Here is a 57,671-nt window from a genome sequence, read left to right on the forward strand (position 1 = left end):
TCCAATTGTAATTGTCCACCCGTTCAAATTAACAGGAAAATCAGTGCGGTTATATAATTCTAAGTATTCCTGATCAGGTAAACCAACAACAGGATCAGCCTTAATCATAAGTTCATTTATTACAACATCAAAAGGCTTTGCCTGGTGGATTGCAAACTTTATGTTTTGCCCTGCCATTGTATTTCCTGCACAATCATTAATTCCGCTGTTAATTGCAAGTGTATAAATAACCTCAGGCAGCAGAGTACTGGATAGGGTCAAAACAATTGAGGAAACAAGAGTTCCCTGCAATGTTACCCCTGAAGGCACTCCAATGCCATTATCGATAATATAAGAAGAAAGGCTAGTTAAAGCCGCACCTTGAACAGGTTCGCTAAATATAATTTCTATGCTGTTTCCAGTAATCACACACGTGCTAATTACTTTGGGTGCAACAATGTCAGGGTTTATTCCATAAATGGAGTTTTTACTTCCGGGAGTGCCTCCCATTCCATTCACTGAGGCCTTCCAGTTTCCTTTTCCTCCACAGGGATTTTCCGGATCAATTTGTTCCAGAGACCAACCACCTTCTTTTTTTATATTATCCATATACCATGTGTCATCATATTGTATGGCATGAATTGTGGCTCCTGTTCCATCTTTTAATGAAATGGAAGTTCCTGAATTTGTAAGAGCAGAACTTGATAAACTTGTTACAGCTACTACATTTCCAAATTGCTGAAGCTCTGCCAGGGCAGCAGGTGCACATAATAATAAATAACCAAAAGGGGCAATAATTACTTCAGGTAAAGTTCGGTTAGTAGTGCCATGAGAGAAGGTCCAGTTTTTAACATTTATTGGTAAAGATGTGGTATTATAAAGCTCAATATATTCATAATCCGGCAATCCAATTACAGGACTAGGATCAACCATTAATTCATTCAATACAATATCATATTGCTTAACAGTATAATGGTAAAAATTATGATCAGAGCTAATTAAAGTATTTCCAGCAAAATCTTTTATGTTACTTACGGTAAGTAAATTATTAATGCCATCAGCAAAAGAAGTGGCAAAAGTGAGGTTAACCAATGCTGGATTTAAATTGTTGCGAACTGCGCTAAGTGGATTACCTAAACCATTATCTGCTGAATAATTAAAGGTGTTTTCTGCCTCAGTAGCTGAAACCCCCTCACTGAATATTACTTCCAACTCTGTTGTGGATAATACTTTTACGCTTTGAACTAAAGGAGCAGTGTTGTCAATTATAAAAGGTCCTGAATAAAAATCGTCAAAATAAAATTTGGTAATATTAGAAACTGTGTATTGACAATGAACACCAAAAAAACCACTTGTATTATACGTGTTATCAGTACCACTAGCCTGACTTATAAAGTTGTACCCTCCATTAGGATCTGCAAATACATTCCATAAACCCAAATTATTTCTTTTAACCTTCACCCTGATTGTAAAAGCATTGGCAATAAGGCCATCAGAACCACGGCAAACCAGGGTAGAGATAGTTCCGCTTTGGCGATAAAGCTCTACCGCATCCAGCGAACCATTTTCTCCAAACTTTAGATAATAACCATTTAAGGAACCAGTTAGATTCGTATTATCAGAGGAAAGGTAAACCCTTGAAAGATTATTTATTGAAGGAGAAAAGCTAAGTTGAATAAAAAACTGCCATTCCATATTATCAATTGAGGTTCCGGCACTGGGTGTAGAAAGGTAAGATGTACCAGCAAGGCTTGAATTTAACTGAAGTTGAAAATTTGTGTTTATTGTAAAGTCACTTGTGCTTCCTGTCCATATTGGATCTGCGGTAAAATTTCCATCACTGAAATTATCTGTTATGCTTTGAGCGTTTACCATTAAAGGAAAGAACAGCAGAAAAAGAATTTTTTTCATTTTTTTGTATCGCTTAACTCATTGTAATGCGTAAATATAGTAATTTTGCATCCGTTTAAGTATTAATAAATTGTAAATAAATGAAAATCGCAGTTGTTGGCGTAACCGGATTGGTGGGTACGGTGATGTTAAAAGTTCTGGAAGAAAGGAAGTTTCCCTTAACTGAATTAATTCCTGTCGCCTCAGAAAATTCAGTTGGAAAAAAAGTCCTGTTTAATGGAAAATCATTTGAAATTGTTTCCATGCAGGATGCCATAAAACAAAAACCGCACATTGCAATATTTTCCGCGGGAGGTGAAGTTTCTTTAAAATGGGCTCCTGAATTTGCCAAAGTGGGAACTTCAGTAATTGATAATTCTTCAGCATGGAGAATGCATCCGGATAAAAAATTAATTGTTCCTGAAATTAATGCCTCAGAACTTACTAAAGAGGATAAAATAATTGCAAATCCTAATTGTTCAACTATTCAATTGGTTATGGCCCTGGCCCCATTACATAAAATTTATGGTCTAGAAAGAATTGTTGTATCCACCTATCAGTCAGTTACTGGTACAGGCGTAAAAGCGGTAACTCAACTTGAAAACGAAAGAAAAGGCATTACCTCCGAAATGGCCTACAGGTATCCGATAGATAAAAACTGCATTCCACAATGTGATGATTTTACATCTAACGGATACACAAAAGAAGAAATGAAACTGGTAAATGAGCCACGTAAAATTTTTAGCGATCCTGGTATTTCAATAACTGCCACTGCTGTTCGTGTTCCTGTTGTTGGTGGGCATTCAGAATCTGTAAATGTTTCATTTAAAAAAGATTTTGATCTTGAGCATGTAAGGGAATTATTGAAAAACACGAAAGGAATCAGTGTAAAAGATGATATCGCTTCTTTTGAATATCCCATGCCTAGAGATTCTCAAGGAAGAGATGAGGTTTTTGTTGGAAGATTAAGAAGAGATTATTCATTTCCTAATTCTCTAAACATGTGGATAGTGGCAGATAATTTAAGAAAAGGGGCTGCTACAAATGCAATACAAATTGCAGAGTATTTAGTCCAAAACAATTTGATTTCATAAAATTCATTACACCTTAAAATTTAATTTTTTCTCTTTTTTGATAGGAAAACAATTGAAAGAAAATTATTTATTTAAACATTTTTTTTTGTGTTTATAAACGCTTATCTTAGCAATAAATAAAGAAAAAACAGCGTTAGCAAAATAACATATTTACACTAATTAATTAATCGTTTACAAACCCACTTAATCCCCCCTTTCCTTGAATCTCATCAGCATAAAAAAACGTATTCGGAAATACTGGCTTCAATTGTTGATGGAAAAAACATCATCAAGAGCTGTTGCTTTTAGTTTTGCTATGGGTACTTTTATTGCAATTCTTCCTACACCTGGTTTCGGAATTTTTCTTGCCTTACTATTGGCATATTTTTTTAAACAGTTAAACAGTCTTTCAATTGTAGTTTCATTTGCAGTTTGGAATCCTTTACTACTTGCCCCTGTTTACCTTTTAAGCTATAAACTTGGTGATTGGATTTTTGATCCATCTTTAACATTGTTAACCAATATTGCCTGGGTAAACACTTCAATTGCATTCCTCAAGACTTATTTAGTTGGAAATGCAATAGCCGCAGTTGTTATATCCACAATCTGCTACTTCATTGTTTATAAAATAATGGAAGCCTACAAATTGAAAAAAGTAGAAAGAAGAAACAACAGGAGGATTAAAAATATTACTCCCCCAACTCAATCAGAAGAAGCAGCTTAGACACTTCATTTGCCTTTATTGTTGCTTCAAAGCCTACATACTTACACCACCATTTCATAAATTTCCTCTTTCTACCTTTTCAAGCAAATTTAGAATCACTGAACTTTTAATAAGAATCAGGAAAAGGCTAAGGTTGGACAAGGAAATGCTTCCAGGAAATAATATTTAAACATACAATAAAATCTGAATAATCAGAAAAGCAGTGTGGCATCAATTAAAAGTCTACCGCTTCAACTGATATAATTTGGGGAACTGCTTTTTTTACAGCCTCCTCCACTCCATTTTTCAAGGTCATAGCACTCATTGAGCAGGAACTGCAAGCACCCGTTAATTTCACTTTAAGAACATAATTTTCAGTGACTTCAACAAGTTCCATATCACCTCCATCAGCATTTAAGAAAGGTCTTAACTGAGCCAGAGCTTCTTCGATTTTATTTAACATGTCAGGATCAGTGATAATTCCCATTGAATTTATGATTATTTTAGGCTTTTGCGAATTTAACATTTATTTTCAACACCTGTTCAACAAGATTTTCAGTTACCTCTTTAAAGGCCAATGCTTGAGGAGTTGTTTGTTGTAACACCGCAGGCCTTCCTGAATCTCCCGATTCACAAATGCTTTGTACAAGAGGTATTTGCCCTAGTAAAGGGACCTCAAGCGTTTCTGCAAGTATTTTTGCACCATCTTTTCCAAAAATATAATACTTGTTTTCAGGTAATTCGGCAGGAGTAAAATAGGCCATGTTTTCTATTATACCAAGAATTGGAATATTTATTTGAGGCAGTTGGAACATTGCCACTCCCTTTTTAGCATCAGCAAGGGCTACAGATTGTGGTGTACTTACAATAACAATACCTGTTAAATTTATTGTTTGAACCAATGAAAGATGAATATCTCCAGTTCCAGGAGGTAAATCAATGAGAAGATAATCCAACTCTCCCCAATTTGCTTCAGTGAAAAGCTGAGTAAGGGCTTTTGTTGCCATAGGACCACGCCATACAACAGCTTGATTGATGTCAGCAAAAAAACCAATAGATAGCAATTTAACCCCATGGCTTTCAATAGGCTTAATAAGGCTTTTTCCATCAATATTCTCAACTACCGGGCGTTCATGTAAAACATCAAACATCATCGGAATAGAAGGACCATAAATATCTGCATCAACCAAACCTACCTTATAACCTTGTAAAGCCAAAGAAACTGCAAGGTTTGAGGCCACTGTGGATTTCCCAACGCCACCTTTTCCAGATGCAACCGCAATTGTATTTTTTACCTGCTTAAGAATATTTCTTTGCTCGGGCTCCCTTTCACTTTCTACAGGAAGTGCAAGAATATTAATTTCACTTTTAACGCCCTTGCCAAAAAAACGTTCAATAGCATGTTCACAAGCCTCTTCCATGCGCTTGCGACTGTGCATGGCAGGATTGTTTATTTTAACGCTGAATTTCAAAACCTCATCAACTATTTCAATATCAGAAACCAGTCCAAGGGCAACAATGTCTTTTTTCAAATCCGGCTCTATCACATAAGTTAAAGCTTCGATCAATTTTTCTTTTGTCATTTTTTATAGCTCAGATTTTTATTTAAAACAGAACTCCAATGAATTTTGTTTTACTCTTTATATAAATCTTTTAATTTTAGTACCTATTTTATATATTCTTCTTTAGGAACGCGTCCCATCCCTGTGCTGTTATAGGATGAAGGGTATTTGTTTTTGTAACCAAATTAATTCCCGAGGCCATATCAGTTATGTGACCAATAACAGTAAGATTTGGATTCGCTTTTATTTTATCGAAATCATTTTGTGCTATAGTAAAAAGCAATTCATAATCTTCTCCCCCACTAAGAGCACAAAGAGTAGGATCAAGATTAAAATCCCTTGCCGTATTATATGTAACAGGATCAATAGGTATTTTTTCCTCATATAACCTGCACCCAACCTTAGATTGGTTGCATAAATGAAGAATTTCCGAGGCCAAACCATCAGATATGTCAATCATGGAATTGGGATGAACCGCAAGTGCATTTAACAAACCCTTTATATCTGCTCTTGCTTCAGGTTTTAATTGTCTTTCAAGGATATAATCATGGCCTTCAAGATCGGGTTGTATTTTTGGGTTTTCCTTAAAAACACTATATTCCCTTTCAAGAACTTGCAAACCAACGTATGCTCCACCTAAATCGCCTGTAACTACAATTAAATCACCTTCTTTTGCAGTATTACGAAAAACAGCCTTATCTGCTTCAACCTCGCCAAGAGCTGTAACACTAATAACCAAACCACTTAAGGAAGAAGTGGTATCTCCTCCAACTAGATCAATTCCATATTTTTCACATGCAATATAAATTCCCTGGTAAAGCTCCTCTACCGCGTCAACTCCAAATTTGCTGGAAACAGCAATTGAAACAGTTACTTGTTTGGGACTCGCATGCATAGCGCATATATCCGAAAGATTAACCACAATGGCTTTATAACCCAAATGCTTAAGAGGAACATAAGAAAGGTTGAAATGTACCCCTTCAACAAGCATATCGGTAGTTATAACAGTTTGTTTATCCTTATAATCAATTATCGCAGCATCATCTCCCACCCCTTTAACAGAACTCGGGTTTCTTAATTTTATATTTTTGGTTAAATGGTCAATCAAACCAAATTCTCCCAATTCGCTCAATTCCATTTTTGAAGGGTTTTCCAACATAATTCCAATTGTTTTTACTTGAAAATTTTACGGATGCAAAGGTAGGGATAATTACTTTTTATCGAATCGTTTTTATTGAAATACCAAAAACAATTGTTTACATACAATTAAGGAGTCCAAAAATTGATTATATTTAAGAGTTGTTAATCCTAACTTCAGAATTAAAATCCATTATTTTAAAAATAGCATTCAGCCTGTTTTAAACATACACAATATGAATGAAATAAGCATCTATATTAAGTACATAGCCCATTTCATAGAAATTATTGGAGTTCTTACTATTGTTATTGGCATAACACTGGCTTTAATTAAATATATTTTTACATTTCAGGGAATTAAACCAAGGTCGTATAAAACATTGAGACATGAGCTTGGAAAAGGTATATTATTAGGATTGGAGATATTGGTGGCAGCAGACATTATTGCAACAGTTGTTACAGAAGCAACAATGGAAAGGGTTTTAACATTAGGGGTAATTATATTGATAAGAACTTTATTGAGCCTATCTCTGGAAGTAGAATTAGAGGGAAGATTTCCATGGAAAAAATCCCAAAATAAAATATAAAATATTCCTGGTTTACTTTCTTTAGGAAAGATGTAACAATAGATAAAAGCCAATCAAGCCCAAAGGGCTTTAACTTAAATGACCTGGATTCATTCCTTCATAAAAAGCAAAAAGCAAAAGCCCAAAGGGCTTTAATATGAATAACCACTTTTAAATTCAACTATTTATTTGTATCAATACCATAAAAAAGGTATTTTTGTATTCGATTTAAGCCTTACTTAGATTTAATCTAAATAACAATAAGGGCTTAAAATCGTTTTATAAGTACATTAAAAACATTGGACACATTATGATAACAGTATCAGACAATGCCAGGTCAAAGGTTTTAAGCCTAATGGCAGAGGAAGGCATGGAAAACGGTTTTGTACGTGTTGGCGTGCAGGGCGGGGGTTGTTCAGGGCTTTCATATAAAATGGAATTTGACAACAATATGAAACCAGAGGATCAGGTTTTTGAGGATAAAGGAGTGAAAGTAGTGGTGGATAAAAAAAGTATTTTATACCTGGTAGGTACGGAACTTGATTATTCAGGCGGACTTAATGGAAAAGGCTTTCAGTTTATAAATCCTAATGCATCAAGAACATGCGGATGCGGAGAAAGCTTTGCAGTTTAATCCTAATTGCTTAATTAAGCTAGAGGATTGATTTTAAAACTTATAAAACAGTAGAATAAAGAATAAAATTAATGGCAGAAGATAAGGACATATTAGAGCAGGTAACGGGCACAGAATATAAATATGGTTTTGTTACCAATATAGAATCCGACATGGCTCCAAAAGGGCTGAGTGAAGATACTATTCGATTTATTTCAGCCAAAAAAAACGAACCTCAATGGATGCTTGATTGGAGACTTAAAGCATACAAACAGTGGTTAAAAATGCAAGAACCTAAATGGGCGCATGTACATTACCCTAAAATTGATTTCCAGGATTCTTATTATTATGCGGCCCCAAAGCAGAAACCAAAATTAGATAGCCTTGACCAGGTGGACCCGGAATTGCTGGATACCTTCAATAAGCTTGGTATATCATTGGTTGAACAAAAAAGATTGAGCGGAGTGGCAATTGATGTGGTGATGGATAGTGTTTCAGTAGCCACTACTTTTAAAGAAAAACTTGGAGAGCTTGGTATCATCTTTTGTTCCTTTGGTGAAGCAGTACAAAAACATCCGGAACTTGTACAAAAATATATGGGATCCGTTGTACCTGTTTCTGATAATTTTTATGCCGCACTTAATTCCGCGGTATTTACAGATGGTTCTTTTTGCTATATTCCAAAAGGAGTAAAATGCCCAATGGAATTATCAACTTATTTCAGAATAAACGAAGCCAAAACAGGACAATTTGAAAGAACACTTATTATAGCAGACGAGGACAGTAAGGTGAGTTACCTTGAGGGCTGCACAGCTCCAATGCGCGATGAGAACCAGCTTCACGCTGCTATAGTGGAAATTATTGCATTGAAAAATGCAGATGTAAAATATTCAACGGTACAGAACTGGTATCCGGGAAATAAAGAAGGAATTGGAGGAGTATATAACTTTGTTACAAAAAGAGGGATTTGCCTTGGAGATAATTCTAAAATTTCATGGACACAGGTAGAAACAGGCTCTGCAATTACATGGAAGTACCCCAGTTGCATTTTAAAAGGCGACAACTCAGTTGGTGAATTTTATTCTGTTGCAGTTACAAACAACTTTCAACAAGCCGATACTGGAACCAAAATGATCCACATTGGAAAAAACACAAAAAGCATTATTATTTCCAAAGGAATTTCTGCCGGAAATAGCAATAATTCCTACAGGGGATTGGTAAAAATTCAAAAAAGTGCAGAAAATGCAAGAAATTTCTCCCAGTGTGATTCATTGTTAATGGGTGATAAATGTGGAGCGCATACCTTTCCTTATATAGAAGTTGCTAATAAATCCTCTAAAGTGGAACATGAGGCAACTACATCTAAAATAGGAGAAGATCAAATATTTTATTGCAATCAAAGAGGAATTGCAACTGAAAAGGCTGTAAGTTTAATTGTAAACGGTTACTGTAAAGATGTGTTAAATCAATTGCCAATGGAATTTGCTGTAGAAGCTCAAAAATTACTTGCCATTTCTTTGGAAGGCAGTGTCGGTTAAAGAAAAAGTGAATAGATTAACCAGAACTATTTTAATAGATAAAAATAATATTATTTAAAAAGTAAATAATTGAAATCCTAAAGCAAATTCAATTATCAACTTTAAACGCTAAAAAAGATGTTAAAAATTACAAATTTAGAAGCCTCCATAAATGGAAAGCAAATCCTTAAAGGTTTAAACTTAGAAATTAAAGCAGGTGAGATACATGCCATTATGGGGCCTAATGGTTCTGGAAAAAGCACGCTTGCTTCCGTTCTTGCTGGAAGAGAAGATTATGAAATTACCGGGGGAGAAATTACCTTCAATGGAAAAGATTTATTGGAAATGGCTCCGGAGGAAAGAGCAAGAGAAGGGGTGTTTTTAGCTTTTCAATATCCTGTGGAAATTCCAGGAGTTAGCAATATAAATTTTTTAAAAACAGCTATCAATGAAATTCGTGAACATAAAGGACTTGAGCCTATAAGTGCAAAGGATTTCCTTGCAATGGTTAAAGAAAAACAGAAATTAGTTGAATTTGATGCCAAACTTACCAAACGCTCCGTTAATGAGGGCTTTTCGGGTGGAGAAAAAAAACGAAATGAAATTTTTCAGATGGCTATGCTTGAACCTAAATTTTCAATCCTTGATGAAACAGACTCAGGACTTGATATTGATGCTTTGAGAATTGTTGCAAATGGTGTAAACAAATTGCGTTCAAAGGACAATGCTGTTGTTTTAATTACCCATTATCAAAGGCTTTTAGATTATATCGTTCCTGATTTTGTACATGTGCTTTACAATGGGAAAATTGTTAAATCAGGTGGCAAAGAATTGGCCCTGGAACTTGAAGAAAAAGGATATGATTGGATTAAAGAAGAAGCTGCTCAATTTAACATGAAAATTAGCTGATTGAATTTAAAGTTAAATTGACTTCTACATCTTGTTTTTAGGGGTGTAAAAGCTTAGAAATTAAAGTATATTAAATGGAAACAACAACAGCAATAAATCCCAGGGATAAATTCATAAAACAACTTTCTGGTCTTGAATTTAATGATCAGGAAATTTATCTTGCAAATATCCGTAAGCAAGCCAAGGAAGCTTATCACACATTGGATTTCCCAACCTCCAGAACTGAGGATTGGAAGTATACTAAAGTAACTGGAATTGTTAAAAATGAATTTCAGGCTTTACCTTCAAATGTTCCAGTTGATATTAAACCCTATTTGCTTGATGGTGCGGATAAAAACCGCCTGGTATTTGTAAATGGTTTTTTTAGAAAAGATCTTTCTGTTATCGGCACATTACCTGGTCAGCTGATTATAGAAAACATTACAAATGCTGCCGATTTACATCCAGAATTATTTAATAACTATTTTGCCCGTTTTGCCGATTTCAAATCAACTATTTTCACCTCATTAAATACGGCATTTTTTACTGGGGGGGCTTTTATTTTTATTGCAGATAAAGCTATTATTGAAAACCCAATTCATGTTATTCACCTAATTGTTGGAGACAATGTAATTTCCCAACCAAGAAATCTCATTATATCAGGAAAGAGTTCCCAGGCAAACGTTATTTACACCTTTGATACAATTCATTCCAAACTTGCATTTACAAATGTTGTAACAGAAATATATGTAAAAGAAAATGCACACCTTACTTTGGATAAGGTGCAAAATGAAAACTATGAAACTTCGCATATTGCAACTGAACAGGTTTACCAGGAAGCAGACAGCAATTTTACCATAAATACAGTAACAATAAATGGTGCCCTTGTTAGAAACAACCTGAATATAGTGGTTGATGCTGAAAACTGTGAATCAAATCTAAATGGCTTGTACCTTCCTCAGGGGAACCAACATGTGGATAACCATACTTTAGTTGATCATCGAAAAGCTCATTGTCAAAGTAATGAGTTGTATAAAGGAGTTATGAGTGATCAATCAACAGGAGTGTTTAATGGGAAAGTATTTGTAAGGCAGGATGCACAAAAGACTAACGCTTTCCAATCAAATAAAAACATTTTGTTAAGTGATGATGCATCAATCAACTCTAAACCTGAACTTGAAATATATGCCGATGATGTAAAATGCAGCCATGGCTCAACTACCGGACAAATGGATGAAGAAGGTATTTTTTACCTGCGTTCAAGAGGTATTGGTGAGGCAAATGCTATTAACTTAATGATGAATGCTTTTGTTTCAGATGTTATTAATAAGATTAAATGCCTGCCACTTAAGGAAAAAGTAGAATTATTATTGGATAAAAGATTAAACAAAAATAAAAATTGAAAGAACAAAGTGGAAATAGTGCAACCTTTAAAGGTTTGGACATTGAAAAAACACGTAAGGATTTTCCAATTCTATCCACTTTGGTTAATGGCAAACCTCTGGTTTATCTTGACAATGCAGCAACGTCACAAAAGCCTCAACAGGTTATAGATGTAATTACAAACTATTATACTAAACAAAACAGTAACATTCACAGGGGTGTTCACTATTTAAGCCAGTGCGCAACCGAAGCCTTTGAAGATTCCCGTGAAAAAATTCGTGCTTTTATTAATGCTCCCCAGGCTAAACAGATTATTTTTACAAAAGGCACCACAGATGCTATTAATTTAATCGCTACAGGTTATGGCAGAAAATTTATAGGAAAAGGTGACCAGGTGATTATTTCAGCAATGGAGCATCATTCAAATATTGTTCCCTGGCAAATGCTTTGCGAGGAAAAACAGGCTAGTCTTAAAATTATTCCTATCAATGAAAAAGGAGAGATAATTTTTGAAGCGTTTGAAAAGATGCTTAATCCAAAAGTTAAATTAATTTCTATTTGCCATGTTTCAAATGCTTTGGGAACTATAAATCCTGTAAAAGAAATTATTCAAAAAGCTCATGAATTTAATATTCCTGTGGTGATTGACGGTGCTCAGGCAGTTCATTTCATGAAAGTAGATGTACAGGAACTGGATTGTGATTTCTATGCCTTTTCTGGTCATAAAATGTTTGGCCCTACTGGAATTGGAATTTTGTACGGAAAAGAAGCTTTGCTTAATGAAATGAACCCCTACCAAGGCGGAGGAGATATGATAAAAACAGTATCTTTTGAAAAGACTATTTACAATGAAATTCCGCATAAATTTGAGGCCGGCACCCCAAACATTGAAGCAGGAATAGCACTTGGAGCAGCTATCGATTATATCAATTCTATTGGCATTGAAAACATTCATGCACAGGAGAAAGAATTGCTCGAATATGCCACAAAAAAATTAACTGCAATTGAAGGACTCCAAATAATTGGAAGGGCGAAAGAAAAATCAGGCGTTATTTCTTTTATTGTAAATGGCCTTCACCCATACGACATTGGAGTGATATTGGACAAATTAGGAATTGCAATACGCACAGGCCATCATTGCACACAACCCTTAATGGAACGTTTAAATTTACCTGGAACTGCACGTGCTTCCTTCGCTTTTTACAATACCATAAATGAAGTGGATACGTTAGTTAAAGGAATAGAAAAAGCAATACAAATGTTAAAATAAGGGGAAGCTTACCCTTTAAAAAGAATTGGAAATGTCTATAAATGAAATACAGCAGGAGATAATTGAGGAGTTTTCCTTTTTTGAGGATTGGATGGAAAAATATGAACACATTATTGATCTTGGAAAATCCTTACCCTTGATTAAAGATGAATTTAAAACTGAAGAAAGGCTGATAAAAGGGTGTCAATCCAGGGTATGGCTTCATTCTGAGATGAAAGATGGAAAGCTCGTTTTTTATGCAGATAGTGATGCAATTATTACCAAAGGGTTAATTGGTTTAATGGTTAGGGTTCTTTCCAATCAAAAACCTGAAGAAATAGTAAATGCAGATTTGTATTTTATTGATAAGATTAATTTAAAAGAACATCTGTCTCCAACCCGTTCAAATGGATTGCTTTCAATGGTTAAGCAAATGAAGATGGATGCTCTCGTTAGACAGTAAATAAACAAGTTTATAGGTCTTAAAACCTACTTATTGAAGAAACAAAATGATTACAGATAGGAAACAATTAGAAAAAATGATTATTGAGGCCATAAAAACAGTTTATGACCCGGAAATTCCTGTTGATGTTTATGAACTTGGTTTAATCTACGAAATCAATATCAATGACGAGGCCAATGTGGATATTAAAATGACGCTCACTTCTCCTTCTTGCCCGGCAGCGGAAGAATTGCCCGGTGAAGTGGAACTTAAAACCAAACAGGTTCCTGGTGTTACCAATGCAGCAGTTACAATAGTTTTCGATCCGCCCTGGGAAAAAAGCATGATGAGTGAGGAAGCTCAACTTGAGTTGGGTTTTATGTAAAATTTTTATCCCTCAAGCTCCCATAAATACAGAAATTAGATTATTAAACAATGGATAAAGAATTGGAAATAGAAAACAAAGTTGATAAAAGTGGATTAATCACTTTAAACCTTGAGGATTTTTATCCTCAAGGTGATCGCATTTTGTTTGATATTAAAGAATGTCTTTATCAGGGAATAATTCTAAAGGAGAAAGAATTCAGGGAATTTATTAAAAACCACAATTGGGACAAGTATCAAAACAAATTCGTAGCTATATATTGTTCAGCCGATGCAATAGTTCCAACCTGGGCATACATGCTTTTAACCGCTGAATTGGAACCTTTTGCAAGCAAACTTGTTTTTGGTGATTTACACCTTCTTGAAACAGTGTTGTTCCTGGATGCATTAAAAAACCTTGAAATTCCAAAATATAAAGATGAGCGGGTAATTATAAAAGGTTGTTCCAAATTTCCTGTTCCACCCTCTGCTTATGTAGAACTTACCAGGCTTTTGAGGCCTGTTGCAAAAAGTATAATGTTTGGTGAGGCTTGTTCCACTGTACCTATATACAAGAAAAAATAAATTGATACACCTTCACATCTGATTCCTGGCCTTTACCAGAATCTTGAATCACATCCAGTTTTTTCGCTTAAAATAAAGCAATAAAGATAAACCAACAATTATCATAATTCCCCACACAGTATAGTACCCATATTCCCAGTCTAATTCAGGCATCACTCTAAAATTCATTCCATATACTCCCACAAGAAAGGTTAGAGGAATAAAAATTGTGGCAATAATCGTAAGGGTTTTCATAACATCATTCTGGCGGTTGCTTATACTGCTCATATAAATATCCAGTATACTTGATAGCATTTCCCGGTAGGTATCAATTGAGTCCATTACCTGAATAGTATGGTCATAAACGTCTTTAATAAATACCCGGGTATGAGCACTAACAATTGTCATGTCATTATTCATAAGGGAATTTAATACTTCCCTTAAAGGCCAAATGTTTTTTCGAAGCAAAATAAAATCTCTTTTCAGTCTATTTATCTCATACAATAATTCAATAGATGGATCATCTAAAACTTTTTCCTCAAGCATTTCAATTTTATTGCCTAATTGTTCCAAAACAAGGTAAAACCGGTCAACTATAACATCCAGCAGAGCATAAGCAAGATAATCAGTTCCTGACTTTCTGATTTTTCCTTTTCCTGCTTCCAAACGCAATCTTACAGGATCAAATACATCACCTTCAAGTTCCTGAAAAGAAATTATAAATTCCTGATTGAAAATAATACTTACCTGTTCATGGATAACCTCGTCTTTAATCGTATCAAAATTAATCATATTTAACACTAAAAAGAGGTAGTTTTCGCCCTCTTCCAACTTTGGTCTCTGACCTAAATGAAGAATATCTTCAACAAACAAAGGATGAATTTTATAGGAAGAACAAATTTGGTCTACAATGGAAGTATTAAGGCCATTGATATTGATCCAAACAGAACCTTTTTTACTGCTTAGTAATTTTTCAAGATCTGATGGATTTACCAATTCCTTTTTTTCAAGAATGTCTTCCCCATAACAATAGGCAGAAATGGAATAGTTTTCAGAAGAAGTTGTAATATGGTCGATAGAACCAGGTGAAAGCCCGATTCTTTTACGGTTATACCTGCGTGTGAATTTAGCCATGGCCTAAAGTTATTAAATTATGAGTACAAAGAATTGTTTAACAGAAATCAAGGTTTTTACCTCATAAAATTCAAAGTAAATGCTTGTAGGAATTGATTTAATTGCATCTTCTCAAATAAATGAAGAGAGTTAAAGTGTAAAGGCTAACTCTGTGGCTATAATAAGCCCAATTTATAGGGGTTTATTTACCTGTAGAAAATTAACCAAAGGGTTAAAATTATTTTTTATAAAAATTCATTTCATCTATGTAATGCCGGGCAGGTTCGGGTATCATATACCTTACATCTTTTTTATTTTTAATTGCTGCACGTATGAAACTTGAAGATAATTCAATTAAGGGTGCCTCAATGAGATGGATTTTTTTATGATCCTTCAAAGTGCTTTCGTTGGGTTCTACTCGTGGATAAACGTAAAGTTCACATTGCTGGAGAATTTGCTCGTAATTCTTCCATTTGTGGAAATTAACAAGGTTATCAGTTCCAACAATAAGAGCGAAATCATTTTTAGGATATTTTTCATTTAAATAAGTAAGAGTATCAATCGTATAAGAAGGCTGAGGAAGCTTAAATTCTATGTCACTAGCCTTGAGTTTAGGATTGTCTCCAATTGCCAGCCTCACCATTTCCAATCGATGATGCTCATCCAACAATGTTTTTTTTATTTTAAGGGGATTGTGAGGAGAAACAACAAACCAAACTTGTTTTAGGTCAGTATATTCAGCCATGTAATTTGCAAGGATCATATGCCCCACATGCACAGGATTAAAAGAACCAAAAAACAAACCTATTTTCAAAGTAATTACAATTTCCAGTTGTAGGTATCAATATCAACAAGACATGCTTTTAAAAGATCAATACAACCTCTAATGTCTTCCCTATTTGCAGTTTCTATAACCTGGTGAATATGTCTTGTAGGAATCGAAATGGCTCCAGCAATAGCTCCACCAGCAGTATTTCTTTGCATTCCAGCTGTATCGGTACCTCCGGCAGGTAAAATTTCAGTTTGAAATTTTATTTGGTGTTTAGCCGCAGTTTTTTTCATAAAATCTACCATTCTAAAATCACAGATAGTTGATGAATCCATAATTTTAATTGCAGCACCACAACCAAGTTTGGTTATATTTTCATGATCCTTTGCTCCTGGTACATCATAGGCAATGGTTGTATCTAATCCAAAACCAAAATCAGGCTGAATCTGAAGGGCAGAAGCAAAAACACCACGTAAGCCTACCTCCTCCTGAACAGTAAATACTGCATAAATATCATAGGGAGTTTCTTTGAGTTCACGCAATACTTCAATAAGAATATATACGGATACTCTATTATCAATGGACTTGCAATTAACGCAATCGCCCATTTCTATGAGTTCTCTTTCTCGGGAAATTGTATCACCAACTGTTACAATTTTCTCCACCTCTTCCCTCTTCATCCCTAAATCAATGAAAAAATCCTCAATTTTAACAGGTTTACCCCGCTCATCCTGAGACATAATATGAACTGGTTTCGAGCCCATTACCCCAATTACATCTTTTTTTCCATGCACTATTACCCTTTGAGCTGTAAGTGTTTTTGGGTCAAAACCACCAAGTGTATGAAATCTTAAAAAACCATTCTTATCAATGTGAGTAGTAATAAAACCTATCTCATCCATATGGGCTGCAATCATTACCTTTTTAGCAGGTTTCCCTTTGGTAACTTTTCCTTTTTTATAGGCTGTTACATTTCCCATGTTATCTACACTGATCTTATCAGCCAGATCTTTTATTTCACGTAAAACAACTGCACGTATTCTTTGTTCATATCCAGGAACACCAGGAGTTTCACAAATTTCCTTTAATAATTTAATATTTAAATCCTTACTTTTCTTTTTCATCTGTATCTAGTTTGTCTTTTAACAACCCTATTATATTCATTCCTGGTTGCGTACAGGCTTGAGCATGTCTATTTCAAATCAGTATTACTAAAAAATGTTCTTATGTTTAATTTTATGTTATTTATTCAACATAAGAAAGCTTCATCATATTTGTTTTTCCTTTTTCTGTTATAGGCATACTTGCCAGATTTATAAAATAATCTCCCTGTTTTAAGAGCCCTTCTTTTCTCAAAAGGTATTTTATATCGGCAATGGTATGATCCGTACTTATGTACTTATCGTAGTAAAATCCTCTAACTCCCCAAATAAGACTAAGGGTATTTAACAAAGAATGATTGCTGGTAAAAACAAAAATACTTGCTTTTGGCCTGTAACTGGATACTTTGATTGCTGTATAACCAGAATGAGTCATTGTTATAATGGCTTTTGCTTTTATGTGCTCTGCTAAATGACATGCACTATGGCAAATTGTATCTGTAGAGAGTCTTTCAATATTTATTTCAGGTTCAAGATTACGGTTAAATACATCACCGTGTGTTTCAACATTACTTATTATCTTATTTGCAGCTTCAATAACCTTTACCGGAAAAATACCAACAGATGTTTCTCCGCTTAACATAATGGCATCTGCTCCATCAATAACTGAATTTGCAACATCATTTACCTCAGCCCTGGTAGGTGAAACATTAGTAATCATTGATTCCATCATTTGGGTGGCAATAATAATAGGCTTTGCAGCCTTTATACATTCCCTTACCAACATCTTTTGTATAAGTGGCACACTTTCCATGGGTACCTCCACACCTAAGTCACCACGCGCTACCATTACCGCATCGGCTTCCTTAATAATATTATCAATATCATCAATTGCCTCTGGTTTTTCTATTTTGGCTACAACCCTTGATGTCTTGTTATTAAGTGCAATAATGTTTTTTAATTCAATAATATCACTAGCCGAGCGAACGAAAGAAAGTCCAATCCATTCAATATTATTTTCAAGAGCAAAATCAAGATCCCGTAAATCTTTTTCAGTAAGACATGGAAGGGATACTTTGGTATTGGGCAGGTTTACTCCTTTTTTAGATGACAAAGTACCTCCATGTACAATATGAGTACGCACTTGGTCTATTCCATTTGTTTCAATAACCCTTAAAATCAACTTTCCATCATCAAGCATTACAATTTCACCCGGACGAACATCCTGAGGAAATTGGGGATAGGTTATATAAACCTTATTAACATTACCTATTAATTTTTCCGTAGTAATAATAAGTTCATTTCCTGAAATTAATTCAGCACTTCCATTTTCCATCATCCCTATACGGAGCTTTGGACCTTGTAAATCAGCCAGGATTGCAGTATGCACCCACAGCTCCTTGTTAATTTCTTTTATGAATTTAATTACCTGTAAATGATCCTCATGACTGCCATGTGAAAAGTTTATCCTGCACACATCAACACCAGCAATAATCAATGCCTTTAACATCTCTTTTGAAGAAGAAGCAGGCCCAATTGTAGCTATAATTTTTGTTCTGTTTGTATTCATTACTATAAAATTAAATTTTGTCGTGATTTTAAATTTTCAATATCTATGTTAAAAGCAGTTAGAACTGCTTCAATGTTCCTAATCTTATTGATTAATTCAGTAGCCTGAAAAGCTGAAAATCCTCCCTCAATTTTCAATAAATAATCAGCCTGTTTTTGTTCTGGCAACAAAAAACCATTTGCCCCTTTATTAGACAGCAAGGTGTATTCAAGGTGCTTGTCCTCATCGAAAAAGGTATAATGAGCAAATTCACAGGTCATGTTCTTCGTTTTGAGTGACAGAGAATCTTGTCTTGCAAAATTTAAATCAAGACTTTTATTAACCATCCAGCAAAATTTATAATCCCGTGCATGGCAGCTTATGCCAATTAGGATAAAATCATAATCATACTCTAATTCAAGCGTAACCTTTGCCATAAAATGATTATAATAAAAAAACAATTGAGGCAAGATGGCTTACAAAAGTAGGATTTTTTACAGGGAATGACAAAAAACTTAATCCTATGGAATATTTAATTCTAAACAGCCAATTTCTGCCGCTTGCTGTTCGGCTCTTTTTTTAGAAAAATCGCTACCCCTGCCCCTTACAATTTGATCAACAACAAGTACAACTTTATATATTTTTTGGTGTTCAGAACCAGCCTCTTCTTCTGTTTTAAATACGAAATTCTTCCTCTCTCTCTGGCACCAGTTTATAATTTTACTCTTGTAATCTCTATCCGTTTTTTCTAATTCCTCAATATCAATGTGGTATTTAATAATTCTATTAATTATCAATTTTAAAGTAAAATCATACCCTTTATCCAGGTAAACTGCACCTATTAAAGCTTCAAAAGCATCTCCATAAACAGACTTAAATATGGTTTTTTTATTATATCCTGTTTCCACCAAAAGTTCAATTCCAAGTTTTAATGCAAGCTGATTTAAGGATTGCCTACTAACGATTCTGGATCGCATTTTAGTTAAAAAACCTTCGTCTTTATAGGGAAATTTTTGATATAAAAAATAGGCTACAACTGCTCCGAAAATGGCATCCCCCAAATATTCAAGCCTTTCATTACTTGGGCTTTCAATTTTTGAAGCTATAGAACTATGCCTTAAGGCTTTTTGATAAAGCCTTATATTACGGGGATAAAACCCAAAAATATTTTTTATTGAATAATAAAGCTTTTTATCGGAAGAAAAGACAACAAGAAAAGCTTTAAAGAAATCAGACAATGCTATCCTTTGAATTTTTTAAATATAACAGAAGCATTATGCCCACCAAAGCCAAAAGTATTACTTAAGGCTGCCCTTACAACCCTTTTTTGTGGTTTATGAAATGTAAGGTTCAAACCATTATCAATTTCTGGATCATCATTAAAATGATTGATGGTTGGAGGTATTATATCATTCTTTACTGCAAGTACGCAGGCAATGGATTCTACAGCTCCTGCAGCACCAAGTAAATGGCCTGTCATAGATTTTGTAGAGCTTACGTTTAGTTTGTATGCATGTTCCTTAAAAACACCAGTAATGGCTTTAGATTCGGCTATATCTCCCAATGGTGTAGAAGTACCATGAACATTAATATAGTCAATCTCGTCATAATTCATATTAGCATCTAAAAGTGCATTACGCATTACATTAAGTGCGCCAAGTCCTTCCGGATGGGGCGCTGTAATATGATGAGCATCAGCAGACATTCCGCCTCCTGCAAGTTCAGCATAAATTTTGGCGCCTCTTTTTATTGCGTGTTCATATTCCTCAAGTACAAGAGCACCTGCTCCTTCACCAAGAACAAAGCCATCACGGCTAATGTCAAATGGCCTGGAAGCGGTTTCAGGAGATTCGTTCCTTACCGACAGTGCATGCATAGCGTTAAAACCTCCAATTCCTGCTTCATTAACTGCTGCCTCTGAACCACCAGAAATAATTATATCTGCCTTATTAAGCCTTATATAATTAAAAGCATCAATTAATGCATTTGTTGAGGAAGCACAAGCTGAAACAGTTGTAAAATTTACCCCTCTAAAACCAAAGCGAATAGAAATATGACCAGATGCAATATCGGCAATCATTTTGGGGATAAAAAAAGGATTAAATCGTGGAGTACCATCACCCTTTGCAAAAGCACCACATTCAGTAAGAAAAGTATCCAACCCGCCAATACCGGAGCCCCAAATAACTCCGGCTCGGTCAAGATCAATTTCTTCCTTTTTCAAACCAGAATCCCTGTAAGCTTGATCAGCCACAGCTAATCCGTACTGAGCATATAGGTCAAGACGTTTTACCTCTTTACGTTCAAAATAATCTTCGGTATTAAAACCCTTTACTTCACAAGCAAATTGAGTTTTAAATTTAGAAGGGTCGAAACGTGTTATACGGGCCGCACCACTCACTCCTTTGAGAAGATTATCCCAATATTCAGAAACAGTATTGCCTATTGGTGTCAAAGCACCAAGACCTGTAACTACTACACGTTTTAACTCCATTTTACAAGAACTAGGAATCTAAAAAATTATTTTGCGTTTGCTTCAATATAAGTGATAGCATCACCTACTGTTCCAATTTTCTCAGCCTGATCGTCAGGTATTGCAATATTGAATTCTTTTTCGAATTCCATAATCAACTCAACTGTATCCAGTGAATCTGCACCCAAATCGTTGGTAAAGCTTGATTCGTTTGTAACTTCGCTTTCGTCAACTCCTAATTTATCAACGATAATGGCTTTAACTCTTGATGTAATATCTGACATTTTTAATTCTCCTTTCTTAATAGTTAATTTAAAATTTTGGCTGCAAAGAAATAAATTTATAAAGTTAAATTCAAATTTTTTATTGAATTTATTCTGCAAATATTTCTGACTTTCCTCCTGTTTTGCTCTTAATGTCAATCCTTACAAGGCTTTACGGAACAAAACAAGTCTTGAATTAAAAATAGAGCAGGGTCCTTTTTTGCTCAAATTTACCTGCCTAAACATTTATTCCTTGTCTTTTCAGTCTCCACACTTTAATATATTTGCTAATCTAGGTAAAAAATTTAATTAACCTGCTTACTTTATCTATTTTTGCAAAAAATCATCATGATGAGAATAGGTATTTTTGCATCCGGTACAGGTTCAAATGCACAAAAAATTATTGACTATTTCAAAAATAAAAATCCGGATATTATAGTTTCTCTCATTGTTTGCAATAACCCCAATGCAAAAGTGCTTGAAGTAGCAAAAAAACATGGAATAAAATCACTTCTTATTACCAAAGTAGAGTTTAACAGTCAGGAATTTTTGCATACTCTTGAAAATCACGCAAAACTCGATTTAATTGTCCTTGCAGGTTTTTTATGGCTTATCCCTAAAGAGTTTATCAGAAAATTCAAAGGTAAAATTATCAATATTCATCCTGCTTTATTACCCGGTTTTGGAGGGAAAGGAATGTATGGCATGGCAGTGCATAAAGCTGTAAAAGAATCAGGAAACAAGGAAACCGGTATTACAATTCATTATGTGAATGAAAATTTTGACGAAGGAGAAATCATTTTTCAAGCCAAATGCTCCATTAAAGAAAAAGACACTCCAGAAAGCATTGCATTGAAAATACAGAAAATGGAACATAAACATTACCCTCGAATTATAGAATCATTAGTTTAAAACAATAAAATTTGGCAGAAATTACAATTTTTACAGATGGTGCGGCAAAAGGAAATCCTGGAAGAGGCGGTTATGGCATTGTCATGCTTTCAGGTAAGCACCGAAAAGAGATCTCTGGAGGTTTTAAACACACTACCAATAATCGTATGGAGCTTTTAAGTGTAATAGTTGCACTGGAAACAATTAAAAGCGAGGGAAATAATGTTACTATTTATTCAGATAGTAAATATGTGGTTGATGCTGTTGAAAAAGGATGGGTTTTCGGTTGGGTAAAAAAAGGCTTTAAGGATAAAAAGAATGTGGACTTATGGAAGCGCTTTTTAAAAGTTTATCCCAAACAAAAAGCAAAGTTTGTGTGGGTTAAAGGACATGCATCCAATGTTGAAAATAACAGGTGTGATGAGCTTGCAGTTGAGGCAGCCTGTGGACTAAATCTGCCAATTGATGAAGGATACCAGAATGACTCTGTTGATTCAGTGAATTAATATTTTAACAAATTTTTTCTATTCTTCGGCCCAAATACTTGTACCCTCTGTACAGTTTTGACAAATATCAATTTGTTTCCGGGAATTCAATACCTTTTTTCGGAACTCGAAATATTCCTTACCTGTCCATATTTTTGAAAAGGATTGGTTTTTAAGATTTCCCAACCTATACTTGGCATCCTTGTCAAAACAACAGGGCACTACAAGGCCATCCCAGGTAATAACACAGGAATGCCAAAGCTTCCAACAGTGATTAAGCAATTTGTTTTTAATTTTATAATTGCCATCCTCCCCTTTGCTATACCTTGAATATTTATTGGTTTCTGGTATCAAATCATTCCCGTTTTTATAATCATACACTTGAGCTGTTTTTAAGGCAACTTTGTCAACCCCTAGCTTTTTTCCTAGTTTTTTTATTTCTTCTACCTGGTGTTCATTTTGCTTTACAACAAGAAATTGAAAAATAACATAAGGAGTAGTTGAATTAAGTTCCTTTTTCCATTTAATAATATTTTTGGTTCCCTCTATTACTTTATCAAGGCTTCCCCCTATTCTATAATTCTCATAAGTCTCCTGCTCTGTACCATCAATGGAAATAATTAGCCTTGATAGTCCAGATTCTATGGTTTTCCGGGCATTGCTATCGTTAAGGTAATGTGCATTTGTTGAAGTGGCAGTATAAATTTTACGAGAAGATGCATATTTCACTAAATCAAAAAAATGAGGATGCAAGTAAGGCTCACCCTGGAAATAAAAAATAAGGTAAATCAATTTTTTATACAAATCATTGATTACGCTTTTATAAAATTGCACATCAAGCATTCCAGTTGGCCGGGAAAAGGACCTCAACCCACTAGGGCATTCAGGACATCGAAGATTACAGGAGGTAGTTGGCTCAATAGAAATACTTAAAGGCATTCCCCAGTGTATAGTCCTACCACTATATTTAGAAACAAGATAACTGGAAATAATTTTAATCTGGTTAAAAAATTTTCCAGGAGTATAATTATTTAAAAGGTTTAGTGTATCCCGTATATTTCCTGTCATCTAATACAAATGTATTAAAATTACGGGCAGTTTTTATGTTGGGTTTAAACAAACAATGGATACTCTATTACAAACTCCATTACTTTTTATATTTAATTACTCACCCTTAAGTCTTAATGAATATTTTCTTAACTGATTTAGCCTAAGTAATTTCATTGCTTGTTTTTAATTTAGTGTGGTTCCTCTTTCTAATTGAGCAAATATTCGAAGTTTCCAACAAATAATAATTGAACAAAAATCAATATCCTTTAATTACTGGCACTGCACTTAATAAATTAAATTTATACTTTAGCCAAAAAAACTTTGAAGAACTTAGCCCTGTTTTTTCTATCAACATTCTTTGTTTCTGGTGCAATTGCACAAAAACAAACAATTACAGGAATCGTAATTGATGCGGATACTAAACAACCACTTGCTTTTGTAAATGTAGTGGATGAATTAACCTTACAAGGCACTGTTTCTGATATCGATGGAAAATTTTCAGTTCCAATTTCAAAGGATACCAGGCAAATTAAATTCAGTTACATTGGTTATACACAAGTGGATTTATCTTTAACAGATACAGTTTTAAATTTAAGACAACTGGTAATTAAACTTCATAAAAAAGATTTTTTTTTAAAGGAATTTACTTTGGTTGCAGGAGAAAATCCTTCTTACCGCATTATTAGGGAGGCAATAAAAAACGCTCCTGGTAATAATCCAGAAAAAGCAGGCTCTTTCTCATACACATCTTACAATAAAATGATTTTTACTCCTGGAGCAGAATCCAAAAAAAAACCGAACATAGATGACAGCCTAAATATACGGTTAAATGACTTTACCAAAAAGCAACATTTATTTATGATGGAATCTGTTAGTGAACGGAATTTTCTGGATGGAATGAACAATGAAAAAATAGTTGCTTCAAGAGTATCAGGGTTGCAAAATCCCTCTTTTACATTGCTCGCCACTCAGATGCAATCCTTTTCATTTTATGGAGATTATATTGCAATATCAGAAAAAAAATACCTTAACCCCATTAGTAGTGGAAGCATAGGAAGGTATGAATATGTACTTGAAGATACACTTTATACTTTAAATGATACCGTTTTTATTATTTCTTTTTTTCCAAAACCCGATAAAAACTTTGATGCACTTAAAGGATTAGTTTATATTAACACAAATCTGTACGCTATACAAAATGTGATTGCAGAGCCTGCATTTGATGAACCAAGCTTTCATATAAAAATTCAGCAGAAATACGAATTCATTGAAGGTAAACAGTGGTTTCCTGTTCAACTTAATACTGATATTGTGTACAAGATATTAAATGTTAACAATCAAAACATTAGCGGGATTGGCAGAAGCTATATTGAAGACATTAAAATAAATCCAGAATTAAAGAAAAAACAGTTTAATAGAATAGAACTTGAAGTAGCGGCTGATGCCGGAAAAAAAGAGGAAGTTTTTTGGAACAAATACAGGAAAGACAGTTTAACTGAAAAGGAAATTACAACTTACCATGTTATCGATAGTATTGGCAAAGCAGAGAATCTTGATTTAAAATTAAAAGCATTAGAAACTGTAATGACGGGAAAAATACCTGCTGGTTATATTGATTTTGATTTAAACAGGTTTCTTTTATTCAATGATTATGAAGGCTTTAGAGCTGGGGCAGGAATACATTCGAATGAAAAAATTTCTAAAATTTTTTCCCTTGGAGGATATTTAGCTTATGGATTTAAGGACAAAGCTTTGAAATATGGCGCTGATGTTTCTTTAAAATTAAATGACAAATTAGAAGCAAAGCTTAAGTTTTTCTATATTAACGATGTTCAGGAATCCGCTGGAATTAATTTTGTTTTGGACAGAAAACCAAACCTAAGCGAAATTTACAGACCTTATTTGATTTCAAGAATGGATTCTCTTCAACAATCAGGAGTAACACTTGAATTCAGAGCAGCTGAATTTTTAACAAGTTCTATTACCGGAAGTCACACAAGGTTTAATTCCACTTTAGGTTATAGATACGCCAGTAATAATAGCGATGCTACAATGATAGTGAATAGCTTTAATTTAACTGAAATTACAGCTGGATTCCGTTTTGCTTATGGTGAAATATTCATAAAAACGCCCATATACACATACTCTTTAGGAACAAATTTTCCTGTTGTGTGGATTCAACTTAAAAAAGGTTTTGACAATGTATTGAATGGGAATTTTGATTTTTACAGAGTTGACCTTAAGGTTGAGAAAAGCTTTGAAATAAAACACCTTGGCAAAACATCCCTTCAATTAATTTCAGGACATATTGAAGGATATTTACCTTATACTGCCCTTTATGCAGGAAGAGGAAGTTTCAAAAATTATCACTTCTCCGTTATGAATACATTTGAAACCATGCAAATGAATGAGTTTTTATCTAATACTTATGCTTCTGTTTTTTTCAATCATAGTTTTGGAAGTCTTTTGTTTTCAAAAGGGAAATTTAAACCAGAGTTAATCCTGGTGTGTGCAGCCGGATGGGGAAATTTGAACAATCCTGCAAACCATTTTAATATTGAGTATAAAACAATGGAAAAAGGATATTACGAATCAGGTTTAAGAATAAACAATTTAATAAAATCTGATTTCATAGGACTAGGTGTGGGTATGTTTTACAAATTTGGACCATACTCTCAATTAGAATACAAAAACAATCTTGCAATAAAAGCCACATTCAGCATTATTTTTTAAGCCCTTGAATTTTGGTTTAAGTTAAACTACATTTCCTCTTTTTATCAAGAGTTTAACTATTTATAGAAGCTATTTTAATCAGGACAGAATTCAGGAATACGAACAAACTTTTTATCCGGTTATTTTTTGTAAATTTATTATCCAGGGATAATTTTACAGTTTTACAATGAATCAAGAAAACCACACACATAAAAAAAGAAAAGGATTATCTTTTCTTACCTTATCGTTGATTATTGCAGCCATTACTGTTTTTGTTTTTTACATTTATTTAGGGGATTCAGAAAAAAATGACCCAACACTTATTATTAACGATAAAATAGTTCCTACCCCTGAAGTTATTTATGAATACATTAATTATGTTGATCATACAGATCGCAAGAAAACAGAATTGCATGAATACATTTCCCAAGGCATACAGTTGCTTACTGCCTCTTTAACAGAACTTGTTAATTTAAACCAAATGCAGGATATTGAAATAACAAATAAAAGGAAAGAATTATGGGAAATTGCAAATTACATTAAACTAAATCCTCAATCAGAATATTTATCTGACTCAATAAAAGTTGCGCTACTAACATCATCTGAAATCATTATTTCTGTCCAGGAAAAAAATTTCACTGATTTATCTCCCCTTGCATTAAATCTTTTGGAAATAGCGGAAACAATAAACCCCAATGAACCACTCAATGCCCAAAGAAACACTATCCATTTGTTTTTTACAGAATCTGCCGATATTCTAAAAACAATGGTAATGGTTAGGACTTCCAAATAAAGAAATCCTTGATCCTATTTCCTTGGAATATTGATAATATTATAAAAAAAAATCGATTTAAAGCATTTGAATTTTTAAATTTGAAAGCTTAAATAATATAAATATGGCAGGACATAGCAAGTGGGCAAATATAAAACACAGAAAAGGAGCCCAGGATTCAAAAAGAGCTAAAATATTTACAAAAATATTAAAGGAGGTAACTATTGCCACGAAAGACAATGGACCAGATCCGAATTTCAATCCCCGCCTTAGATTGGCCTTGCAAAATGCCAAAGGTGCCAATATTCCTAAAGACACTGTTGAACGGGCAGTAAACAAAGGAGCTGGGGTTGATGCACAAAATTATTCTGAAGTAACATATGAAGGATATGCACCAAATGGAATTGCTGTTTTTGTTGAATGTACCACAGATAATATTAACCGGACAGTTCAAAATGTTCGGGCTGCTTTTACCAAATACCATGGAAGCCTTGGCACAAACGGTTCTTTAAGTTTTATTTTCGAGAGAAAAGGGATTTTTAATCTTCCGAAAGCCAATTTAAATGAGGATGAGTTTATTTTTGAAGCCATTGATGCAGGCGCTGAGGATGTTGAAGTACAAGATGATTTCTTTATTATTACCACTAGTCTTGAAAACTTCGGTCCTATGCAAAAAAAACTTGAAGAATTGGGATTAGAGGCGGAAAGTGCACAACTGGAAAGAATCCCAAATACTACAACAACCCTTGATATTGAATCATCTAAAAGAGTAATGAAACTTATTGACTATTTAGAAGATGATGATGATGTACAAAATGTTTATCACAACATGGAGTTAACTCAGGAGTTGATGGAACAACTTTAAATGCATTCCCCCTGCAATTATTACCCCGTTACGTGTTTGTATTTTTTATGCTTGGCCTAAGCCTGCTTTTATAAACCGCAAGGCAATCTTCTTTTTTTCTACCTTTCCTTATCTTTCTTTGTTCTGAATCAGGCAAAGCAGCAATTCCTATACAAGCAGCAGTACAACAGCCCTGCATTTGTTTTTTGCACTTTTCGCATTGGATGAAAAGTAAATGACAATCATCATTTTCACAATTTGTATGCGTATCACAAGGTTCATTGCATTGGTGGCAAAAACTGATTATCTCATCACTTATTCTTTCACCTAGTCTTTCGTCAAAAACAAAATTCTTTCCCTTGAATTTTGAATCAAGTCCCTGATGTTTTACCTGTCTTGCATATTCGATTATTCCTCCATGGAGCTGGTTCACGTCATTAAATCCATGATGTTTGAAAAAAGCACTTGCTTTTTCACATCGAATTCCTCCGGTACAATAAAGAAGTAGTTTATTCTCTTTTTTATCCTTTAATAAATCAAGTACAACAGGAAGTTCTTCTCTAAAAGTATCCACATCAGGACATATAGCTTTTTCAAAACGCCCTATTTCGCTCTCATAATGATTCCGCATATCCACCACTATAGAATTTGGATCCTCCAAAGCATCATTAAATTGTTTGGCAGTAAGGTGGTTTCCAACATTGGTTACATCAAATGCATTATCATCTAACCCATCAGCAACAATTTTATGTCTAACCTTAACCGCCAGCTTATAAAATGATTTTCCATCGTCCTCAATTGCTATTTTAAATGGCATATTTTCAAACTCCTCATAAGCAAAAAGTTGTTCTTGAAAAACCTTCCAATTTTCCTCTGGCACACTGAGTTGGGCATTTATCCCTTCATTAGCCAGATAAATCCGTCCAAAAACATTTAACGAGGCCCATTTTTCAAAAAGTTGATTCCTTAATTCTTCAGGATTTTCAATTATTACATACCTGTAAAAGGAAAGCGTAATTCTTTTAAATTCCTCTACCCTAAGTTTTAGCTTAAGTTCCTTTTTATTTACACGATTATACAAAGCCATATAATACTCTAAAAATGAAATATTTTAACGCAAATATAATTCTTTAGTATAAATGAATAGGGTTACATCAGCATGAATATTAAAAATGTTACTAATTTTGACCGGAAGAAAAATTAAAAGTTTTCAAAACCAGAATATCAAAGTAGGAAAATGATTGAAAAAATACTTGTTATTGGCTCCGCTGGCCAAATAGGAACTGAACTCGTGGAAACCCTACGGGATAAGCATGGAAGCTCGAATGTAATTGCCTCTGATATTAATAATCCGACAGTGGATTTAATTGAAAAAGGTCCTTTTGAACGTTTAAATGTACTTGATCGCAATCGGCTTTTGGAAATAATTGAAAAACACAATGTTTCCCAGGTTTATCTCCTTGCTGCTCTTTTATCTGCTACTGCCGAACAAAATCCTTCACTTGGATGGGAATTAAATATGGGTGGATTATTTAATGTTCTGGACCTGGCTAAAGAAAAAAAGATAAAAAAAGTTTATTGGCCAAGTTCCATTGCCGTTTTCGGACCTACTACACCCAAACAAAACACCGAGCAATATACCATTACGGAACCCAATACGGTATATGGAATATCAAAACTTGCCGGAGAGAGATGGTGTGAATATTATTATAACAAATACAAGGTTGATGTAAGAGGACTGAGATATCCTGGATTAATTGGTTATAAATCTGCTCCTGGAGGTGGAACTACTGATTATGCTGTACATATTTTTCATCAAGCTTTAAAAACTAAAAGCTATGAATGTTTTTTAAGTGAGGATACTATTTTACCAATGATGTATATGCCCGATGCTATTAAAGCAACAATTGAAATAATGGAAGCAGATGAATCTAAAATCAAAATAAGATCAGGATACAATTTATCTGCAATGAGTTTTTCTCCAAAGGAGCTTGCAATTGAAATAAAAAAGCATATTCCTGAATTTAAAATTACTTATTCTCCCGATTTCAGACAATTTATTGCAGATAGTTGGCCTCAAAGCATTAATGATAATTATGCCAAAAATCATTGGAACTGGAGGCCTGAATACGATTTAAGTACAATGGTTTCGGACATGTTAAAAAATATTTCATAATTTTTGAAACTTAAGATAAATATGCCCGTAAAAGCCTACTGTCAACGATATCAAAATTGCTTTTTGAAAAGAATTAAAAAATGCCATTTTTCATCATGCCAAAAGGTAGTATTGATCTAATAATTGCAAAACCAATCGATATTTAAATTAAATTGCTTCACAATAAAGATTTGAACTAAAATGAGAAGAACTTTACTATTTATATTTTTCATTGCATGCAAAATTAGCATTGCTCAATCCTTTGAGATTTATGAACAGGATACAATTAACCTAATTGACGTCAATAATTTAAAACAAGGTCATTGGGTATTCTGGGGAAAAATGAAAAAACTTCCGGGTTATGCTGATTCTCAAAAGGTAGAAGAAGGAAAATACACTGACAATAAAAAAGTTGGTTCCTGGAAAAAATATTTTCCAAGTGGAAACATTCAAAATGAAATCACCTATAACAATGGCCGTCCAAATGGTTACTATATCAACTATTACGATAATGGAAAAATAGAAGAAGAAGGAACCTGGATAAATAACAAGCCTGTTGGACAATTTAAGAGATACCACGAAAACGGTGTAATATCACAGGAATTCAACTTTAACAAGACTGGGATTCGCGAAGGCGTTCAAAAATATTACCATGAAAATGGAAAAATAATGATTGAAGGTGAGTGGTCCAATGGAATGGAAAGTGGGGTTTTAAAGGAATATTATGAAAATGGAGATTTGCGGGCTGAAAAGAATTTTGCAAACGGAACTTTAGATCCTGCCACCTCAAAAACTTTTGAACCTAAAAAGCCTATTGAGAAAAAAGCAACACCAGCCCCAGCAGGAGACAACAAGCCGGTGGTAGCTCAAAGGGATGAATTACCTAACATGGGTACATTTAATGGAACAGGTTATGGTAAGCTTTACAATAAAAACAATCAGGTTGTAAAAGATGGAATCTTCCAAAATTACGTATTAGTGGATGGGAAATTTTTCGTGTACAACAAAGATGGATTACTTCAAAAAATAGAGATTTATAAAAACAGTGTTTATATAGGTGATGGTGTAATTTCCGAGAAATAACAGGAAATGAAATAGTCCCTTTTAAAATAAATTTTTTCTTACTTCCTTTACAATGGCAAAAACCCATAGTAAAGGAAGTTTTTTTTAACCTTATTCATAAAATGCAAAAAATAGAAATTTACAATACCCTAACTCGAAAAAAAGAGGTATTTGAACCAATTAATTACCCCTTCGTAGGCATTTACGTATGTGGGCCTACTGTATACGGGGATGCGCATTTGGGACATGGTAGAGCTGCCATTACTTTCGACCTTGTTTACAGGTACCTTTCCCACTTGGGATACAAGGTTAGGTATGTAAGGAACATTACAGATGTGGGCCATCTTGAAAATGATGCCGATTCAGGGGAGGACAAAATAGCAAAAAAGGCCAGACTGGAACAAGTTGAGCCTATGGAAATCGTTCAATATTATACCGAAAGATACCATCAAAATCTGGAGAAACTCAACGTAAAAAGCCCAAGTATTGAACCTAAAGCCTCAGGTCACATCATTGAACAGATTAAAATGATTCAGGATATTATCGATAATGGTTTTGCATATGTTGTAAACGAATCAGTTTATTTTGATGTGGTTAAATACAATAAAGGAAACCACTATGGGAAATTATCAGGAAGAATAATTGAAGACCTTTTATCAAATACAAGAGAACTTGAAGGGCAGAATGAGAAAAAAAACCCACTGGATTTCGCCCTGTGGAAAAAAGCAAGCCCTGAACATATAATGCGCTGGCCATCACCTTGGGGAAGTGGTTTCCCTGGCTGGCATATTGAATGCTCCGCCATGAGCACAAAATACCTTGGTGAAACCTTCGATATTCATGGAGGGGGTATGGATCTGTTATTTCCACATCATGAATGTGAAATTGCACAATCACAGGCGAGCAACAGAAAGGACCCTGCAAAATACTGGATGCATAATAACATGATCACAATTAATGGTCAGAAAATGGGAAAATCATTAGGGAATTCCATAACACTTGATCAATTTTTTTCAGGAGATCACCCTACGCTGAATAAGGCCTACTCTCCAATGACTATCCGGTTTTTTATTTTACAGGCGCATTATGGAAGCACGCTCGATTTTTCAAATGAAACTTTAGATGCCGCCAGAAAGGCTTATAAAAAAATAATCAATGGACTTAAATCATTAAAAGCTATCTCATACACAAATGAGGGGGAAATAAATGAAAAAGCAAATAGCGAGATCAATAAATACTGCGAAATGTGCTTTAAAGGTATGAATGATGATTTTAATTCTGCAGTTGCCATTGCGAATCTTTTTAACCTGTTAAAATATATCAATTCCATTAAAAATGAAGTTATTAATATAAGCTCTTTAAGCAAAGAAACTTTCACTAATTTAAAAAATACATATTCGATTTTTGTTGAAGATATTTTGGGTTTAAAAGAAGAATCCAATATTAACATTGATCAAATGATGGATCTTTTGCTTAAATTATATTCAAAAGCAAAAAGCGAAAAAGATTATGCAACGGTTGATATGATACGATCAGAAGTAAAATCAGAGGGTGTAGTAATAAACGATTTAAAAAAAGGAATATCCTGGAGTTATGAAGAATAAACTTATACTTATGCTAATTTTTTCTGTGATGATTTTTTCGTGCAGCAGACCAGCTGATGAGAATAAAAAAACAGTTACAGAAGAAAAACCGGTTGTGATTGAACCAAGAGTAGAAACACCTGACTTTAATGCAGATTCTGCTTATGCTTTTATTGAAAAGCAAGTAAGTTTCGGGCCAAGGGTTCCTAATTCTAAAGCCCATGCGCAAACAGCACAGTTTCTGGTAAACAAATTAAAGTCTTATGGATTCAATGTAATACTTCAGGAAGGCGAGGTAACTTCCTTTGACAATAAAATACTTGGACTTAAAAATATTATTGCTGAATCTAAACCAGAGGCAAGGGAAAGGGTTATGCTTTTTGCCCATTGGGATACTCGCCCGTTTGCAGATCAGGATTCTAAGGATAGAAATAAACCAATTGACGGTGCTAATGATGGGGGAAGTGGCGTTGGAGTTCTTTTGGAAATTGCAAGGCAAATAAGCCAATATCCTCCTGAAATTGGTGTGGATATTATATTATTCGATGCAGAGGATTATGGCCAACCTGAAGGAACAATGATGGAACGCAAAGCAGATACTTACGCCCTTGGTTCACAATACTGGTCGAAAAAGCCGCATAAAACGGGTTACAAAGCTCGTTATGGAATTTTACTCGATATGGTTGGGGCAAAAGATGCAATATTTACAAAAGAAGGAACATCAATGTATTATGCACCCATGATTGTGCAAAAAGTATGGGATACTGCGAGTTTATTAGGTTATGGAGCTTATTTTATTGACAAAAAGACTCCGGGAATTACTGATGATCATAGCTATGTAAATTCCATTGCAGGAATTCCGAGCATTGACATAATACAATATGATTCTCAAACAGAGTCAAAATTTGGTCATTACTGGCATACGCATATGGATAATATGGATATAATAGATAAAAATACTTTAAAAGCAGTGGGTCAAACTGTATTGGATGTAGTTTTTCAAGAAAAAGATTAATTGAATTTAGTCCTGCCTTTTTAATGCAAAACCTATTTATAAAACACAAAACAGATTTCAATAACAATAAATAATAATGTCACAAAAAAAATTATTCCTTCTTGATGCATATGCTCTTATTTATAGAGCATATTTCGCTTTCAGCAAAAATCCCAGGTACAATTCACAAGGACTAAACACTTCTGCCATTTTAGGCTTTACAAATAGTCTGGTAGAAGTATTGCAAAAAGAAAAACCTTCTCATATTGCTGTTGTTTTTGATACTGCAGGCCCAACCTCTAGGCATGAAGGTTTTACAGAATACAAAGCCAACAGAGAGGCTCAACCCGAGGATATTACCCTTTCTATTCCTTATATTATGCGCATTATTGAGGGGTTTAACATTCCTGTTTTATTTTCTGAGGGATATGAAGCCGATGATGTGATTGGAACACTTGCAAAAAAAGCTGAAAAAGAAGGTTTTATTACATACATGATGACTCCCGATAAGGATTTTGGACAATTGGTAACAGATAAAATTTTCATTTATAAACCGGCAAGCTTCGGGAATGAAGCAAAAGTGATGGGTGTTAAGGAAGTTTGTGAAAAATTTGAAATTGATAATCCTTTGCAAGTAATCGATATTTTAGGATTAATGGGCGATGCAGTTGATAACATTCCAGGTATACCAGGAGTAGGTGAAAAAACAGCAAAAACACTTATTGCTCAATTCGGAAGTGTTGAAAACTTACTCCTTAACACCGATAAACTAAAGGGTAAACTAAAAGAAAAAGTTGAAGCAAATGTAGATAAGGCTATTATGTCCAAAATGCTTGCAACAATACTTCTTGATGCACCTGTTGAGCTTGACGAAATAGGACTTCGAATTGAAGAGCCTGACAGAAATTCTTTAAAAGAAATATTCGCTGAACTTGAATTCAGAACCATAGGAAAAAGAATTCTTGGCGAGGACATACCTGCAGCTGTTGTAAAAACAAATGGAAGCGCGCAAATGGATCTTTTTGGGGGGGAACAGGTTCCTGAACCATTAACCATAGATGTAGTTACAGAAGATGTTCCGGCAAAAGAGTATGATACACTTGAAAACACCAGTCATTATTATGAAATTGCAGACAGCAACGAAAAAATCCTAAAGCTTGCCCAGGAATTAAAAAAAAGTAATGGCTTTTGTTTTGATACTGAAACTACAGGCTTATCTGTTACAGCCTGTGAATTAGTTGGAATGTCCTTTTCAATTAAACCTTTTTCTGCCCATTATGTCCCCCTACCTGAGGATAAGCATCAATTAAAAGATATTTTGGATGTCTTCAAATCAGTTTTTGAAGATGAAACCATTGAAAAAACTGGTCAAAATCTTAAATATGATCTTTCGGTTTTAAAAACAAATGGAATTGATGTAAAAGGAAAACTTTTTGATACCATGCTTGCTCATTATTTAATTGAGCCGGACATGAAGCACAATATGGATTTTTTGGCAGAGACTTATCTTAATTATGCCCCTGTTTCATACCAAACACTTGCGGGTAAAAAAGGAAAAGATCAATTAGCTTTAAGAGCTATTCCAATAGAAAAAGTTGCAGATTATGCCTGTGAAGATGCAGATATTACATTAAGATTACGCAATTTCTTTAGTCCTTTGCTTGAAAAAACTGGTACTAAAGATCTTTTTGAAAAAATAGAAGTTCCCTTGATCCCTGTTTTAACTGCCATGGAAACAGAAGGAATTAGCATTGATGTAAAAGCACTTAATGAATTTTCCATAGAACTTGACTTGCAGATTAAAGCTTTGGAAATAGAGGTTTATGAGTGTTGTGGGGAAGAGTTTAATATTGCCTCTCCAAAGCAATTAGGAGAAGTTCTATTTAATAAACTAGGAATAGACGACAAGGCAAAGAAAACAAAAACAGGACAGTTTTCTACCGGAGAAGAAGTACTGACTAAGCTTGTTAACAAACATCCAATTGTAGAAAAAATTTTAAGTTTCAGGTCGCTGCAAAAATTAAAATCCACCTATGTTGACAGTCTACCCTTAATGGTAAATTCAAAGACAGGGAAAATACATACCAACTTTAATCAAACTGTTGCTGCAACTGGGCGCCTTAGTTCCAATAACCCCAATTTGCAAAACATCCCAATAAGAACTGAAAACGGGCGTGAGGTAAGAAAGGCTTTTGTGCCAAGTGAAGGGAAAATATTGCTTGCAGCAGATTATTCTCAAATTGAGCTAAGAATTATTGCAGAATTAAGTGGTGATGAAAATTTAAGTGAGGCATTTATACGTGGGCAAGATATTCATGCATCCACAGCTTCAAAAATATACAATATACCTTTAGAGGATGTTAGCAAGGAGATGCGAAGAAACGCAAAGACGGTTAATTTTGGAATTATATATGGGATATCTGCATTTGGACTTTCTGAAAGACTTGGTATCCCTCGAAGGGAAGCAGCTAACATTATTGAACAATATTTTATACAATTTCCGAAAATTAAGCAATACATGAACAACACCATTAATTCGGCACGCGAGTTTGGATATGTTGAAACGATCATGCAAAGAAGACGCTATTTAAGGGATATTAATTCGAGAAATTCTGTGGTAAGAGGATTTGCTGAAAGAAATGCTATTAACGCCCCAATACAAGGTTCCGCTGCGGATATGATTAAAATTGCAATGATAAATATCCACAATGATTTCAATGAAAAAAACCTAGAATCTAAAATGATTTTACAAGTACATGATGAACTTCTTTTCGATGTAATTCCCCAAGAACTGGAAATGGTTAAAGTGATTGTTGAAGAAAGAATGAGAACAGCAATAAAAATGAATATTCCTGTAGTTGTTGATATGGGTACAGGTTTTAACTGGCTGGATGCACATTAATTTTAAGTAAAAATACTTGCTTTTAACATAAAATTTCATACTTTTGAAACTAGTATAACCTTTTATCTGATAAAAATGATTAATATGACTACTAATAAATTATTGCTGGCAATTGTAATAGGCTCAACAATTATTGCCTCTTGTAATGAATCCACTTCAGTAAGAGAACAAATAGCATTAACTCCTGAAGATTTAGTAAATGATTCTTTAAAAAGAGCAACTGCTGAAAAAGTATTTTATACAATTCCCTCACCTATTGAAACAGCTTCTATTCTTAAAAAATCAGGTGCGCGCTTCAATATGGATGTGTTAAACCCTATCAAGAATTCAGATAAATATGTTACAATGAAAAGCAAAGCTCTAAATCTTGGTATTTATGGAGCAGATTTGAGCTATACTGCAATTTTTGATAAAAGTCAGGAAGCAATGCTATACCTTTCCTGCACAAAAAAGCTAGCAGATGATCTTGGAATTGTAGATGCATTTAATATAGATAAAATAGAACGTATTGAAGCAAACCTAGGTAACCGTGACTCTTTATTGGTTCTGATTACAGATTCTTATTTTGAATCCGATGCTTTTTTAAAAGAAAACCAAAAAGGAAATGTTTCTGCTCTTATGGTTCTTGGTGGCTGGATTGAGGGATTGCACATTGCCTCAGCAGTTGAAAAAAGCCTGCGAGAATCCAAATCCAACGAAATTATGTTGGTTCGCATTTCAGATCAAAGAATTGCACTTGAAAATTTAATTGAACTTGTTACAGTTTATGAACTTGATATACCTGAAATTATTCAGGGATTAAATGAATTAAAGACTATATACAACACCATTGAAGAGAAAGAAGTAAACAGCACCATAACCGTTTCGAGTGGCGGCTCATCCACTCCTACTGTGGGAAAAACTATAAGTCTAAATTTAACCATTCAACAGGCTGATCAAATTAGAATGAAAACAATTGAAATTAGAAATAAAATCATTTCCTGATCAAAAAAATTGCACAATGAAGAATTCCTATCTTAAACCTTTTTTGATTTTCATTCTTTTTAATATTCCTATAGTTCTTTTTGCCCAGTGCAAGGTTTTTTCAAAGAATCAATGTATTCCATCCTTGTTTCCATTTAACCACAATGGACAATTAAATAACATTACGCTTATGCCTGGTGAAAAGGCTGAATTGTTAATGACTTTTTATTCCGGCCAGGATTATAGACTTATGGTTTGCGGACAACCCATTTTAGGAGATATTAAGTTCAGAGTAAGTGATCAGGACAAAAAAGAAATATACAACAGCAAGAATGCCCAATCTTCACGTATTTGGGATTTCCAGGTTGCATCAACGCAACAATTTATTCTTGAAGTTGAGGTTCCTGAATCACATACCAAAACCAAAATGATGGAAAGTGGTTGTGTGTCTGTATTGGTTGGATTTAAACTTTAAGGTAAATAATTTTTCAAAGAGATGATATCCATTTAGTTCATTTTCCAATTAATATACTCGCCTGCTAAAAGCTTAAGTTGAATGATTAAAATATAATTTGGAATACTATTAAAAATTAAAAAGCCCCGGTTAATAAACAATTAACCGGGGCTTTTTAATAGGATACGAAGAGTTAATTTAATATTATTTTTTTAATCATTACTTTGTCTGCCTGGGTTAATTTCACAAAATAAATTCCTTTAGACATGCCCAATTCGGATTTATTCAATTTGAGTGTATGTTCACCAGAAGGCAAATTTCTTTCCTGATAAATAAAGGTTTCTTTACCAAGTATATCAATAACTGATAATTCCACTGATTCTGTTTTATTTAAAGAAAAAGCAATTACAGCATCTTCATTAAAGGGATTGGGATATACTCTAAAGTGATTTGCAAATTCATCTTGTTCATTAATGCCAACTGAATAATCATTTATATTAATGTCATCAATATAAATATTGTTTCCTCCGCCATTTTTAAATTGAAATTTAAATCTAAAATTGCTATTCATATATGCAATAGGAAGAGTAGAAATTGTATACTGAACCCATTGTATGGAATCCGTTGGTATAAATGGGGAAGCCTGTGCAGGAACTGTTGTAAGATTAGAACTTTGGCTCCATCGTTGAACCCATGTTAATCCACAATTAGAAGAAGCAAAAAACTTGAGTTCATCAGTAGTGGCGGAGGCGTCTTTTTTAGCAAAAGCCACTTTGAAAGAAATGTTAACTTTAACAAACGGAGATAAATCAATTGCTGTAGAACTTATTTCATCGATTGCTCCAACCGGATTATTAAAATTATTAATCCTAATGGATTTGGAACCAGTAGCCCCTACATTAGCAACTTCCCAAGTTTGTGCATTATCTGTATTAAAAACAAACCAATTACCATTAGGGAAAGTTGGAGAAGATTCAAAGCCTTCAACATAAGGCAATGGAATGCCTGTGGTAGGCAGCACAGTAATAAAATTATTTTTGGTTTCATTTAAATTTGAAACTCCATCACTTACTAATAACCCTACATTATATTGGCCAGGAGTACTGTAACTTACAACAGGATTTTTTATGGTAGTTGAGGAAACAGTACCACCAGGGAAGGTCCAGTTCCAGGTAGAGGGGTTATTAAATGAAATATCATTAAAATCAATTAATTCTCCAACACAAACTTCTGTTCGGCTGGCAACAAAATCAGCTTTGCATAAATAGTTTGCATTATCTGTACCTGTAGCTGCCAAATTCCCTGGTTGCCATAAACTACTTCTTTGTGAAATATTTGAAATAGTTGCGGCTCTCATTCTTGCTGACTGTCCTTGAGTAAACATTTTGGAGCAATAGGAATAATCCATGTAATTTTGAACATTGTCAAGACTGCTGCAAGTATTTCCACTAAGGTTGCAAGAGGTCCAGCCAATGGTATTCGGGGTATCTGAAACAGCATCGTCATCATTACAGTTAGTTGAAATTCCCGGATTATTTGTTTGACCCCAGGTATGGGCAAGATTAATCCAGTGACCAATTTCATGGGTAAGGGTCCTGGAACGTTGAACAGAGGCCGTTCCAATGCTCCCAACATAATTGTGCAATACCATGATTCCGTCAAGATTTGGATTGGAATTAACAGCAGAAGGCCTATAAGTATATCCTGCAGCTCCACTTTTTATGGAGTTTACAACCCATATATTTAAATATTTTGATCGTGGCCAGCGGCTTACATTTGATGTAGACATGTCATCAAAGTAATTAACTCCGTTATATGTTTCAAGGGATGCTACTCTTACAATTCCATTGGTGCAATTTCCATTTGGATCTTTTTGCGCTAACCTGAATTCTATTTCAGAATCTCCTGCTAATGATTTAAATGCAGCTACAATTTCACTCGTGTCAGCATTTAATTTTCTAAAATCGGTGTTAATAACCTGAATCGCGTCATAAACTTGTTGATCAGAAATGTTTTCAGGGCCAAAATCATGGATGATATGGAATACAACAGGAATAAAGTATACTGTACCTCTTTCACCAGATTTTTGAGAATTATATGCTTTGGTCTGTAATTCTAATTCCTGTTGAGCCTTTAAACCCTCCCGGTAAAGTTTTGGATTTTCAATACGTATGCGCTCTTCTGCCTCAGCCTGGCCACAGTATTTAAGATTCTGAGCCATTGTTATTTTAAATGAGAAAACAACCAAAAGCAGTGCAAAAACAATAAAGTAATTTTTTTTCATTTTTGAAATTATTAATCCTATTATTTATTTTATATGAATTTAAAATGCAATTTAATAAAACCTCCAAACTTTTCCAATAATAAAGCCTTATTTAGACAAGCAAACATTTAGCTTGAGCAACAAAAAAAGCTTGCTAGAGAAAAATTAACAGGCTTTTTACAGTTGAAAACAAAGCCTTAATTAAGTATTATCTTCCTGATTATTATAGTATCTCCCAGCATTAATTTTATAAAATAAATTCCCCTAGAAAGGTCCAATTCAGCTTTATTCAATTTTAAATTGTATTGTCCTGAAGGCAAAACGCTTGCCGGTTGTATTACAGATTCTTTACCAAGCATATCAATAACCGTTAATTTAACAGTTTCTATTTCACTTAATGAAAAAGCAATTACTGCATCTTCATTAAAAGGATTGGGAATTACTCTAAAATCGGAGATGTATTTATCTTGTTCATTAATTCCCACTGAATAATCACTAATATTTATATCATCAATATAAATATTATTTCCACCACCATTTTTAAATTGAAATTTAAATCTGAAATTACTATTCATGTATGCAAGAGGCAAAGTAGAAATTGTATACTTCATCCATTGACTTGAATCAGTTGGAGTAAAAGCAGAGGCTTGGGCTGGAGCTGTTGCAAGGCTTGCACTCTGGCTCCATCTTTGAACCCAGATTGTTCCGCAATTTGAAGAAACGAATAACTTAAGTTCGTCTGTAGTAACACTGGCATTTTTTTTAGCATATGCCACTTTAAATGAAATGTTAACTTTAACAAAAGAGGACAAATCAATTGTGGTAGAACTAATTTCATCTACTGCCCCGATAGGGTTATTAAAATTATTAATTCGAATTGATTTTAATCCTGTAGCTCCTGTATTTGTTACTTCCCAACTTTGGTCTTGATCAGGATTATTAACAAACCAATTATTTTCCAGAAGGGATGTAAAAGATTCAAAGCCTTCAACAAAAGGCAAGGCAAGGCCAGAGGTTTGTAAAACTGCAATATAACCATTCCTGTTCTCACTTATAGTTGACACGCCATCACTAACAATCAGGTTTACATCATAGATTCCTGGGATATTGTATGTTACAACAGGATTCCTGTCACTAGATGTTGTTAATGTTGCCCCAGGAAAAGACCAATTCCAACTGCTTGGTTCATTGTAGGATAAATCCTTAAAATTAACTGTTTCTCCTACACAAATTTCGGTTTTGCTCACACTGAAATCAGCCTTACATAAAAGATTGCTATCTGTTCCTGTTAAAATTAAATTTTCAGGTTGCCATAAATTGTAACGCTGGGCTATTGTGGAAGTTAAAGCAGCCCTCATTCTTGTTGCTTGCCCCTGGGTGAACATTTTGTGACAATAGGAATAATCCATGTAATTTTGAACATTATCCAGTGAGCTGCAAGAGTTTCCAGTAAGATTACAATAAGTCCATCCCATAGTATTTGGAGTATCAGCAACATTATCGTCATCATTGCAATTGCTGGCCATTTCCGGATCATTGGAATCGCCCCAGGTATGCATAAGATTAATCCAATGCCCAACCTCATGTGTCATAGCTCTAGATCTTACGTAATTTCCTGTTCCTATGCTCCCAACATAACTATGTAAAATCATAATTCCATCTTCTTCTGGATACCAATGAAGAGTGCTTGGATAATTGGTATAACCGGCAGCACCAAATGAAATACTATTTACAACCCATACATTCAAATAATTTTCCCTAGGCCAACGGCTAACATCAGATGTTGAAGGCATTTCCCCAAGGTAAGTTTCCATGGATGCTGTTCTGGTAATACCATTGGTGCAGTTCCCCTGAGGATCTTTCTGGGCCATTCTGAATTCAATTTCAGAATCCCCTGCTATGGCTTTAAATGCTTGAACAATATCACTTGTGTCTGCATTCAATTTTCTAAAATCTTCGTTAAGGACTCTTACAGCATCATAAACCTGTTCATTGGAGATATTTTCGATACCATTATTATGAATAATATGGAAAACTACAGGAATAACATAAACAGTTCCCCTCTCATTTGATTTTTGCAATGCATATTTTGCTGTAAATTCTTCCAATTCTTTCGCAGTTTCTAAAACTTGATCATATAGTTTTGGGTTTTTACTTTTAATGCGTTCTTGAGCATGGGTTTGACCACAAAATTTAAGCTCTTGGGCCATTAGGGCTTTACTTAAAAAAACAACTGAAAACAAGCCAAAGGCTATAAAATATATATTTTTCATCATGCAAATTATAAATTTACTTTAACTATTTAATCTTTATTTTAAGAATGAATTAAAAGCAATTTGGGTTTTAATACTAATTCTTTTAAAAACAAGTGTGCAATTTTTCCATAAAAAAAGCCTGTTAATGAAAATTAACAGGCTTTTATAAATTCAATACAGTTAATTCAATACTATTTTTTTAATCATTACCTTATCTCCCTGGGTTAATTTAATAAAGTAAATACCCTTTGAAAGATCCATTTCGGATTTATTTAATTTGAAAGAGTAATCACCTGCAGGGAAACTACGCTCCGCTTGAATTACAGATTCTTTACCAAGTATATCGATAACTGTTAATTTAACTGTTTCGTTTTTATTTAAGGAAACTTCAATTACAGCATCTTCTTTAAAAGGATTAGGATAAACTATAAAATCACTTGCAAGTTCATCTTGTTCATTAATTCCAACTGAATAATCACTTATATTAATATCATCAATATAAATATTATTACCTCCACCATTTTTAAATTGGAATTTAAATCTGAAATTACTATTCATATATGAAAGTGGCAAGGAAGAAATTGTATACTGTACCCATTGAGTAGAATCAGTTGGTGTAAATGCAGAAACCTGAGCAGGAGCTGTAGTAAGTGTAGAACTTTGACTCCATCTTTGCACCCATGTTGTTCCGCAGTTAGAAGAAGCAAAAAGTTTAAGTTCATCTGTAGTAACGGTTGAACTTTTTCTTGCAAAAGCAACTTTAAATGAAATATTAACCTTAACAAACAGGGACAAATCAATTGTGTTAGAACTTATTTCGTCTATTGCTCCATTGGTGTTGCTAAAGTTATTAATCTTTATTGATTTTGTACTTGTTGGCCCAACATTGGCAACTTCCCAGGTTATTCCACCATCAGCATTACCTATAAACCAATCACCACCTTGAAGGGAAGTAGTTGATTCGAAACCTTCAACAAAAGGTAAAGCAACGCCAGTTGAAGGCAATACAGAAATAAATCCACTTTTAGTCTCATTAAGACTTGATACACCATTGCCAATAGTAAGGTCTACATTATAAACACCGGGTGTGTTATATGTTACAACTGGATTCTTATCAGTAGAGCTGGTAACAGCTGCGCCAGGAAAGCTCCAGTTCCAACTTGTTGGAGAGTTATAGGAAAGATCTTTGAAATTAACTGCCTCCCCTGCACAAACTTCAGTTTTGCTAACACTAAAATCGGCTTTACATAAATTATTACTGCCATCTGTTCCTGTTAAAATTAAATTAGCCGGTTGCCATAAATTGCTTCTTTGAGCAGTATTTGAAACTAAAGCAGCTCTCATTCTTGTTGATTGCCCCAGAGTAAACATTCTGTCGCAATAAGAATAATCCATGTAATTCTGAACATTATCTAAGGAACTGCAGGTATTTCCTAAAAGATTGCAACTAGTCCATCCAATGGTATTAGGAGTATCAGAAACATTATCATCACTGTTGCAATTAGTGGAAATTTCCGGATTGTTAGTACTACCCCAGGTATGCGCAAGATTAATCCAGTGACCGATTTCATGTGTTAAAGCTCTTGCTCTTGAGTAGTTTCCTGAACCTATGCTTCCAATATAGCTGTGCAAAATCATAATACCATCTCTTGCTGGTTGAGTATGGAAAACGCTAGGATAATTTGTATAACCAGCAGCACCACTAGTTATGGAATTAACCACCCATACGTTTAAATAATTCCCTCTTGGCCAACGACTAACATCAGAAGTAGATGGCACTTCTCCCTTGTATGTTTCAAGAGATGCTACCCTTATAATTCCATTGGTGCAATTTCCTTGAGGATCTTTTTGAGCCAATCTGAATTCAATTTCAGAATCTCCGGCTATGGCCTTAAAAGCAGCTACGATATCCGTTGTATCAGCATTCAGCTTTCTAAAATCTTCATTAATTACTCTTACTGCATCATAAACCTGTTCATCAGAAATATTTTCAACACCATAATCATGAATAATATGAAAAACAACAGGAATAACATAAACAACTCCCCTGCCATTTGATTTTTGAGAGGCATAATTTTGCGTATGAATTTCTAATTCCGCAGCATTTAAAAGGTATTCCTGGTAACCCTTTGGATTTTCAATGCGTAGTTTTTCAAATTCTGCAGTTTGACCGCAAAACTTTCGGTCCTGAGCTGAAACAGAATTAAAAAAGCATACAGATGCAATTAGTATTGCAAGAATAAAAGTAAATTTTTTCATATGAAATGGTTAAAAATTAATATTATTTAAATTTTAAATACAATAAACAAAAGCGCAATTTAACATTCTCACAGCTATTCTGCAACATGAAAATCAAGTATTTTAAGAATCCTAAAATTATAATTACCTGTTTATTTCAACAAATCTCTCAATATCAGGGGATCTTCCAAAAACAACAATAGTGTCGGATTCATACAATAGCGTAGTGGAGTTAGGAACACCGATAATGTGTTGTTCTTTAACAACTTTACCATCTTTATTCACCTCAAATTCTCTTTTCAAAGTAATCAAATTCAGCCTGTATTTGTTTCTTAATCCAATATCTTCCAAAGTTCTATTGGCAATCCCTGTGGGGGTTTTTATTTCTACAATTTCATAGTCATCAGGCAATTGCAAATAAGAAATGATATTAGGATTGATGAGCTTTTCAGCAACCGCAGCACCAAATTCATCTTCAGGAGAAAGGATTTCTGTAATGCCAATTTTCTGAAGGATCATACTTTGGTGTTTCCCACTGGCCCTGGCAATTATTCGTTTAATATTCAATTCCATTAACAAAACGCAGCATAAAATCATGGCTTCAAAATCTTCTCCAATAGAAACAACAACTGCATCAACCTCCTGAATATTTTGGGCGCGTAAAGCTTTTTTATCGGTAGCATCAAGTGCAACTGCAAAAGAAACTTCATCCTTAATGCTCTCCACCCTTTCCTCGCTGCTATCAATGGCCATTACCTCAGCACCTCTTGCCGCAAGCGTGCGTGCAATGGCTGATCCAAATTTACCAATACCAATTACCGCAAATTTATTGCTACTTAACATAAATATACATTTAGTCTTACTTTAATGCATTTTCCAAATCCTGAATCAAATCCTCCGCATCTTCCACTCCTATACTTAGTCGAATTAAACTATCCACTACTCCTGTTTTTTCTCTTTCTTCTTTTGGGATTGATGCATGTGTCATTGTAGCAGGGTGACCAATTAATGATTCTACACCACCAAGAGATTCTGCAAGTGAAAATAAATATGTTTTTGATAACATCTCCTGTGCATCTTCCATTTTGTTTCCTTTTAAAGTAAATGAAACCATGCCTCCAAAACCCCTCATTTGCTGTTTAGCAATATTATGATTTGGATGAGATTCAAAACCTGGCCAGTAAACCTTGTCCACTTTAGGGTGTGTTTTTAAGAACTTAGCAATGGCTTCGCCATTTTCGCAATGGCGCTGCATGCGAAGGTGCAGGGTTTTGATTCCTCTTAAAACAAGGAAACAATCCTGAGGTCCGGGAACGGCTCCACAACTATTTTGAATAAAATAAAGCCTTTCAGCCAATTGCTCATCTTCAACAACCAACGCGCCCATTATTACATCAGAATGCCCTGCAAGGTATTTTGTAACTGAATGCATTACAATATCCGCACCCAAATCAAGGGGAGTTTGTAAATAGGGGGAGGCGAAAGTATTGTCTACTCCCAATAACAATCCGTGTTTTTTTGTAAGGTTTGCAATGCTTTTTATATCAATAATATTAAGCATTGGATTAGTTGGAGTTTCAACCCAAACTAATTTAGTATTCTCATTAATTAAAGATTCTATTTTGGAAATATCATCCATTGCAGTAAAATGGAATTTAATTCCAAATGGAGCAAATATTTTTGTAAATATTCTATATGAACCTCCATACAAATCATTGGTAGAAATAACCTCATCTCCTGGTTTTAATAATTTCACAACTGCATCAATTGCTGCCATACCACTGCCAAAACACAGTCCAAATTTTCCGTTTTCAATTGCAGCAAGATTTTTTTGAAGTGCATCTCTTGTTGGATTTAAAGTGCGTGAATATTCATATCCTTTATGAATACCCCCAGCCTTTTGCACATAAGTTGATGTTTGATAAATTGGAGTCATTATGGCTCCCGTTGCACTGTCTGGCTCTAAACCAGCGTGAATTGCTTTAGTTGCAAATTTCATGTAACAATTTGTTTTTATTGTTGGGTGTAATGTTATTTAAACTCATCTCATTTCAATTAATAATCAAAGGGAATTAATTGAAACGACTAAAAATAATAATCGTAAAAAATAAACGGCTGCAAGTTATAAAAATTAAACTGTTTATGCATCAAGCTTTTCATGTTTAGTATAAACTCTTTTTATCCATTTTGGAAGTATTATGGCTCCAATAAACAAATAAGGATAATAACTTACAAGTCGCCATATTACAGCTATAACTGCTGCAAGCCCGAATGTAAATTCATCTAAAAATCCTGAGAAAGCAATTTCGGCAACCCCGCTGCCACCTGGTGTAGGACTAATTAACATAATTATCCACATTACCAGTTGGCGGCCATAAATAACGAAATGATCTGAAATGGATAATCCAGCAATTGCGGGGATAAAGGCAAGAATTAAAAAATTTACAACCCAATATCTGGCTGTCCATGAAAAACAAGTTGCAGCAAAAGCCTTTAGCCAATAAAGAAAAGGCTTCATTCGTATTTCCCTTGATGCACTCATAATTTCATTTCCTGTTTTTTGGGCGTTAATCCTCCATTTTCTAAGCATAGGGATTTTAAAAAACTTGAGCAATAACCATTTAAAGCCCCTGGGTTTAAACACAAGGGCGTAGGTAATAATCATTACATATAACAAAATGATGACGTAGCTTATCCAGAAAAGTAATTTAATCCATTGCAAACTTTCAAAATAACCTTGTGTAATTAATGCAGTTGGAAATAAATTTTCTGCGCCAATAAACAGGTAGAGCAAAGGAACCATCAATACAAAAAACAATTCATCCATTAATGCTGTAATAAGAACCACTGCTGAACTTTTCCCTAGGTTTAGCCCTTCCTTATTTACTACATATACAGCAACTGCTGATCCACCAACAACTGAAGGAGTAATTGCAGAGGCAAATTCCCAAAGCATAATTACATCAAAGCTTTCCCTTATACCTATTTTTCCATCACCAAGAATATTAATTCTTATCATATAGCCCAAATCCCTGATTATCATCATCAGAAAGGCCATTCCAAGCCAAAAAGAGGACCCCCAGGACCATGACACAGCTACTAATGCTTCGAGATCGATCCCTCTCCAAACCATAAAAGTGGCTACTGCAAGTCCTATTAAAATGGGCCAAATTACTCGCCTTGGCTTAAAAATTTTTAATATTTCATTTGCTCTTACTGACATTCTTTAAATTAAACAGGACAAATTTATACTTTTGCAGTCTTTTAAAATCAAGAATAATGAAGAAAATATATTACCTGAAGACATGTTCAACCTGTATAAAAATCATTAAAGAGCTAAACTTAGCTAATTCTTTTGTTCTTGAAGATATAAAAACAAAAAAACTTTCTGAAACTGAACTGGATTTCCTGGCATCAAAGGCAGGTTCCTATGAAGGGTTATTTAATAAAAGGGCCAGAAAATTAAGCGATTTAAAAAACCAGGTATTTAATGAACAAGTTTATCGGGAATTAATTCTTAAAGAATATTCATTTTTAAAAAGGCCCGTTTTTTTAATTGATGATGAAGTTTTTGCCGGCAATTCAAAATCTGTAATTGAAACGATTAAAAAACAATTGAATAATTAATGGATAAAAGTTACATAAAGGCTCATCTTTCTCTTTTAGCAGCGAATATTATTTATGGAATAAATTATTCTGTTGCCAAGGATGTTATGCCCTCTTATATTGGCCCATCTGGTTTTGTATTTTTAAGGGTAAGTGGAGCACTTATTTTATTCTGGATTTTTTCTTTTTTTTTAAAAAAAGAAAAAATAGAATCAAAAGATATTATTCGATTAATGCTTTGTGGATTTTTTGGAGTGGCTCTTAACCAACTCTTGTTTTTTGAAGGACTTAGTCTTACAACTCCTATAAACGCAGGAATTATCATGGTTACAACTCCTATTTTGGTACTCATTATTTCCAGTATTTTAATTAGAGAAAAAGTGACTGGAACCAAAGTCATAGGGATTTTAACAGGGATAACTGGAGCAATGATTCTCATTCTTTTTAATAGTCAATTAAGTGTACACCATGGTGATTCATTAGGTGATCTGTTTATTTTTTTAAATGCAACTTCCTATGCTGTTTATTTGGCTATGGTAAAGCCTCTTATGAAAAAATATCAAACCTTTACTGTTATTAAATGGATATTTTTGTGGGGTTTCATTTTTGTGTTTCCATTTGGATGGAATGGTTTTTCATTGGTAGAATGGGCAATAATACCAATTACTATCTGGTATAAAATAGCCTTTGTTGTTTTAGGTACAACTTTTCTGGCCTATTTGCTTAATACATATGCGTTAAAGGTGGTAACTCCAACCGTGGCTAGTATCTATATTTACCTTCAGCCTTTATTTGCTGCCTTCATTGCACTTATGCTGGGAAAAGATGAAATAACGCTTTTGAAAATTGTTTCCACAATCTTAATTTTCACTGGGGTTTATTTGGTGAGCAAGCAAACCAAAAACAAGGAGGAATTTATTCCCTCTAAAATTTAATTCTTATACCAATTGCAATGTAATTTGCTTTTAACCCCGCGAAATTAAAATCTTTAAAAAAACTGATTGTTGCTAAAAGGCCAGCAATAATATATAATTAATAGCCAATAGAGATACCTGAAAATTTTTAAGAAATTTTTACAATTCCTTAAAAAAAATATTTTTTATCGATAAAATCGCTTTAGTTAGTTAACCGGTCTTTTTATGATTTTAAAATTGGATTATAAAAAATTATTCTATTTTTGCTTAAATTACAACAACAAAACTCATGAAAAAAACATACTTAATATTGCTTTTTTTAAGCCTATTATCTTTAAAAATAAATGCTCAGTCATGTGATGTTTATTTTGGTTCAACTATTCAATCGGACACAGTCTTTTTCGATGCATACCATTCTGATGGCCTAGCTACTGGATCTTACAGTTGGAGTTTTGGGGACGGGAACACATCTTCCCTTAAAAACCCAATTCACATTTATTCCACCTCGGGCACTTTTAACGTTTCATTGAATTTTACCTCAACTTCAGATACAAGCTGTACCCCAAGCTTTTCAGATAGTGTTGTAATTAACACCTGCTCCCTTACTGCCACTATTAGCTCTGGCAATACATCCTGTTTTAGTTGTGCAGATGGCTCAGCAAGTGCATTTGCAACAGGCGGTACACCTTCATATATCTATTCATGGTCCAATGGAGCAACAACCCAAAGCATAAATAATTTACAAACGGGTACATATACTGTGACTATAACAGATATTTCGGGATGCAATTTTTCCTCAAGCATTATTATTTATAGTCCTCAGCAATGTGATGTTTTCTTTACTTCAAATGTTTCTTCCAATTCAGTTTCCTTTTCCGCTTTTCATTCCGAAAATTTAACGGGAGTGTATTCCTGGGATTTTGGAGACGGAGGAACAGCAACGGTGAAAAATCCAACTCATTCATATAGCGCCTCAGGTACTTATTTTGTTACCGTCAATTTCGCATCTTCTACTGATAATACCTGTACTCCAAGTTTAACAGATAGTGTTTTAATTAATCTTTGTCCTCTAACAGCAACTATTACTTCTACAAATGTTTCCTGCAATGGTTGTTCTGATGGAACTGCAACAATAACTGCTTCTGGAGGAACTGCTCCTTATTCATATATTTGGGTCTCAGGTGTAACATCTTCTTATATTGATAATTTGGCTGTAGGCACATATTCTGCAATTGTAACTGATGCTATTGGCTGCTCATATACTGTAAGCACTTATATTTCTGGTCCTGCTCAATGTGATGTTTATTTCTCATCCATTGTTTCAGATAGCACAACTGTATTTTTCAATGCTTATCACTCTGATAGTATAGTATCTGGAATTTACTCCTGGGATTTTGGAGATGGAGAAACAGGCTCTGGCCAAAATCCTGTTCATACTTATAACAACTCGGGAAGTTATACAGTTTATGTTTCCTTTTCTTCCTCTACAGATAGTTCATGTAATCCAAGTTTTTATGATGTCGTATTGGTAAATTTGGCTCCTGTTTATGATCTTATTGGCTTAGTTTATGCAGGTGTAAATATCCTTGATGAAGCTTACGTTTCTGTTTATAAGCAAAGCAATGCTCTTTTTTATTCTTATACTGATGTATTAATAAATGGAGGGGAATTTAATATTTCGGGCCTTCCGCAAGGAACATATTTGGTTAAAGTTTCCCCTACTCCTTCTTCTTCCTTTTTCGGACAATACCTTCCAACCTATTATGGTGATTCAACATTATGGGCAGGTGCTGAGCTGATTAATCTGAACGCTACTTTTTATGGAACTTTCAATCTTGTTCCTTTTGTTGTTACAGATACAACCTGGAACTCAGGTAACGATATTTTCTTAGGCACAGTGTTTCAGGACACAACAGGCTTTGGGCGAGCAGGATCAAACCCAGTTAGAAATACAACTGTAAACATGAGAAATAGTTCAAATGATTTATTAACTGCTCAATTAACTGATGAGAATGGTGTATTTAAAATCAAAAATGTAGCAGCGGGAAATTACAAATTAGAGGTTGATTATCCTGGTTATGTCATGCAACCATTTTTAATCACTGCAGATGGAGATTCCACAACATCTACTTCCATTAATTTTGACCTGGAACAGAATGGCTCAATTGCTGTGAGCATATTAAATACTTACCATAAAATTAAAACAGGTCTAATATCCATTTATCCAAATCCTGCTTCGGATATACTTTTTATAAGTACTGCTTCTTTTAACTTAAACGCTGTTCAAATTAAGATCACTTCTTTTTCTGGAAATGTAATTTATACCAATCAAATGGTATTAAACAAGGATGAAGTAAAACTTGATATTTCTGAAATACCTAATGGTATATATTTTATTAGTGTGCAAACGGATAAGGAAATTATTACAAAAAAATTAATCATTAAACATTAAGTGAAGAACAGTCTCATTATTGAGAACTGCATTCAGTATGAAACCATTAACTATAAAAAAAGTTGATTGCTATCTTAATTTGCAGAACAAAATAATTACTTTTGTCAAAATTTATAAAATAAAAACATGAAAAAAATTTACTTATTTATTATTTGCTTGGCAATGTTTGCTTTAAAAACAAATGCTCAATGTGATGTTTATTTTAATACCGACATTGAAGGCGCAACTGTTTATTTCAATGCCAGCCATACTGATACCTTAGCATCAGGTTCTTACTTCTGGGATTTCGGAGATCAGCAAACATCTACCTTAAAAAACCCAATTCATACCTATACCTCATCAGGATCATTTTATGTTAATTTATATTTTACATCTACAGACAGTTTATGTACCCCTTATTATACTTATCCTGTTGAAATAAATCTTACACCTACTTATTATATTGGTGGTATGATATACGCTGATTCTTCACCTTTGGATTCGGCTACTGTTACTTTATACAAAAAAGACAGTCTTTTATACTACACTTATTTAGATACTGTTGTAAATGGATCAGAATTTATTATCAATGACCTTCCTCAAGGCATCTATTTGTTTAAGGCATCCCCGGTGGTTTCTACTGCTCAGTTTAGCCAGTTCCTGCCAACTTATTTTGGAAATACCACAACCTGGACTAATGCTCAGGAAGTTAATTTAGATAGTTGGATGGAAGTTAATCTTGTGCCATTTTTCGTTACTGATACATCCTGGAATACAGGTAATGATATTATTGATGGTACTATTTTTCAGGATACAACTGGTTTTGGCCGAGCTGGATCAAACCCTGTTAGAAACACAACTGTAAACATGCGTAATAGTTCAGATGATTTATTAATTACTGAATTAACTGATGAGGATGGCAAATTTAGCATCAAAAATGTTGCTGCTGGAAGTTATACAATTAGTGTTGATTATCCAGGTTACACAATGCAACCTTATTTAGTTACAGCTGACGGTGATTCCACAACAACCACTACAATTAATTTTGATTTAAATCAGGATGGCAGTATTGTAACAAGCATTTTATATACCCAAAACAAAATTAATATTGGAAATGTATCGGTCTTTCCAAACCCAGCCTCAGAATCCGTTGTTATAAGCACTGCTTCTTTTAATCTTCAGCCTGTTCAAATCAAAATAACTTCATTTTCAGGGAAAGTAATTTATAACGAGCAGCTAATTATTCAAAACGAAGAAGTAAAATTAAATACTTCTGTTTGGCCAAATGGATTGTACTTTATCACTGTTATTTCAGATGATTCAAGCACAACTAAAAAATTAATTATAAAACAATAAAATCATTTAATTGCTTATTTGAAAAGCAAGACAAATATCTTAAAAGACCGCAATCACTTCGATTTGCGGTTTTTTTTTACCTTCAGCTAGACAAAAAATAAATATGAGAGACAACTTTAATACAAATATGAAGAATAATATATTACATCAAAATAAATCTTATTTTCAATTAGGGAATAGCAACAAAATAAGGAGTTTGCAAATCAAAACTTTAATTAAATTTGTACAGGATTTGTAAAAATGTTTAAAAATATTTCGATCGTCTTATTTTTTTCTTTATCGTTTTCTTCTTTTTCACAGGAGCAAGGCAAACCCTATATAACAAATTATACACCTAAGGATTATAAAGCAGCAACTCAAAACTGGGCAATAGTTCAGGACAACAGAGGAGTAATGTATTTTGCAAACAATACTTGTGTAATTGAATACGATGGCAAAGAATGGAGAAATATACCCGTTTCCAACAATTCAATAGTTCGTTCCCTGGCTGCTGATTCAAATGGAACCATTTATGTTGGTGCTGTGGGTGAGTTTGGCTTTCTTTTGCCTGATGAAAAAGGAAACTTAAATTATAAATCCCTAAGTTCTGAATTGGATTCCACTGACCGATCTTTTGCAGATGTATGGCAGACATTTGCCAATAAGGAATTTGTGTTTTTTGGCACACAACAAGTCCTGTACATTTATCACAAGCAATCAGGAAAAATAAGTACGGTAAAAGCAGGTGAGAATAATTTTCATGTTTTTTTTATGGTGCATCAAAAACTCTATGTAAGAAAATGGAATGAAGGATTAATGCAACTAGAAAACCAACAATTTGAACTGGTAAAAGGTGGGGAGAAATTTTCAGAAGAAAGAATTTATGTAATGCTGCCTTATAAGGAAAACAAAATTTTAATGGGTACTCGAAGTAAAGGGCTATTTATTTTTTCTCCCTCTTCTGATCTAAGAACAAATCCTGAATTGTTTATCAAATTAGAATCTGATGCAGATGAATTTTTACTGCAAAATCAATTGTATCACGGAGCAATGCTAGAAAATGATGCTTATGCCCTTGCAACAATTAGAGGAGGAGTAATCATTATTGGAAAGGATGGCAAAACCAAGGCCATTTTAAATAAGCAGACTGACCTTCAGGATGATTTTGTATTTTTCGTTTGCCCCGATAACCAATCAGGATTATGGGTTGCGTTAAACACAGGAATTTCCAGAGTTGAAATTAATTCGCCAATTAGTTTATGGGGTGAATCCTCCGGTTTAAAAGGGGAAATTGAATCAATTATTCGCCATAAAAATATACTATATATAGCAACAAGCCGCGGTGTTTATTATTTAACTGGTGGTAAATTCCAACCTGTTTCAGGCATAGAATCTCAATCATGGGATTTAATACAGTTCAATACAGGTTTGGATAAAAAACTTCTGGTGGCAACAAGTTCAGGAGTTTATGAAATAAACTTGAACAAATCAGTATTGATAAATGAATTGGTAAGTGGCAAGCTATTGCAGTCAAAAGTTGATAGGAATAAACTTTATGTTGGCTTGTTTGATGGATTAATGGAAATGTTTTACGAATCCGGAAAATGGATCACAAAAGAAAGAATACAGAATCTAAATGACGATGTTCAATCTCTGGAAGAAGATAAAAATGGAAACCTTTGGATAAGTACCCGTAACCAGGGGATTGCCCGTTTTAAAGATGGGAAAGTCAAATATTATGATCCTGTTAGTGGTGTAACTTTATTAAGAGGAATCAGAATTTTTAAATTAAATAATCAAGAGTTATTATTTGCAACTGAAAAAGGTGTTTACGTTTATGATCAGCAAAAAGACAAATTCAATTATCATCCCATAAATGAAACCCTTGTTAAAACAGACAATCCTGCTATCTGGCAACTCACAAAAGACAAAGCGGAAAACTTACTGTTGAACATTTTTACTGAAACCAACAATTGGATAGAGCTGGCAGTAAAAGAAAAAAACGGGTACAGAAGGGATACAATCGGTTTTAAAAGACTTCCTTCAATGACAATACAAGCCCTGCTTTCAGAGGAAGATCAATTTTGGATTGGGGGAACAGAAGGATTGTTTCAATACAAAAAATCCTTACAAAAAAATTATTTACTCCCTTTTAATGCCTTAATCCGTAAGGTCTCCTCCACCAACGATTCGATACTTTTTTATGGCACTTATTTTTCGAATGAAATTTCCTCTAATGGGGTAGATAAATATATGACCACTTGGCAGTCTGATTCTTTAATTCCGGAGCTTGATTATGCACAAAACTCACTCAATTTTAATTTTTCTGCCCCTTATTTTGATGGCAATGTCTCTATTTTATACAGTTATTTTTTAGAAGGATATGATAACAAGTGGTCAGCCTGGGATATTAGCAATAAAAAAGAATATACAAATTTACCAGAGGGAACCTACCGTTTTAAGGTTCGGGCAAAAAACATTTATGGTGTAATCAGTAATTCGGCTGAATATCAATATATAATTCTTCCTCCTTGGTATCGTACCTTTTGGGCCTTTTTCGGATATCTTATTCTCTTTGCTACATTAATTTATATATTAGTTCAGCTTAGTGTAAGGAGTTTGAAAAAATCAAAAATAAAGCTTGAATTAACCGTTAAAGAGAGAACAGCAGAAATAACAAATCAAAACATTGAATTGCACCATCAAAAAGCTGAAATTGAGCATCAGAAAAAAGAAATTACAGATAGTATAAACTATGCAGAACGTATTCAAAGGTCAATTCTTCCACCAATAAAGCAAATACAGTCGTTTTTTCCTGATTCATTCGTGCTATTTAAACCAAAAGACATTGTTAGTGGGGATTTTTACTCTTTCTTTAAAGTTGAAAACCCAAAAAACAATGAAACAAAATTTTTAATAGCAGCTGCTGATTGCACAGGACATGGGGTTCCAGGTGCTTTTATGAGCGTTGTTGGATCAGAAAAAATCAGCGCAGCGGTTAAAACTTCTGATGATCCGGGGAAAATACTTCAATTGCTGAATAAATCTATTAAAGTAGCTCTTCGCCAATCAGATAATGCAGATTCAACAAGGGATGGAATGGATATAGCGTTATGTGGAATAAATTTAGAAGGAAAAAAAATGTATTTTTCAGGCGCCAACAGACCATTGTGGCTAATTAGAAAAGAAAATCAGGAATGGAATTTAACGGAATATAAACCTACCAAAAGTGCAATTGGTGGGTTAACAGACGAAAAACAGGAATTTGAAACCCTGGAAATTGATATTAAAAAGGATGATAGAATTTATTTATCTTCAGATGGATATGCCGATCAATTTGGGGGAGAAAAAGGCAAAAAAATGATGACAAAAAATTTCAAAGAAAAACTGCTTTCTATTCAAGAACGCTCCATGAAAGAGCAGGAGCAAATTCTAGAACACTATTTTGTTGAGTGGAAATCATCTTTGGAACAAGTGGATGATGTATTGGTAATTGCACTGAAAATTTAATACCCTTATTCTCATTCTCTTATTTACCGAGGGTAAAGATATATATAGCTAATTTTACACTAAATTTTAAGGTTCAATGATAAAATCAATGACGGGTTACGGGAAGGCTGTAACTGATTGGGAAAGCAAAAAAATAACAGTTGAAATTCGCTCATTGAATAGTAAACAGCTTGATTTAAATCTTCGGGTAAATGGTTTGTATCGGGAAAAGGAGTTGGAAATTCGTTCTATTGGAATGAACCAGGCGGAAAGAGGAAGAGTGGATTTATCGGTTTATGTTGAATCGGCAGGTGAAGAAAAATCTGTAAAAATCAACACTTCTCTTGCTAAAAACTATTTCAATGAATTGCGAAGTTTGGCAGAATCTGTTGGTGCCCCTCAAACAGATTATTTAGCATTGATAATGAAAATGCCTGATATTTTCACCCATACTGAAAAGCCGGAGTTGGATGAAAAGGAATGGAAGGTTGTAGTTGGGGCAATTCATAAGGCATTTATAGAGTTTAATGTTTTTAGATCAGATGAGGGCAAAGCTCTTGAAAAAGAATTAAATCTCAGGGTAAATAATATTCTTGATTTGTTAAAAGAAATTGAGGTTTTTGATCCAATACGTACAAAACAGGTAAAGGAACGTTTACAAAAGCACCTGGATGAATTAACTGAAAAAGAATCTATTGACAAAAATCGATTTGAACAGGAACTTATATATTATCTTGAAAAATTAGATATTACAGAGGAACGTGTTAGGCTTAGGACTCATTGCAATTACTTTTTTGAAACCATGGAAAGCACAGCAGCAGAAGGTCGAAAACTGGGTTTTATTTCCCAGGAAATTGGCAGGGAAGTAAACACAATCGGATCAAAGGCTAATGACGCTTCTATTCAAAAACTGGTAGTTCAAATGAAAGACGAGCTTGAAAAAATAAAAGAACAACTTCTAAATGTACTTTAGTTTTTTGAAGTATTTTTGTACTGTCTTGAAAGGATCGTTTGAATTAAAACTACCTTTTCAATACAAAATTGAAAACAATGGCAGGTAAATTAATTATATTTTCA

Annotated in this window: 50 protein-coding genes (2 of these 50 running past the window's edge); 30 read left to right on the top strand and 20 right to left on the bottom strand. The window is 34.0% G+C overall.

All coding sequences use genetic code 11. From position 1 onward, the window contains the following. Positions 1-1,890, bottom strand: partial view of a lamin tail domain-containing protein gene (locus H0V01_13425; protein MBA2584378.1) — the 5' portion only. It extends 1,518 nt beyond the left edge of the window; only the first 1,890 of its 3,408 coding nucleotides appear in the window; it begins with the start codon at positions 1,888-1,890; its stop codon lies beyond the left edge, outside the window. Between the two features lie 80 nt (positions 1,891-1,970). On the opposite strand from H0V01_13425, the gene H0V01_13430 reads away from it, so the two are divergent. Both H0V01_13430 and H0V01_13435 read left to right on the top strand, forming a co-directional pair. Continuing rightward, positions 1,971-2,963: an aspartate-semialdehyde dehydrogenase gene (locus H0V01_13430; GenBank protein MBA2584379.1), complete on the top strand. Its 993-nt coding sequence runs from the start codon at positions 1,971-1,973 to the stop codon at positions 2,961-2,963. A gap of 253 nt (positions 2,964-3,216) precedes the next feature. Then, a complete protein-coding gene (locus tag H0V01_13435) occupies positions 3,217-3,666 on the top strand; it encodes a DUF2062 domain-containing protein (protein ID MBA2584380.1) in 450 nt (149 codons plus the stop codon). A 214-nt stretch (positions 3,667-3,880) separates the two neighbouring features. On the opposite strand, the gene H0V01_13440 is transcribed toward H0V01_13435, so the two are convergent. The 3 genes from H0V01_13440 to thiL all read right to left on the bottom strand — a co-directional run bounded on the left by H0V01_13440 (position 3,881) and on the right by thiL (position 6,366). After that, positions 3,881-4,108: a NifU family protein gene (locus tag H0V01_13440; protein ID MBA2584381.1), complete on the bottom strand. Its 228-nt coding sequence runs from the start codon at positions 4,106-4,108 to the stop codon at positions 3,881-3,883. A 40-nt stretch (positions 4,109-4,148) separates the two neighbouring features. Then, the gene (locus tag H0V01_13445) at positions 4,149-5,228 is read right to left on the bottom strand and encodes an Mrp/NBP35 family ATP-binding protein (protein MBA2584382.1); all 1,080 of its coding nucleotides are present in this window, start codon (positions 5,226-5,228) and stop codon (positions 4,149-4,151) included. 88 nt (positions 5,229-5,316) lie between these two features. Then, complete coding sequence (thiL, locus tag H0V01_13450; GenBank protein MBA2584383.1) at positions 5,317-6,366, bottom strand: thiamine-phosphate kinase; 1,050 nt, start codon at positions 6,364-6,366, stop codon at positions 5,317-5,319. A 214-nt stretch (positions 6,367-6,580) separates the two neighbouring features. On the opposite strand from thiL, the gene H0V01_13455 reads away from it, so the two are divergent. From H0V01_13455 to H0V01_13495, 9 genes are all read left to right on the top strand, one after another. Continuing rightward, positions 6,581-6,931, top strand: a complete 351-nt coding sequence (locus H0V01_13455) for a DUF1622 domain-containing protein (GenBank protein ID MBA2584384.1) — start codon at positions 6,581-6,583, stop codon at positions 6,929-6,931. A gap of 289 nt (positions 6,932-7,220) precedes the next feature. After that, a complete protein-coding gene (locus H0V01_13460; GenBank protein ID MBA2584385.1) occupies positions 7,221-7,544 on the top strand; it encodes an iron-sulfur cluster assembly accessory protein in 324 nt (107 codons plus the stop codon). A 71-nt stretch (positions 7,545-7,615) separates the two neighbouring features. Continuing rightward, entirely contained in the window at positions 7,616-9,061 is a 1,446-nt protein-coding gene (gene sufB, locus H0V01_13465; GenBank protein MBA2584386.1) for a Fe-S cluster assembly protein SufB, read from the top strand. Positions 9,062-9,178: 117 nt separating this feature from the next. Beyond that, positions 9,179-9,949 (top strand): Fe-S cluster assembly ATPase SufC, encoded by a 771-nt coding sequence (gene sufC / locus H0V01_13470; GenBank protein MBA2584387.1) that lies wholly within the window; start codon positions 9,179-9,181, stop codon positions 9,947-9,949. Positions 9,950-10,023: 74 nt separating this feature from the next. After that, on the top strand, positions 10,024-11,331 hold the full coding sequence (sufD, locus tag H0V01_13475) for a Fe-S cluster assembly protein SufD (protein MBA2584388.1): 1,308 nt from the start codon (positions 10,024-10,026) through the stop codon (positions 11,329-11,331). A gap of 35 nt (positions 11,332-11,366) precedes the next feature. Next, the gene (locus H0V01_13480; protein MBA2584389.1) at positions 11,367-12,581 is read left to right on the top strand and encodes a cysteine desulfurase; all 1,215 of its coding nucleotides are present in this window, start codon (positions 11,367-11,369) and stop codon (positions 12,579-12,581) included. A gap of 31 nt (positions 12,582-12,612) precedes the next feature. Then, positions 12,613-13,023 (top strand): SufE family protein, encoded by a 411-nt coding sequence (locus tag H0V01_13485; protein ID MBA2584390.1) that lies wholly within the window; start codon positions 12,613-12,615, stop codon positions 13,021-13,023. 46 nt (positions 13,024-13,069) lie between these two features. Then, positions 13,070-13,387 (top strand): SUF system Fe-S cluster assembly protein, encoded by a 318-nt coding sequence (locus tag H0V01_13490; GenBank protein MBA2584391.1) that lies wholly within the window; start codon positions 13,070-13,072, stop codon positions 13,385-13,387. A gap of 50 nt (positions 13,388-13,437) precedes the next feature. Beyond that, complete coding sequence (locus tag H0V01_13495; protein MBA2584392.1) at positions 13,438-13,950, top strand: DUF2480 family protein; 513 nt, start codon at positions 13,438-13,440, stop codon at positions 13,948-13,950. A gap of 48 nt (positions 13,951-13,998) precedes the next feature. Here the strand turns inward: H0V01_13495 and corA are convergent, their stop codons facing one another. From corA to H0V01_13535, 8 genes are all read right to left on the bottom strand, one after another. Next, positions 13,999-15,063, bottom strand: a complete 1,065-nt coding sequence (gene corA, locus H0V01_13500) for a magnesium/cobalt transporter CorA (protein ID MBA2584393.1) — start codon at positions 15,061-15,063, stop codon at positions 13,999-14,001. A 217-nt stretch (positions 15,064-15,280) separates the two neighbouring features. Next, positions 15,281-15,856, bottom strand: coding sequence for a nicotinate-nucleotide adenylyltransferase (locus H0V01_13505; GenBank protein ID MBA2584394.1), 576 nt, complete (start codon positions 15,854-15,856; stop codon positions 15,281-15,283). Between the two features lie 5 nt (positions 15,857-15,861). After that, on the bottom strand, positions 15,862-16,935 hold the full coding sequence (locus H0V01_13510) for a M42 family metallopeptidase (protein MBA2584395.1): 1,074 nt from the start codon (positions 16,933-16,935) through the stop codon (positions 15,862-15,864). 121 nt (positions 16,936-17,056) lie between these two features. Next, positions 17,057-18,481 carry a pyruvate kinase gene (gene pyk, locus H0V01_13515; protein ID MBA2584396.1) on the bottom strand — a complete coding sequence of 475 codons (1,425 nt, stop codon included), beginning with the start codon at positions 18,479-18,481 and terminating at the stop codon, positions 17,057-17,059. Positions 18,482-18,483: 2 nt separating this feature from the next. After that, positions 18,484-18,897: an IPExxxVDY family protein gene (locus H0V01_13520; GenBank protein MBA2584397.1), complete on the bottom strand. Its 414-nt coding sequence runs from the start codon at positions 18,895-18,897 to the stop codon at positions 18,484-18,486. An 84-nt stretch (positions 18,898-18,981) separates the two neighbouring features. Further along, a complete protein-coding gene (gene rnc / locus H0V01_13525) occupies positions 18,982-19,698 on the bottom strand; it encodes a ribonuclease III (GenBank protein MBA2584398.1) in 717 nt (238 codons plus the stop codon). A 2-nt stretch (positions 19,699-19,700) separates the two neighbouring features. Next, on the bottom strand, positions 19,701-20,954 hold the full coding sequence (gene fabF / locus H0V01_13530) for a beta-ketoacyl-ACP synthase II (GenBank protein ID MBA2584399.1): 1,254 nt from the start codon (positions 20,952-20,954) through the stop codon (positions 19,701-19,703). Between the two features lie 26 nt (positions 20,955-20,980). Continuing rightward, the gene (locus tag H0V01_13535; protein ID MBA2584400.1) at positions 20,981-21,217 is read right to left on the bottom strand and encodes an acyl carrier protein; all 237 of its coding nucleotides are present in this window, start codon (positions 21,215-21,217) and stop codon (positions 20,981-20,983) included. Between the two features lie 327 nt (positions 21,218-21,544). Between H0V01_13535 and purN the strand changes: the two genes are divergently transcribed. Together purN and rnhA are read left to right on the top strand one after the other, a co-directional pair. Then, positions 21,545-22,108: a phosphoribosylglycinamide formyltransferase gene (purN, locus tag H0V01_13540; GenBank protein ID MBA2584401.1), complete on the top strand. Its 564-nt coding sequence runs from the start codon at positions 21,545-21,547 to the stop codon at positions 22,106-22,108. Positions 22,109-22,119: 11 nt separating this feature from the next. Further along, positions 22,120-22,593, top strand: coding sequence for a ribonuclease HI (rnhA, locus tag H0V01_13545; GenBank protein MBA2584402.1), 474 nt, complete (start codon positions 22,120-22,122; stop codon positions 22,591-22,593). An 18-nt stretch (positions 22,594-22,611) separates the two neighbouring features. Here rnhA and H0V01_13550 read toward each other — a convergent pair whose 3' ends face one another. Then, a complete protein-coding gene (locus H0V01_13550; GenBank protein MBA2584403.1) occupies positions 22,612-23,640 on the bottom strand; it encodes an SPASM domain-containing protein in 1,029 nt (342 codons plus the stop codon). Between the two features lie 303 nt (positions 23,641-23,943). Between H0V01_13550 and H0V01_13555 the strand changes: the two genes are divergently transcribed. From H0V01_13555 to H0V01_13565, 3 genes are all read left to right on the top strand, one after another. Beyond that, entirely contained in the window at positions 23,944-26,355 is a 2,412-nt protein-coding gene (locus H0V01_13555) for a carboxypeptidase-like regulatory domain-containing protein (protein MBA2584404.1), read from the top strand. Between the two features lie 166 nt (positions 26,356-26,521). After that, entirely contained in the window at positions 26,522-27,127 is a 606-nt protein-coding gene (locus H0V01_13560; protein MBA2584405.1) for a hypothetical protein, read from the top strand. 103 nt (positions 27,128-27,230) lie between these two features. Further along, positions 27,231-27,971 (top strand): YebC/PmpR family DNA-binding transcriptional regulator, encoded by a 741-nt coding sequence (locus tag H0V01_13565; GenBank protein MBA2584406.1) that lies wholly within the window; start codon positions 27,231-27,233, stop codon positions 27,969-27,971. A 28-nt stretch (positions 27,972-27,999) separates the two neighbouring features. Here the strand turns inward: H0V01_13565 and H0V01_13570 are convergent, their stop codons facing one another. Next, positions 28,000-29,037 (bottom strand): rhodanese-related sulfurtransferase, encoded by a 1,038-nt coding sequence (locus H0V01_13570; protein MBA2584407.1) that lies wholly within the window; start codon positions 29,035-29,037, stop codon positions 28,000-28,002. Between the two features lie 150 nt (positions 29,038-29,187). On the opposite strand from H0V01_13570, the gene H0V01_13575 reads away from it, so the two are divergent. The 7 genes from H0V01_13575 (at position 29,188) to H0V01_13605 (ending at position 38,084) form a co-directional block, all read left to right on the top strand. Next, on the top strand, positions 29,188-30,126 hold the full coding sequence (locus tag H0V01_13575; GenBank protein MBA2584408.1) for an NAD-dependent epimerase/dehydratase family protein: 939 nt from the start codon (positions 29,188-29,190) through the stop codon (positions 30,124-30,126). A 180-nt stretch (positions 30,127-30,306) separates the two neighbouring features. Beyond that, complete coding sequence (locus H0V01_13580; GenBank protein ID MBA2584409.1) at positions 30,307-31,188, top strand: toxin-antitoxin system YwqK family antitoxin; 882 nt, start codon at positions 30,307-30,309, stop codon at positions 31,186-31,188. A gap of 101 nt (positions 31,189-31,289) precedes the next feature. Then, positions 31,290-32,771 (top strand): cysteine--tRNA ligase, encoded by a 1,482-nt coding sequence (locus H0V01_13585; GenBank protein MBA2584410.1) that lies wholly within the window; start codon positions 31,290-31,292, stop codon positions 32,769-32,771. Next, the gene (locus tag H0V01_13590; protein ID MBA2584411.1) at positions 32,761-33,765 is read left to right on the top strand and encodes a M28 family peptidase; all 1,005 of its coding nucleotides are present in this window, start codon (positions 32,761-32,763) and stop codon (positions 33,763-33,765) included. The genes H0V01_13585 and H0V01_13590 overlap by 11 nt, the downstream gene beginning before the upstream one ends. A 76-nt stretch (positions 33,766-33,841) precedes the next feature. Continuing rightward, the gene (gene polA / locus H0V01_13595; GenBank protein MBA2584412.1) at positions 33,842-36,646 is read left to right on the top strand and encodes a DNA polymerase I; all 2,805 of its coding nucleotides are present in this window, start codon (positions 33,842-33,844) and stop codon (positions 36,644-36,646) included. 84 nt (positions 36,647-36,730) lie between these two features. Next, the gene (locus tag H0V01_13600; GenBank protein ID MBA2584413.1) at positions 36,731-37,630 is read left to right on the top strand and encodes a hypothetical protein; all 900 of its coding nucleotides are present in this window, start codon (positions 36,731-36,733) and stop codon (positions 37,628-37,630) included. A gap of 16 nt (positions 37,631-37,646) precedes the next feature. Next, complete coding sequence (locus H0V01_13605) at positions 37,647-38,084, top strand: hypothetical protein (protein MBA2584414.1); 438 nt, start codon at positions 37,647-37,649, stop codon at positions 38,082-38,084. A 172-nt stretch (positions 38,085-38,256) separates the two neighbouring features. On the opposite strand, the gene H0V01_13610 is transcribed toward H0V01_13605, so the two are convergent. The 6 genes from H0V01_13610 to H0V01_13635 form a co-directional block, all read right to left on the bottom strand. Continuing rightward, complete coding sequence (locus tag H0V01_13610) at positions 38,257-40,347, bottom strand: T9SS type A sorting domain-containing protein (GenBank protein ID MBA2584415.1); 2,091 nt, start codon at positions 40,345-40,347, stop codon at positions 38,257-38,259. A 176-nt stretch (positions 40,348-40,523) separates the two neighbouring features. Further along, positions 40,524-42,602 carry a T9SS type A sorting domain-containing protein gene (locus H0V01_13615; GenBank protein MBA2584416.1) on the bottom strand — a complete coding sequence of 693 codons (2,079 nt, stop codon included), beginning with the start codon at positions 42,600-42,602 and terminating at the stop codon, positions 40,524-40,526. A 159-nt stretch (positions 42,603-42,761) separates the two neighbouring features. Next, positions 42,762-44,840 carry a T9SS type A sorting domain-containing protein gene (locus tag H0V01_13620; protein ID MBA2584417.1) on the bottom strand — a complete coding sequence of 693 codons (2,079 nt, stop codon included), beginning with the start codon at positions 44,838-44,840 and terminating at the stop codon, positions 42,762-42,764. Between the two features lie 123 nt (positions 44,841-44,963). After that, positions 44,964-45,662 carry a TrkA family potassium uptake protein gene (locus tag H0V01_13625; protein MBA2584418.1) on the bottom strand — a complete coding sequence of 233 codons (699 nt, stop codon included), beginning with the start codon at positions 45,660-45,662 and terminating at the stop codon, positions 44,964-44,966. Positions 45,663-45,678: 16 nt separating this feature from the next. Beyond that, positions 45,679-46,818, bottom strand: coding sequence for a cystathionine gamma-synthase (locus H0V01_13630; GenBank protein ID MBA2584419.1), 1,140 nt, complete (start codon positions 46,816-46,818; stop codon positions 45,679-45,681). Positions 46,819-46,959: 141 nt separating this feature from the next. After that, positions 46,960-48,042, bottom strand: a complete 1,083-nt coding sequence (locus tag H0V01_13635) for a flippase-like domain-containing protein (protein ID MBA2584420.1) — start codon at positions 48,040-48,042, stop codon at positions 46,960-46,962. A 56-nt stretch (positions 48,043-48,098) separates the two neighbouring features. On the opposite strand from H0V01_13635, the gene H0V01_13640 reads away from it, so the two are divergent. The 7 genes from H0V01_13640 to gmk all read left to right on the top strand — a co-directional run. After that, positions 48,099-48,446 (top strand): hypothetical protein, encoded by a 348-nt coding sequence (locus H0V01_13640; protein ID MBA2584421.1) that lies wholly within the window; start codon positions 48,099-48,101, stop codon positions 48,444-48,446. Continuing rightward, positions 48,446-49,360 carry a DMT family transporter gene (locus H0V01_13645; GenBank protein MBA2584422.1) on the top strand — a complete coding sequence of 305 codons (915 nt, stop codon included), beginning with the start codon at positions 48,446-48,448 and terminating at the stop codon, positions 49,358-49,360. Before H0V01_13640 ends, H0V01_13645 begins: the two co-directional genes overlap by 1 nt. Positions 49,361-49,628: 268 nt before the next feature. After that, positions 49,629-51,791 carry a PKD domain-containing protein gene (locus H0V01_13650; protein ID MBA2584423.1) on the top strand — a complete coding sequence of 721 codons (2,163 nt, stop codon included), beginning with the start codon at positions 49,629-49,631 and terminating at the stop codon, positions 51,789-51,791. A gap of 126 nt (positions 51,792-51,917) precedes the next feature. Then, the gene (locus H0V01_13655; protein ID MBA2584424.1) at positions 51,918-53,126 is read left to right on the top strand and encodes a DUF2012 domain-containing protein; all 1,209 of its coding nucleotides are present in this window, start codon (positions 51,918-51,920) and stop codon (positions 53,124-53,126) included. A gap of 240 nt (positions 53,127-53,366) precedes the next feature. Continuing rightward, complete coding sequence (locus H0V01_13660) at positions 53,367-56,615, top strand: SpoIIE family protein phosphatase (protein MBA2584425.1); 3,249 nt, start codon at positions 53,367-53,369, stop codon at positions 56,613-56,615. A 76-nt stretch (positions 56,616-56,691) separates the two neighbouring features. Then, a complete protein-coding gene (locus H0V01_13665) occupies positions 56,692-57,567 on the top strand; it encodes a YicC family protein (GenBank protein ID MBA2584426.1) in 876 nt (291 codons plus the stop codon). Positions 57,568-57,644: 77 nt separating this feature from the next. Next, positions 57,645-57,671, top strand: the beginning of a protein-coding gene (gmk, locus tag H0V01_13670; GenBank protein MBA2584427.1) for a guanylate kinase. It continues 579 nt past the right edge of the window; only the first 27 of its 606 coding nucleotides appear in the window; it begins with the start codon at positions 57,645-57,647; the stop codon falls past the right edge of the window.

Source organism: Bacteroidota bacterium (assembly GCA_013696965.1).
Lineage (GTDB): Bacteria > Bacteroidota > Bacteroidia > JACCXN01 > JACCXN01 > JACCXN01.

Coding starts and splice junctions, on each gene's coding strand:
- fabF (MBA2584399.1), bottom strand. CDS start 20,954: ATGGAGTTAAAACGTGTAGTAGTTACAGGTCTTGGTGCTTTGACACCA.
- H0V01_13535 (MBA2584400.1), bottom strand. CDS start 21,217: ATGTCAGATATTACATCAAGAGTTAAAGCCATTATCGTTGATAAATTA.
- corA (MBA2584393.1), bottom strand. CDS start 15,063: ATGGCTAAATTCACACGCAGGTATAACCGTAAAAGAATCGGGCTTTCA.
- H0V01_13610 (MBA2584415.1), bottom strand. CDS start 40,347: ATGAAAAAAAATTACTTTATTGTTTTTGCACTGCTTTTGGTTGTTTTC.
- H0V01_13495 (MBA2584392.1), top strand. CDS start 13,438: ATGGATAAAGAATTGGAAATAGAAAACAAAGTTGATAAAAGTGGATTA.
- H0V01_13615 (MBA2584416.1), bottom strand. CDS start 42,602: ATGATGAAAAATATATATTTTATAGCCTTTGGCTTGTTTTCAGTTGTT.
- H0V01_13565 (MBA2584406.1), top strand. CDS start 27,231: ATGGCAGGACATAGCAAGTGGGCAAATATAAAACACAGAAAAGGAGCC.
- sufB (MBA2584386.1), top strand. CDS start 7,616: ATGGCAGAAGATAAGGACATATTAGAGCAGGTAACGGGCACAGAATAT.
- H0V01_13430 (MBA2584379.1), top strand. CDS start 1,971: ATGAAAATCGCAGTTGTTGGCGTAACCGGATTGGTGGGTACGGTGATG.
- H0V01_13490 (MBA2584391.1), top strand. CDS start 13,070: ATGATTACAGATAGGAAACAATTAGAAAAAATGATTATTGAGGCCATA.
- H0V01_13635 (MBA2584420.1), bottom strand. CDS start 48,042: ATGTCAGTAAGAGCAAATGAAATATTAAAAATTTTTAAGCCAAGGCGA.
- H0V01_13520 (MBA2584397.1), bottom strand. CDS start 18,897: ATGGCAAAGGTTACGCTTGAATTAGAGTATGATTATGATTTTATCCTA.
- H0V01_13640 (MBA2584421.1), top strand. CDS start 48,099: ATGAAGAAAATATATTACCTGAAGACATGTTCAACCTGTATAAAAATC.
- H0V01_13600 (MBA2584413.1), top strand. CDS start 36,731: ATGACTACTAATAAATTATTGCTGGCAATTGTAATAGGCTCAACAATT.
- H0V01_13645 (MBA2584422.1), top strand. CDS start 48,446: ATGGATAAAAGTTACATAAAGGCTCATCTTTCTCTTTTAGCAGCGAAT.
- H0V01_13660 (MBA2584425.1), top strand. CDS start 53,367: ATGTTTAAAAATATTTCGATCGTCTTATTTTTTTCTTTATCGTTTTCT.
- H0V01_13590 (MBA2584411.1), top strand. CDS start 32,761: ATGAAGAATAAACTTATACTTATGCTAATTTTTTCTGTGATGATTTTT.
- H0V01_13455 (MBA2584384.1), top strand. CDS start 6,581: ATGAATGAAATAAGCATCTATATTAAGTACATAGCCCATTTCATAGAA.
- H0V01_13665 (MBA2584426.1), top strand. CDS start 56,692: ATGATAAAATCAATGACGGGTTACGGGAAGGCTGTAACTGATTGGGAA.
- H0V01_13620 (MBA2584417.1), bottom strand. CDS start 44,840: ATGAAAAAATTTACTTTTATTCTTGCAATACTAATTGCATCTGTATGC.
- H0V01_13630 (MBA2584419.1), bottom strand. CDS start 46,818: ATGAAATTTGCAACTAAAGCAATTCACGCTGGTTTAGAGCCAGACAGT.
- sufD (MBA2584388.1), top strand. CDS start 10,024: ATGGAAACAACAACAGCAATAAATCCCAGGGATAAATTCATAAAACAA.
- H0V01_13650 (MBA2584423.1), top strand. CDS start 49,629: ATGAAAAAAACATACTTAATATTGCTTTTTTTAAGCCTATTATCTTTA.
- H0V01_13445 (MBA2584382.1), bottom strand. CDS start 5,228: ATGACAAAAGAAAAATTGATCGAAGCTTTAACTTATGTGATAGAGCCG.
- H0V01_13560 (MBA2584405.1), top strand. CDS start 26,522: ATGAATCAAGAAAACCACACACATAAAAAAAGAAAAGGATTATCTTTT.
- thiL (MBA2584383.1), bottom strand. CDS start 6,366: ATGTTGGAAAACCCTTCAAAAATGGAATTGAGCGAATTGGGAGAATTT.
- H0V01_13485 (MBA2584390.1), top strand. CDS start 12,613: ATGTCTATAAATGAAATACAGCAGGAGATAATTGAGGAGTTTTCCTTT.
- sufC (MBA2584387.1), top strand. CDS start 9,179: ATGTTAAAAATTACAAATTTAGAAGCCTCCATAAATGGAAAGCAAATC.
- H0V01_13570 (MBA2584407.1), bottom strand. CDS start 29,037: ATGGCTTTGTATAATCGTGTAAATAAAAAGGAACTTAAGCTAAAACTT.
- H0V01_13575 (MBA2584408.1), top strand. CDS start 29,188: ATGATTGAAAAAATACTTGTTATTGGCTCCGCTGGCCAAATAGGAACT.
- polA (MBA2584412.1), top strand. CDS start 33,842: ATGTCACAAAAAAAATTATTCCTTCTTGATGCATATGCTCTTATTTAT.
- H0V01_13510 (MBA2584395.1), bottom strand. CDS start 16,935: ATGAAAAAGAAAAGTAAGGATTTAAATATTAAATTATTAAAGGAAATT.
- H0V01_13550 (MBA2584403.1), bottom strand. CDS start 23,640: ATGACAGGAAATATACGGGATACACTAAACCTTTTAAATAATTATACT.
- H0V01_13585 (MBA2584410.1), top strand. CDS start 31,290: ATGCAAAAAATAGAAATTTACAATACCCTAACTCGAAAAAAAGAGGTA.
- H0V01_13435 (MBA2584380.1), top strand. CDS start 3,217: ATGGAAAAAACATCATCAAGAGCTGTTGCTTTTAGTTTTGCTATGGGT.
- H0V01_13625 (MBA2584418.1), bottom strand. CDS start 45,662: ATGTTAAGTAGCAATAAATTTGCGGTAATTGGTATTGGTAAATTTGGA.
- H0V01_13460 (MBA2584385.1), top strand. CDS start 7,221: ATGATAACAGTATCAGACAATGCCAGGTCAAAGGTTTTAAGCCTAATG.
- H0V01_13580 (MBA2584409.1), top strand. CDS start 30,307: ATGAGAAGAACTTTACTATTTATATTTTTCATTGCATGCAAAATTAGC.
- H0V01_13655 (MBA2584424.1), top strand. CDS start 51,918: ATGAAAAAAATTTACTTATTTATTATTTGCTTGGCAATGTTTGCTTTA.
- pyk (MBA2584396.1), bottom strand. CDS start 18,481: ATGAATACAAACAGAACAAAAATTATAGCTACAATTGGGCCTGCTTCT.
- purN (MBA2584401.1), top strand. CDS start 21,545: ATGATGAGAATAGGTATTTTTGCATCCGGTACAGGTTCAAATGCACAA.
- H0V01_13605 (MBA2584414.1), top strand. CDS start 37,647: ATGAAGAATTCCTATCTTAAACCTTTTTTGATTTTCATTCTTTTTAAT.
- H0V01_13440 (MBA2584381.1), bottom strand. CDS start 4,108: ATGTTAAATAAAATCGAAGAAGCTCTGGCTCAGTTAAGACCTTTCTTA.